The organism is Campylobacter sp. DY7, from assembly GCF_057802535.1.
The window spans coordinates 1-55983 of record NZ_JBYJAU010000007.1; the positions used below are offsets into that span (position 1 = coordinate 1).

General features: G+C 29.3%; 66 protein-coding genes (1 of these 66 only partly in view). 11 read left to right on the forward strand and 55 right to left on the reverse strand.

Annotated features, from left to right (window positions below; genetic code table 11):
• On the reverse strand, positions 1–1412 hold a 1412-nt coding region (locus AC1B00_RS05665; protein WP_488848656.1), incomplete at its 3' end, for a hypothetical protein.
• A gap of 289 nt (positions 1413–1701) precedes the next feature.
• Here AC1B00_RS05665 and AC1B00_RS05670 point away from each other — a divergent pair.
• Both AC1B00_RS05670 and AC1B00_RS05675 read left to right on the forward strand, forming a co-directional pair.
• On the forward strand, positions 1702–2610 hold the full coding sequence (locus tag AC1B00_RS05670) for an SPFH domain-containing protein (protein ID WP_488848839.1): 909 nt from the start codon (positions 1702–1704) through the stop codon (positions 2608–2610).
• Positions 2603–2986 carry an NfeD family protein gene (locus tag AC1B00_RS05675; protein ID WP_488848658.1) on the forward strand — a complete coding sequence of 128 codons (384 nt, stop codon included), beginning with the start codon at positions 2603–2605 and terminating at the stop codon, positions 2984–2986. Before AC1B00_RS05670 ends, AC1B00_RS05675 begins: the two co-directional genes overlap by 8 nt.
• A 57-nt stretch (positions 2987–3043) precedes the next feature.
• Here AC1B00_RS05675 and AC1B00_RS05680 read toward each other — a convergent pair whose 3' ends face one another.
• The 11 genes from AC1B00_RS05680 to AC1B00_RS05730 form a co-directional block, all read right to left on the reverse strand.
• A complete protein-coding gene (locus tag AC1B00_RS05680) occupies positions 3044–3688 on the reverse strand; it encodes a M48 family metallopeptidase (protein WP_488848660.1) in 645 nt (214 codons plus the stop codon).
• Between the two features lie 28 nt (positions 3689–3716).
• Entirely contained in the window at positions 3717–5108 is a 1392-nt protein-coding gene (dcuC, locus tag AC1B00_RS05685; protein WP_488848661.1) for a C4-dicarboxylate transporter DcuC, read from the reverse strand.
• 10 nt (positions 5109–5118) lie between these two features.
• A complete protein-coding gene (gene rihC, locus AC1B00_RS05690) occupies positions 5119–6033 on the reverse strand; it encodes a ribonucleoside hydrolase RihC (RefSeq protein ID WP_488848663.1) in 915 nt (304 codons plus the stop codon).
• Positions 6030–6956 carry a ribokinase gene (gene rbsK, locus AC1B00_RS05695; protein ID WP_336611670.1) on the reverse strand — a complete coding sequence of 309 codons (927 nt, stop codon included), beginning with the start codon at positions 6954–6956 and terminating at the stop codon, positions 6030–6032. The genes rihC and rbsK overlap by 4 nt, the downstream gene beginning before the upstream one ends.
• Positions 6957–7188: 232 nt before the next feature.
• Positions 7189–9636: a molybdopterin-dependent oxidoreductase gene (locus AC1B00_RS05700; RefSeq protein ID WP_488848664.1), complete on the reverse strand. Its 2448-nt coding sequence runs from the start codon at positions 9634–9636 to the stop codon at positions 7189–7191.
• A gap of 11 nt (positions 9637–9647) precedes the next feature.
• The gene (locus AC1B00_RS05705) at positions 9648–10244 is read right to left on the reverse strand and encodes a hypothetical protein (protein ID WP_239817720.1); all 597 of its coding nucleotides are present in this window, start codon (positions 10242–10244) and stop codon (positions 9648–9650) included.
• A 311-nt stretch (positions 10245–10555) separates the two neighbouring features.
• Positions 10556–11623 carry a tyrosine-type recombinase/integrase gene (locus tag AC1B00_RS05710; RefSeq protein ID WP_488848665.1) on the reverse strand — a complete coding sequence of 356 codons (1068 nt, stop codon included), beginning with the start codon at positions 11621–11623 and terminating at the stop codon, positions 10556–10558.
• A gap of 13 nt (positions 11624–11636) precedes the next feature.
• On the reverse strand, positions 11637–11993 hold the full coding sequence (locus AC1B00_RS05715; RefSeq protein WP_488848666.1) for a hypothetical protein: 357 nt from the start codon (positions 11991–11993) through the stop codon (positions 11637–11639).
• Positions 11978–12631 (reverse strand): hypothetical protein, encoded by a 654-nt coding sequence (locus tag AC1B00_RS05720; protein ID WP_488848668.1) that lies wholly within the window; start codon positions 12629–12631, stop codon positions 11978–11980. The genes AC1B00_RS05715 and AC1B00_RS05720 overlap by 16 nt, the downstream gene beginning before the upstream one ends.
• 522 nt (positions 12632–13153) lie before the next feature.
• Positions 13154–14878, reverse strand: a complete 1725-nt coding sequence (locus AC1B00_RS05725) for a portal protein (protein ID WP_488848670.1) — start codon at positions 14876–14878, stop codon at positions 13154–13156.
• A gap of 1177 nt (positions 14879–16055) precedes the next feature.
• The gene (locus AC1B00_RS05730) at positions 16056–16280 is read right to left on the reverse strand and encodes a helix-turn-helix domain-containing protein (RefSeq protein ID WP_336612021.1); all 225 of its coding nucleotides are present in this window, start codon (positions 16278–16280) and stop codon (positions 16056–16058) included.
• 278 nt (positions 16281–16558) lie between these two features.
• Here AC1B00_RS05730 and AC1B00_RS05735 point away from each other — a divergent pair, with 278 nt between their 5' ends.
• From AC1B00_RS05735 to AC1B00_RS05750, 4 genes are all read left to right on the forward strand, one after another.
• Complete coding sequence (locus AC1B00_RS05735; RefSeq protein WP_488848671.1) at positions 16559–16888, forward strand: hypothetical protein; 330 nt, start codon at positions 16559–16561, stop codon at positions 16886–16888.
• Positions 16889–16958: 70 nt separating this feature from the next.
• Positions 16959–17300: a hypothetical protein gene (locus tag AC1B00_RS05740; RefSeq protein ID WP_488848673.1), complete on the forward strand. Its 342-nt coding sequence runs from the start codon at positions 16959–16961 to the stop codon at positions 17298–17300.
• Positions 17297–17422, forward strand: coding sequence for a hypothetical protein (locus AC1B00_RS05745; protein WP_488848675.1), 126 nt, complete (start codon positions 17297–17299; stop codon positions 17420–17422). Before AC1B00_RS05740 ends, AC1B00_RS05745 begins: the two co-directional genes overlap by 4 nt.
• A 10-nt stretch (positions 17423–17432) precedes the next feature.
• Positions 17433–17660, forward strand: a complete 228-nt coding sequence (locus tag AC1B00_RS05750) for a hypothetical protein (RefSeq protein WP_488848677.1) — start codon at positions 17433–17435, stop codon at positions 17658–17660.
• Positions 17661–17707: 47 nt separating this feature from the next.
• On the opposite strand, the gene AC1B00_RS05755 is transcribed toward AC1B00_RS05750, so the two are convergent.
• Entirely contained in the window at positions 17708–27343 is a 9636-nt protein-coding gene (locus AC1B00_RS05755) for an SNF2-related protein (protein WP_488848678.1), read from the reverse strand.
• An 86-nt stretch (positions 27344–27429) separates the two neighbouring features.
• On the opposite strand from AC1B00_RS05755, the gene AC1B00_RS05760 reads away from it, so the two are divergent.
• Both AC1B00_RS05760 and AC1B00_RS05765 read left to right on the forward strand, forming a co-directional pair.
• Positions 27430–27645 carry a type II toxin-antitoxin system HicB family antitoxin gene (locus AC1B00_RS05760; RefSeq protein ID WP_488848680.1) on the forward strand — a complete coding sequence of 72 codons (216 nt, stop codon included), beginning with the start codon at positions 27430–27432 and terminating at the stop codon, positions 27643–27645.
• Positions 27638–27829 carry a type II toxin-antitoxin system HicA family toxin gene (locus tag AC1B00_RS05765; RefSeq protein WP_214149746.1) on the forward strand — a complete coding sequence of 64 codons (192 nt, stop codon included), beginning with the start codon at positions 27638–27640 and terminating at the stop codon, positions 27827–27829. The genes AC1B00_RS05760 and AC1B00_RS05765 overlap by 8 nt, the downstream gene beginning before the upstream one ends.
• On the opposite strand, the gene dcm is transcribed toward AC1B00_RS05765, so the two are convergent.
• Entirely contained in the window at positions 27830–28768 is a 939-nt protein-coding gene (dcm, locus tag AC1B00_RS05770) for a DNA (cytosine-5-)-methyltransferase (RefSeq protein ID WP_488848682.1), read from the reverse strand.
• 285 nt (positions 28769–29053) lie between these two features.
• Here dcm and AC1B00_RS05775 point away from each other — a divergent pair, with 285 nt between their 5' ends.
• From AC1B00_RS05775 to AC1B00_RS05785, 3 genes are all read left to right on the forward strand, one after another.
• Entirely contained in the window at positions 29054–29521 is a 468-nt protein-coding gene (locus AC1B00_RS05775) for a hypothetical protein (RefSeq protein ID WP_488848684.1), read from the forward strand.
• Positions 29514–29825, forward strand: coding sequence for a hypothetical protein (locus AC1B00_RS05780; protein ID WP_488848686.1), 312 nt, complete (start codon positions 29514–29516; stop codon positions 29823–29825). The genes AC1B00_RS05775 and AC1B00_RS05780 overlap by 8 nt, the downstream gene beginning before the upstream one ends.
• A gap of 177 nt (positions 29826–30002) precedes the next feature.
• On the forward strand, positions 30003–30686 hold the full coding sequence (locus AC1B00_RS05785; RefSeq protein ID WP_488848688.1) for a DnaJ domain-containing protein: 684 nt from the start codon (positions 30003–30005) through the stop codon (positions 30684–30686).
• Positions 30687–30704: 18 nt separating this feature from the next.
• On the opposite strand, the gene AC1B00_RS05790 is transcribed toward AC1B00_RS05785, so the two are convergent.
• The 41 genes from AC1B00_RS05790 to AC1B00_RS05990 form a co-directional block, all read right to left on the reverse strand.
• On the reverse strand, positions 30705–32354 hold the full coding sequence (locus AC1B00_RS05790; RefSeq protein ID WP_488848690.1) for a hypothetical protein: 1650 nt from the start codon (positions 32352–32354) through the stop codon (positions 30705–30707).
• Positions 32355–32366: 12 nt separating this feature from the next.
• Positions 32367–32864 carry a DUF5675 family protein gene (locus AC1B00_RS05795; protein WP_488848692.1) on the reverse strand — a complete coding sequence of 166 codons (498 nt, stop codon included), beginning with the start codon at positions 32862–32864 and terminating at the stop codon, positions 32367–32369.
• A gap of 39 nt (positions 32865–32903) precedes the next feature.
• Positions 32904–33293, reverse strand: a complete 390-nt coding sequence (locus AC1B00_RS05800) for a hypothetical protein (RefSeq protein ID WP_488848694.1) — start codon at positions 33291–33293, stop codon at positions 32904–32906.
• On the reverse strand, positions 33283–33456 hold the full coding sequence (locus AC1B00_RS05805; protein WP_488848695.1) for a hypothetical protein: 174 nt from the start codon (positions 33454–33456) through the stop codon (positions 33283–33285). The genes AC1B00_RS05800 and AC1B00_RS05805 overlap by 11 nt, the downstream gene beginning before the upstream one ends.
• Complete coding sequence (locus tag AC1B00_RS05810; protein WP_488848697.1) at positions 33428–33781, reverse strand: hypothetical protein; 354 nt, start codon at positions 33779–33781, stop codon at positions 33428–33430. The genes AC1B00_RS05805 and AC1B00_RS05810 overlap by 29 nt, the downstream gene beginning before the upstream one ends.
• Entirely contained in the window at positions 33765–34121 is a 357-nt protein-coding gene (locus AC1B00_RS05815; protein WP_488848699.1) for a DUF1353 domain-containing protein, read from the reverse strand. The genes AC1B00_RS05810 and AC1B00_RS05815 overlap by 17 nt, the downstream gene beginning before the upstream one ends.
• Complete coding sequence (locus AC1B00_RS05820; protein ID WP_488848701.1) at positions 34114–34701, reverse strand: hypothetical protein; 588 nt, start codon at positions 34699–34701, stop codon at positions 34114–34116. Before AC1B00_RS05820 ends, AC1B00_RS05815 begins: the two co-directional genes overlap by 8 nt.
• Position 34702: 1 nt before the next feature.
• The gene (locus tag AC1B00_RS05825; RefSeq protein ID WP_488848704.1) at positions 34703–37225 is read right to left on the reverse strand and encodes a hypothetical protein; all 2523 of its coding nucleotides are present in this window, start codon (positions 37223–37225) and stop codon (positions 34703–34705) included.
• Positions 37215–37562, reverse strand: coding sequence for a hypothetical protein (locus tag AC1B00_RS05830; protein WP_488848706.1), 348 nt, complete (start codon positions 37560–37562; stop codon positions 37215–37217). Before AC1B00_RS05830 ends, AC1B00_RS05825 begins: the two co-directional genes overlap by 11 nt.
• Before the next feature lie 49 nt (positions 37563–37611).
• Positions 37612–38040 carry a hypothetical protein gene (locus AC1B00_RS05835; RefSeq protein ID WP_488848707.1) on the reverse strand — a complete coding sequence of 143 codons (429 nt, stop codon included), beginning with the start codon at positions 38038–38040 and terminating at the stop codon, positions 37612–37614.
• A gap of 10 nt (positions 38041–38050) precedes the next feature.
• Entirely contained in the window at positions 38051–39016 is a 966-nt protein-coding gene (locus AC1B00_RS05840; RefSeq protein ID WP_488848709.1) for a hypothetical protein, read from the reverse strand.
• Position 39017: 1 nt separating this feature from the next.
• A complete protein-coding gene (locus tag AC1B00_RS05845) occupies positions 39018–39971 on the reverse strand; it encodes a hypothetical protein (protein WP_488848710.1) in 954 nt (317 codons plus the stop codon).
• Positions 39964–40545 (reverse strand): hypothetical protein, encoded by a 582-nt coding sequence (locus AC1B00_RS05850; RefSeq protein WP_488848712.1) that lies wholly within the window; start codon positions 40543–40545, stop codon positions 39964–39966. The genes AC1B00_RS05845 and AC1B00_RS05850 overlap by 8 nt, the downstream gene beginning before the upstream one ends.
• A complete protein-coding gene (locus AC1B00_RS05855) occupies positions 40545–40907 on the reverse strand; it encodes a hypothetical protein (protein ID WP_488848714.1) in 363 nt (120 codons plus the stop codon). The genes AC1B00_RS05850 and AC1B00_RS05855 overlap by 1 nt, the downstream gene beginning before the upstream one ends.
• A gap of 2 nt (positions 40908–40909) precedes the next feature.
• On the reverse strand, positions 40910–42091 hold the full coding sequence (locus tag AC1B00_RS05860) for a phage capsid family protein (protein WP_488848715.1): 1182 nt from the start codon (positions 42089–42091) through the stop codon (positions 40910–40912).
• 3 nt (positions 42092–42094) lie between these two features.
• Entirely contained in the window at positions 42095–42670 is a 576-nt protein-coding gene (locus AC1B00_RS05865) for a hypothetical protein (RefSeq protein WP_488848718.1), read from the reverse strand.
• Positions 42671–42770: 100 nt separating this feature from the next.
• Positions 42771–43049, reverse strand: coding sequence for a hypothetical protein (locus AC1B00_RS05870; RefSeq protein ID WP_488848720.1), 279 nt, complete (start codon positions 43047–43049; stop codon positions 42771–42773).
• Entirely contained in the window at positions 43024–43635 is a 612-nt protein-coding gene (locus tag AC1B00_RS05875) for a hypothetical protein (protein ID WP_488848722.1), read from the reverse strand. The genes AC1B00_RS05870 and AC1B00_RS05875 overlap by 26 nt, the downstream gene beginning before the upstream one ends.
• Positions 43632–45155 carry a hypothetical protein gene (locus AC1B00_RS05880; protein ID WP_488848724.1) on the reverse strand — a complete coding sequence of 508 codons (1524 nt, stop codon included), beginning with the start codon at positions 45153–45155 and terminating at the stop codon, positions 43632–43634. Before AC1B00_RS05880 ends, AC1B00_RS05875 begins: the two co-directional genes overlap by 4 nt.
• Positions 45145–46677, reverse strand: a complete 1533-nt coding sequence (locus AC1B00_RS05885) for a CHC2 zinc finger domain-containing protein (RefSeq protein WP_488848726.1) — start codon at positions 46675–46677, stop codon at positions 45145–45147. The genes AC1B00_RS05880 and AC1B00_RS05885 overlap by 11 nt, the downstream gene beginning before the upstream one ends.
• Complete coding sequence (locus AC1B00_RS05890; RefSeq protein WP_488848728.1) at positions 46674–47891, reverse strand: DnaB-like helicase C-terminal domain-containing protein; 1218 nt, start codon at positions 47889–47891, stop codon at positions 46674–46676. Before AC1B00_RS05890 ends, AC1B00_RS05885 begins: the two co-directional genes overlap by 4 nt.
• A gap of 2 nt (positions 47892–47893) precedes the next feature.
• Positions 47894–48265, reverse strand: coding sequence for a hypothetical protein (locus AC1B00_RS05895; RefSeq protein ID WP_488848730.1), 372 nt, complete (start codon positions 48263–48265; stop codon positions 47894–47896).
• Positions 48266–48303: 38 nt separating this feature from the next.
• Positions 48304–48525: a hypothetical protein gene (locus AC1B00_RS05900; protein WP_488848732.1), complete on the reverse strand. Its 222-nt coding sequence runs from the start codon at positions 48523–48525 to the stop codon at positions 48304–48306.
• Positions 48515–48829 carry a hypothetical protein gene (locus AC1B00_RS05905; RefSeq protein WP_488848733.1) on the reverse strand — a complete coding sequence of 105 codons (315 nt, stop codon included), beginning with the start codon at positions 48827–48829 and terminating at the stop codon, positions 48515–48517. The genes AC1B00_RS05900 and AC1B00_RS05905 overlap by 11 nt, the downstream gene beginning before the upstream one ends.
• A gap of 12 nt (positions 48830–48841) precedes the next feature.
• Positions 48842–49291 (reverse strand): single-stranded DNA-binding protein, encoded by a 450-nt coding sequence (locus AC1B00_RS05910; RefSeq protein WP_488848735.1) that lies wholly within the window; start codon positions 49289–49291, stop codon positions 48842–48844.
• Positions 49292–49365: 74 nt separating this feature from the next.
• Complete coding sequence (locus AC1B00_RS05915; RefSeq protein ID WP_488848737.1) at positions 49366–49773, reverse strand: hypothetical protein; 408 nt, start codon at positions 49771–49773, stop codon at positions 49366–49368.
• Positions 49733–49927 carry a hypothetical protein gene (locus AC1B00_RS05920; RefSeq protein ID WP_488848739.1) on the reverse strand — a complete coding sequence of 65 codons (195 nt, stop codon included), beginning with the start codon at positions 49925–49927 and terminating at the stop codon, positions 49733–49735. The genes AC1B00_RS05915 and AC1B00_RS05920 overlap by 41 nt, the downstream gene beginning before the upstream one ends.
• Positions 49911–50450, reverse strand: a complete 540-nt coding sequence (locus AC1B00_RS05925) for a hypothetical protein (protein ID WP_488848741.1) — start codon at positions 50448–50450, stop codon at positions 49911–49913. Before AC1B00_RS05925 ends, AC1B00_RS05920 begins: the two co-directional genes overlap by 17 nt.
• 1 nt (position 50451) lies before the next feature.
• The gene (locus tag AC1B00_RS05930; RefSeq protein WP_488848743.1) at positions 50452–50856 is read right to left on the reverse strand and encodes a DUF3310 domain-containing protein; all 405 of its coding nucleotides are present in this window, start codon (positions 50854–50856) and stop codon (positions 50452–50454) included.
• Complete coding sequence (locus AC1B00_RS05935; protein ID WP_488848748.1) at positions 50856–51092, reverse strand: hypothetical protein; 237 nt, start codon at positions 51090–51092, stop codon at positions 50856–50858. Before AC1B00_RS05935 ends, AC1B00_RS05930 begins: the two co-directional genes overlap by 1 nt.
• Positions 51085–51741, reverse strand: a complete 657-nt coding sequence (locus AC1B00_RS05940) for a hypothetical protein (RefSeq protein ID WP_488848750.1) — start codon at positions 51739–51741, stop codon at positions 51085–51087. The genes AC1B00_RS05935 and AC1B00_RS05940 overlap by 8 nt, the downstream gene beginning before the upstream one ends.
• Positions 51742–51822: 81 nt before the next feature.
• Positions 51823–52470: a hypothetical protein gene (locus tag AC1B00_RS05945; RefSeq protein ID WP_488848752.1), complete on the reverse strand. Its 648-nt coding sequence runs from the start codon at positions 52468–52470 to the stop codon at positions 51823–51825.
• A 12-nt stretch (positions 52471–52482) separates the two neighbouring features.
• Positions 52483–52653, reverse strand: a complete 171-nt coding sequence (locus AC1B00_RS05950) for a hypothetical protein (protein WP_488848754.1) — start codon at positions 52651–52653, stop codon at positions 52483–52485.
• Position 52654: 1 nt separating this feature from the next.
• Positions 52655–52924, reverse strand: coding sequence for a hypothetical protein (locus tag AC1B00_RS05955; protein WP_488848756.1), 270 nt, complete (start codon positions 52922–52924; stop codon positions 52655–52657).
• 25 nt (positions 52925–52949) lie between these two features.
• Positions 52950–53615: a hypothetical protein gene (locus tag AC1B00_RS05960; protein ID WP_488848758.1), complete on the reverse strand. Its 666-nt coding sequence runs from the start codon at positions 53613–53615 to the stop codon at positions 52950–52952.
• Positions 53612–54241 carry a hypothetical protein gene (locus tag AC1B00_RS05965; RefSeq protein ID WP_488848760.1) on the reverse strand — a complete coding sequence of 210 codons (630 nt, stop codon included), beginning with the start codon at positions 54239–54241 and terminating at the stop codon, positions 53612–53614. Before AC1B00_RS05965 ends, AC1B00_RS05960 begins: the two co-directional genes overlap by 4 nt.
• Positions 54241–54873, reverse strand: a complete 633-nt coding sequence (locus tag AC1B00_RS05970; RefSeq protein WP_488848762.1) for a hypothetical protein — start codon at positions 54871–54873, stop codon at positions 54241–54243. Before AC1B00_RS05970 ends, AC1B00_RS05965 begins: the two co-directional genes overlap by 1 nt.
• 12 nt (positions 54874–54885) lie before the next feature.
• The gene (locus AC1B00_RS05975; RefSeq protein WP_488848764.1) at positions 54886–55068 is read right to left on the reverse strand and encodes a hypothetical protein; all 183 of its coding nucleotides are present in this window, start codon (positions 55066–55068) and stop codon (positions 54886–54888) included.
• Between the two features lie 121 nt (positions 55069–55189).
• Positions 55190–55426: a hypothetical protein gene (locus tag AC1B00_RS05980; RefSeq protein ID WP_488848766.1), complete on the reverse strand. Its 237-nt coding sequence runs from the start codon at positions 55424–55426 to the stop codon at positions 55190–55192.
• Positions 55420–55563 (reverse strand): hypothetical protein, encoded by a 144-nt coding sequence (locus AC1B00_RS05985; protein ID WP_488848767.1) that lies wholly within the window; start codon positions 55561–55563, stop codon positions 55420–55422. Before AC1B00_RS05985 ends, AC1B00_RS05980 begins: the two co-directional genes overlap by 7 nt.
• Positions 55563–55983, reverse strand: the 3' portion of a protein-coding gene (locus tag AC1B00_RS05990) for a hypothetical protein (RefSeq protein ID WP_488848769.1). It continues 332 nt past the right edge of the window; the window shows 421 of its 753 coding nt (coding positions 333–753); the start codon falls outside the window, past its right edge; the stop codon is at positions 55563–55565. Before AC1B00_RS05990 ends, AC1B00_RS05985 begins: the two co-directional genes overlap by 1 nt.

Here is a 55983-nt window from a genome sequence, read left to right on the forward strand (position 1 = left end):
TCCTTTTGAGCGTCTAGGAATGCTGTTTTTATTTCTGATTCAAAACTAGCATTTGTAGATGTGATTTTATTAGTTGCACTTACATTACCTTTAAACTCTGCATTATTTGCCGTAATTGAAGTAACAATATCTACATTACCACTAAATGTTGATTTGTTAGCTGCTAAGGTTTCTAATTCATTTGCTTTTACTATGCCACCAAATGTAGCACCATTTGAAGTGATTTTATTAGTTGCTGTAGTGTTAGCATTAAAACTAGAGTTTGTGTTTGCAGTAATAGTTCCTGCTGTAACATTTTTAGTAAATACTGTATCACTTGATGTGATTGAGTTGGTGATATTTACAACTTCATTAAATTCTGATATTTTTCCACTTGTATCTTTTTGGCTTACTAAATCTTTTGCCTTTACTTCTGCATTAAATATAGAACCATTTGAAGTAATAGTATTGTCTGCTTTAGTTAGTCCATTCATTGTAGAATTAGTAAATTCAGCAGCTACTGCATATATAGAGCTATTGCTATCAAGCGTAGAATTAATCATATCAAGTTTAGTTTTTGCATTTACTTTAACGCTTTTAGCACTGCTAATATTTTCAAGCTTAATGTTTTGACCTTTGATGCTATAATCAATCCCTAAACCTGAATTGTCTATATTTACACCATTTAAAGTAATGTTTTGAAGGTTTGTACCTGCTCCACCTATTGCAGAATTTGTCATTGTTCCACCAGCAATAGTTAAAGAACCATTTTTGTCATTACTACTATATGCATTTATTGATACATTTGTTAGAGTGCTATTTGTAAAATTAATATTAGAACCATCTAAGATAACTATTTTATGCTTTGTTGGATCAGCTATTGTTTTATTTAGTTGTACAGTATCAAAATTAGTATTTCCAGCAAGTATTAAATTTCTTTCTATATCTAACTGCAAGCTAGTATTTTTAATGGTTGAGTCCGTTAGCTTCCCATCTCTTCTTAATGTTATTGAGCTTCCATCGAGTGTTAATTTATTTGCTTCTAAATACCCAACATTCATTGCACTGCTTTTATCTAAATTAACATTGTTTAAATATAAGCTTGCATCTCCTAAAAAATTTGTGTTTTGTATGGTATTTATAACTCCGTTTAAATCACCTATTTGTAAAAGTCTTCCTTCTATTTCTACTTGAGTTTTTTGATCTGCCGTTGCTGTGCTTGTAAATTTCTTAATTATGGTTCCGTGTTGGTTGTTTCTATAAATTGAAGTTCCATCAACTGTAAGTTCGTTTATATTGATATCATTTCCATTATTTGTAAGTTTTGCACCATTTGTTAGAGTTATTTTATCAACAGTATTTTTGATACCGTTGTTAACTTCTTTTCTATCAATAAGACAAGGATTTGTTCCGTTAGGGCAAGCCTGATTCAATTCTTCAGCTAATAAATACCCCCCCCGCTAAGTGCTAAACAAGTTAATAATGATAAGCTTAATTTATATTTCATAATAATATTCCTTATTTAATGTTATAAAATCGCTAAAACTTTTAATTTTAATAAAATTATGTTAATTTAAAGTTTTAATCTTATCTTTATATAAACCTTTTAAAAGTGCTAAGAATTTGAATTATGAATTATGTTACGAACAATAAGGCTTAAAAGTTTTAATAATATTTTGATATATTAGTTAAAAATTATTTTAAGGGATTTTTATGTTAGAAATGTCTGGTTTAAATCTTGTTATTTTCGTTTTATTAGTCTTAGCTATTTTGTTTTTAAAACTAGCTATCAAAATCGTTTCTCAAAGTGATATTGTCATCATTGAAAGGCTTGGGAAATTTCATAAAGAAATAAGCGGTGGATTTCACTTAATCTTCCCTGTGCTTGATGTTCCAAGAGCTGTAATAACTATAAGAGAACAGCTTATTTATATAGATAAACAACAAGTTATTACAAAAGATAACGTAAATATATCAGTAGATGGCATAGTGTATTTAAAGGTAACTAATGGAAAAATGGCTGTTTATAATGTAGAAGATTATAAAATGGCAATTTCTGCCCTTGCGATGACAACTTTAAGGGGCGAAATAGGTGGAATGAACCTTGATGATACGCTAAGTAGTCGTGATAGATTAAACGCAGCTTTGCAAATGGCTTTATGCGATGCAGCAGATAACTGGGGTGTAAAGATAATGAGAGTTGAAATATCAGAAATCTCAGTTCCAGCAGGTATTGAAGAAGCTATGAATATGCAAATGAAAGCTGAGCGTGAAAAAAGAGCTATCGAACTAAACGCTGAGGCTAAAAAAGCAGCACTTATAAGAAATGCAGAAGCGCTAAAACAAGAGCAAGTTTTAAACGCAGAAGCCATAGAAAGAATGGCAGATGCTAAAAAATACGAGCAAATTGCTATATCTTTAGGTCAAAAAGAAGCTATTCGCAATATAAATGAAGCAATGAGCGAAAATGTAAATGCAGCTGAGTTTTTACTAGCAAAGGGTAGGGTTGAGGCGTTTTTAGAACTTGCAAAAAATGAAAGCAAAGACAAAATAATAGTGCCTTATGAAAGCAGTGAGCTAATAGGAGCTTTGAGTGTTTTAAAAGATTTTATCGGTAAGAAAAATGATTGATTATATTTTGATAGCTACTGGGTTTGTGTTAGGAATTATTGAGCTTTTGCTTGGTAGCTTTTATGTTATATTTTTTGCGATTGGGTTTTTTATAGTTGGAGTTTTAGGGCTTTTTGTAGAAATTAGTCTTGAAATAAAGCTTGTTTTATGTGTTGTCTTATCGCTTGGTTTGTTGCTTTTATTTAAAAAATTTTTCAAAAAAAATCAAGAGATTGTAAAAGATAACTTTTTAGATGAAAGCGGTTTTGGAGTTATTAAAAACGGCATGGTGTATTATAAGGGTGCTTTATGGCAAGCGAACGAAATCTCACATCTAAAAGAAGGCGATAAGATTAAGATAAAAGGCGTAGAAAATAACAAATTAATCCTTGAATAAAAACTATTAATACCTAATTAGTAATTATTTTCAAGGTTTTTTATTCTACACTTGTTTTTACAATTCTTTATTATTTTTTAGCAATTTTATTCGCTCGTGATAATCAGGCATAAAGCCTAAAAGTTTGTTATAAAAAGCCTTTGAATGATCTGCGTGATATAGATGAGTTAGCTCATGCATAATCACAGCTTCTATTGCTAAAATATCTTTTTTAACCAGCTCGGTATTTAGATTTATATAAGCTTTTCTTGTATTGCAAGAGCCCCAGCGAGTTGTCATTTTTCTAAGCTTTAAAGCCTTTATATCTTTACCCACAATTACACAAAATCTTTTTAAAATCTCGCTAAATATTTCTCGTGATTTTAATTTATAAAAATCATCTAAAATCTTTTTAGCCTTTTCGCTATCTTTTGTAGCTTTTATGATTAGTTTGTTATCTTGCAATAAAAAAGAAGTTGTAATTCCTAATTCAAATTCTAGTTCGTAATTCTTGCCTAAAAAGCTTATTTGATTAGCAGTTTCTTGATTTGCCAAAAGCTCTTGCATTCTTTGTTTAATCCAAGCACTTTTAAGCTCTAAAAATTCTTTTGCTCTATTCATATTTACAAAATACGGCACACTTACTTCAACTAAGCCATATTTTCGCACTTTTATGATTATGTTTTTTATGCGTTTTCTTGTAAATTTTACTTCGTAATTCATGGTTTTAAGCACCCTTTAAGAGTGCTTATTACATATAAAAAATCATAGATAAAACGAACATAAAAATAGTTCCTGCTATCATAGGAACGCTTGTTCTTTTAACTACTTCAAGTGGGGTTTTACCAACACTACCTGCTACTATCATTATTACAGCTGATACTGGTGAGACTGCTCTTAGCAAGTTTCCAGCTAGTCCCATAGGAATTGATATAGCCAATACATCTATATTTGCAGCCGCTGCAAGTGGCACAAAAAGTGGAGCCATCGCATAAAACAAAGCATTTCCACTACCACTTAATATAACAATAACAGCCGTTAAAAGCACTAAAATAAGTGGTAAAACAAAGCTTATTCCATCGCCTTGAATACTACTCATAAAGCTTTCTAAAGCCTTGATAATTCCTATTGATTGAAGACCTACAACAAAGGTTGTTCCAGCTACAAGTAGTGCAACGATTGAAAGCGCTCCACCCATACCTTTAAAGAATTCTTGCGTTAAATCTAGGCTAAGTCTTATATTTCTTGTTCTAATTAGCTCACAAACAATAGCTACGATAAATGAGAAAAATACAGCTATTTCAACACTAATTGCAGCGCTACTAAATAAATAAACCCCAACTAATAAAAATATCGGAAGCAATGGTAAAAAGGCATAAATAATTTTTGTAATTGGACTAAAATCTAGTTCTTTTAATTCTTCGCTTTTTACATTATCATCGCTTGAAATCTTTTCTTTGCTATCGCAATATTTTTGCCAAAACAAATGCACAACAGCCATAAAAATAATAGTAGGAATCGAAACCCTTGCATGATAATTAAATACATATTCACTTACGCTTAGATTTGCAAATCTTTCTAACTTTACTAATTCTCCTACAACTGCGATATTATCACTTCCTAAAGGAGTTGGCACAATGGTTGCAGTAGTTGCGATAATTCCTGCTGCACTAAGAGTTGAAAGCCCTGATTTTTTCATAATAGGATAAAGTGTAGCAAGTAAAATTATCGCTAGATTTGAAGCACTTGGAACTACAATTGATAATAAATTGCCTAGTAAAAATACCACAGGCACTAAAATATAAGGCGATTTTATATATTTTATAGGTTTTATAAGTAAGCTTACAGTTGCATCATTTGCTCTAATTTTATTCATATAAGCTGTATATCCACCTAAAATAAGGATAACAAATCCCGCCTTAGTTAAAATATCTTTAAACTTTATAGCAATTGCTTGAAGTGGGTCAAGCAAAGCAATGCCACTTGATTTAAAGCCCTTAATAGCGATATCGCCACCACTATACATAGCAATATACATAAGAGTAAGACCTACAAAAAACAAGCTTATTTTAATATCAAGGTTTTTAATAAGCATATAAATAATAAGCGAAACGCCTAAAATTGCACTAATATACATAATCATTTTATTATCCTTAAATACACTTGCTAAGCGAGTTTAAGAACCACTCTCTAAAGGCATTTGCATCAATGTCGGTGCAAACCTTTGCATTTGCTTCACGCTTTAAATATCCTTTTAAATCCACAACACTAGCACCCCTAGCGTATCCATTTAATTCTATATCTACAAAACATTCGCTAACGCTAAAAAGCTCAGGCTTTAAAAGATAAGCGATAGCACAACTATCATACATTTTAAGCCCTGTATTAAAGCTACCACCACGATATTTTTTAAATAGCGCATTAGCCATTTTTCCAACTTCGCCAAACTCATCAATCTTTGCCATATCTTCAGGATACACAAGAGCTTTAAGTCCTACATCAAGTGTAGCCATCACAATAGGTAGCCCTGAATTAAACACCATCTTAGCAGCTTCTGGATCGGTTGCGAAATTAAACTCGCTTAAAACTCCTTTATTTCCACGAGCTAGTGAGCCACCCATTAAAACGATTTCAGCGATATTATCTTTTACTTCAGGATACATAGAAAATAATAATGCTATATTTGTAAGTGGAGCAATAGGAACTAGAGTTATTTTTTCTTTACTATTTAAAATAGTATCTCTTAGCTCTAATACTGCATGATTTTTGCATAATAATTCTTGCTTTGGCTTAGGAAAATCAAAGCCGTCCATTCCGCTTGAGCCATGCACATTTGATGCGTCTATTAAAGGCTCTATCAAAGGCTCTTTTGCACCCATTGCAACAGGTATATCTTTTTTAAATAAAGCTAGTAATTTTAAAGCATTATTTGTAACCTTATCAATGCTTACATTTCCTGCAACAGTGCTAATTAGCCTTACATCTAATTCATTAGAAAATAGTGCAATTGCAATAGCTAAAGCATCATCAATACCTGGATCTGTATCTATTATAATTGGTCTTTTCATTTTGTATCCTTAGAAAAATTATTTACTTCATCAATGCTTGGAATCGAGCTTTGTGCCCCTAATTTTAATGTGCTTAGAGCTGCTGCTTTTGAGCCAAAATCTATTGCCTCATCAATTGTTTTTGCATTTGCAAGACTTGCTGCAAGAGCACCTATAAATGTATCTCCTGCTGCTGTTGTATCAATAGGATTTACTTTATAAGCTTTGAAAAACTTTTCAACTTCTTTATTTTTATAAGCACTTCCATCGCTTGAAAGAGTTAGTATTATTTCTCTTGCGCCTAAATCTAATAAAGCTTTTAAGCAAGCTTTTGTATCAGTATTTATATTAGTATAAAACTCTGCTTCGCTTTGATTTACAATAAATAAATCAATGTATTTATAAATATCTTTATCAATTTCTTTTGCAGGTGCAGGGTTAAATATCGTAAATAATCCTAATTCTTTTGCTAGTTTTAAGGCTTCAAAAGTTGCTTTAATGTCGCATTCAAATTGAGCGATAAAAATATCATCTTTTTTGATTTCGCCCTTTTTATAAAGAGTGTTTAAAATCTCTTTTATTTCATTTTCATCTATGCTGTGATTTGCACCTTTATTGATGATTATGCGATTATCATTGTTTGAGCGAATTATAAAAGCTGTTCCGCTACTGCAATTTGAAGAGATTTTTATATTTTCGGTGTTAATTCCATGAGATTTTAGATTGTTTATTAGTGCAGGTGCAAAGGCATCATTTCCAACTGAGCCTATCATTAATACATCTGCTCCTAATTTTTGACAGGCTAAGGCTTGATTTGCTCCCTTACCGCCATCGCTTATTAGTAGGTTTTTACCTTCTATTGTTTGCCCTTGTTTGGGAACTTCGTCGCATTCAATGGAAAAATCCATATTCAAGCTTCCAAAAATTATTATCTTTTTTGACACGATTTATCCTTAAAAAATTTAAAGGAATTATTTAAGCTAAAGAAGATTAAATTAAGCTTATAAAATCAGCAAAAAACTAGCATATTTTTTGTGGAATTTGAATTCGGATTTTGCTTTCATTTAAGAGTTTTAAAATCTAAATTCCTATTTCAAATTCTTTTTATTTTTAGCAAAGATAATAGAGAATTAAAATACAAAATAGGAATTTGAAAAATCAAATTCCTACTTAAAATTAAGATTGAATAATCTTAGGTTTAGAAAACGCTCTTAAAGGTTTAATTACGCCTTTAAATTTCTCAACTTCTACTAATGTTGTATGAGCTGTGTTTGATTGAGCTAGTTTTGATGTTCCTTTATCACGAGTTAGAACATTTACGCAACCATGTTGGCAAAGTGATTTTTTGCCATAAACTTCAGGGTCATACCAAGCACCTTCGCAAATTATAATAGTATCAGCTCTTACAATATCGCTTACTAAAGCACCAGCTAAAATCTCACCTCTGTCGTTATAAACTCTTACAATATCTCCTGTTTTAATTCCCCTTGCTTTTGCAGTATCTGGATGAATTAGCATAGGCTCTCTACCATTTACTTCAGCATAATTTCTAATTAAAGAGTTATTTAGCTGAGAGTGTAATCTAAATCTTGAATGCGGACTAATTACTGCTAATGGGTGTTTTTTGGTTTGTTCTTTATTACCTACCCACTCAAATGGTTCAAACCAAGCAGGGTGTCCTAAACAATCATCATAACCCATTTTTGCAATTGTTGGAGAGTATATTTCAATCTTTCCACTAGGAGTTCCTAATCTGTATTTATGTGGATTTTTTACAAAATCGCTAAGTCTTGTGTAATACTCAGTATCTTTATTCACTTTATCAAATCTAACAAAACCAGCTTCAAGTGCTTCATTAAAGCTTGGCATATTGTATCCTAATGATTTTCCTTGTCTTAAAGCGTCATTATAAATATCTTTCATCCATTCAAGCTCATTAGCCTTACCTTCGGTAAAGATTTCTTCAACTCCCCATCTTTTGCAAATCTCTTTACAAATCCAAAAGTCGCTCTTACTCTCTCCCATAGGTTCAATTACTGGCTTATTTAAGAATATGTATTCACTATTTGTGCTAGCTTCTATATCGTAGCGTTCAGGCTCAATTGCAACAGGTAAAACAATATCGCTTAATTTTGCTTGTGCAGTCCAAAATGGCTCAGCTGTTATGATAGTATCAACTTTTTTAAATCCTTCTACCGCACGATTTACATCTTGATGGCGAGTAAAGAATGAGCCACTTGCATTAAATGCTACTCTTATATGTGGAAGTTTTATTTTTTTACCATTTTGATCAATTACTTTGCCAGGATTTAGCATTGCATCAATACTTCTTGAGCTAGGAATTGTTATATTTTCAAATTTCTTCCAAGGGCTATTTTCATCCCCTAAGTTTTCGCTAGGAACAGAAGCTAAACCTTTAAGAGTAGGTGCTATAAATTTATCAGCGCCTTGTGAATAATATCCTAAGCTAAACTCAAATCCACAACCAGTGCTTCCTATATGACCTAGCATAGTAGCTAGTATTGTAATCATCCAGTGAGCTTGTTCTCCATGGTCTTGTCTTTGTATTGCACGGCCTGCAATTATTATTGATTTATTATCACATAAATCATCTGCTAAATCTTTTAGAGTTTTTACATCTACTCCACAAATCGCACTTGCCCATGCTAAATCTTTTTTAACTCCATCGTTTTCGCCCATGAAGTATTCTTTAAATTTATTAAAGCCAACTGTGTATTTTTTAATAAAATCTTTTGCATATTTTCCACTCTCATATAAATAGCAGCACATTCCTATCATCATTGCTGTATCTGTATTAGGGCGAACTGAGATTAATTTGCTCTCAACATAGCGATTTGTGTTATTTGCATATACATCTACGCTATAAGTTTTGATTTTACCAGCTTTGCTTAGTTCTTTTAGTTTTGTGAAATATTCATAGTTTGTATGAGTTGGTGTTCCAACTGCGATTTGATTGGTTACTAGTGGGTCAGTTCCCCAAAATACAACGCTTTTTGCGTTTTCTAAAATACTTTTCCAAGTAGTTGGTGCTTCATAAACTGTGTTTGAGCCAAAAATATGAGGTAAGATTACCATACCAGCACCAGTTGAATAATCCCCACTTTCTTCTACATAACCGCCTAAGATTTTTAACATTCTATGAGCTGTGGTTCTTCCCCAACTAATTTTACCCCAGCCACCCCACCAGTAGCATTCACCATAAATTGCTTCAGGGCCGTATTTATCAAAATTATCCTTAAGTGCTTTTGCAGCTAAATCAAGTGCCTTTTCCCAGCTAACTCTTACGAATTCTTCTTCGCCTCTTAAGTCGTTTTTCTTTTTACCTTCAAGATAGCTTTTTCTAACGCACGGATATAAAACACGGCTTTCGTTTTGTGTTCTATCAGGAACGCAGTTATTCATAGTGTTTGGGAATTTATCTCCTTCAAATGGAGTTACGCTTACTATTTGAGAACTATTAATGTTTGCATAAAATGGTCCAAATCTATCAGAAACTAATACTTTTTTATCATCAAAAATAGTATCTTTTACACCTTCTATTTTACTAGCGTGAAGACTTGCAGTAGTTAGTGCGCTTAGCTTTAAAAAACTTCTTCTTTTCATAATTTTCTCCTTTATTTAATATCTTTTGCGTGATTTTGTAAATATTTAATAATTAAACTTTTGCTAGCCTTATCAAGCTCTACATAACCTGAACTTATCATGCTTTCAAGATTTGATGGCCATTGATTTACTGAATATTCTTTCGTATCGTGCAATAAATGACAAGGTGAGCAAGTTTGCTCATAAAGACTTTTTGCACTCTTAAAAATCTCATCTTTATTAGCTACTAAATCGCTTTCATTAAGCGTAAAATTAATGCTTACTTTATGCCAATCTTCGCCATATTCATCTTGAACGAGTTCAAGCATTTTTATATATGGATTTGCATCACCTTTAAATGTAGGGTTGTTATCGTTATCATGAAAACTCATATAATTTTCAACTTGCATAAAGCTTTTTACAATTTCTTCTTGATAGTTATCATTAACATAACCAATAAGCTCAACATTAGCTTTACCATTATTTATACTTTTAACATTTACAGGGCTTAATAAACTAGCAGTTCCTATAAATTTATTGTCAAGTTTAACTTCAACATCTTTGTTTAAATACATCGTATTTGCAAGAGCAAACGATGAGATAATACAGCTTAAAAATATCTTTTTCATACATCTCCTTAAATTAATTTTAAAATTATTAATTAAAATTATAGGCTTATAAACTTGTAATATTCTTAAAAGAGAATAATATATTTTCTTTAGTTTTAAATGCTTTTAGGAGTGTTTTAGAACTTAAAATAATATTTCAAATTCCTATTTCAAATTCGTAGTAAAATAGGATATATTGGAAAAAAGGGAAAATTAGCGTTTTCTATTTTCTGTAATTGTGCTAAATGCAAAACGCTAATTTGCCTACTAGCTAGGCAAATGAAACTCAAAAACACAATTTAGCACAGTTTGACACAGTTTTTATTAAAGCTCTAGCATATCGCTTTAAGCTCATTTTTAATTGCGTCTATCTTTTCTTTGTCTTCAATATAAGCAGCGTAAAAGGTCAGTGTTGTATTTATTTTGCTATGACCTAGCGTTGCACTTATCCAATCAATAGGAATATTTTTACTTAAACATAATGTAGCAAATATGTGCCTAGTCCAATAAAATTTAAGCTCTTTAAAATCACTATCTTTTAAATAGTCTTTAAAACGCTTTACTAAGGCACTGCTGCTTGCATAACGCCTTTTTGTTTTGGCACTTGTTAAAACATAGATATCACTATGCTTATGCTTAGTTTCTAGCATTTGTAAAGCTGTTTTAACTTGTGGCAGCATATCTATTACCCTAATTCTGTTTGTCTTAGTAGTGGTTATTTTGCCACCTGAGATATTATATTTAATTGTAATTTTCTCATTTTTGTAGTCAATGCAATCCCAAGTCAAGGCTATTAGTTCACTATTTCTAATGCCTGTAAAACACTTAATAACTATTACTTGCTTTAAAAAATCATCTTCGCAGTTTGCGATTAGATTTTTCAGCTCTTCAACGCTTACAACCTTTTCGCTTATACTTACTTTGACTTTGTTGTCTTTAAAATTCGTTTTTGGAAAAGCAAAAGTCTTTATACTTTCGCTTTCTATTGCTTCAATACACAGTGATTTTAGTTTATTAGCTATATCTTTTTTAAACTCAGCACATAAACTATTATTTTCATTTAGCCTTGTAATAAATTCTTTTACATTTTTGTAATTCAAATCTTTTAAGGTTTTAAAATACGGCAAAATGTGATTTCTAAAAATACGCTCTGTATTTTCATTGGTAATATCTTTTTTGCCAACTTGATTATGCTTTAAAAACCTTTTCACATACTCAGCAAAGCTTTCTTTTGAAAGCTTTAAATCTAGCTCGTAGTCTTTTATTAGCTTAAAGGCGTTTGCCTTTACATAAGCTAAATTGCTTTTATTTGCATTTAACCTAGTGCTAAAGCGAATAAGCTTATTTTCATTATTTGTATAATGAATATATAGCTTATTATTTCTATTGATAACTTTCATTGTTTCTCCTTTTTTAAAGATACTGAGAAACAAACAAAAGCTGTTCGCTTTCATCTGCATAGGTATTTTTTGCAAACATAATTAAGTTTTTATCACTACTGCTTAATATTTTTTCATTTTTAAACATATCCTTAGCCTTAAAAAGGCTTGCTTTTTCGCTATCTTTTTTAAGATAATGTAAAAAATATACATAAGAATATGCCTTTATGTTGTAACCAGCAATTTCATCACTATCAGCACAAATATTGTCTATAAACTCATCTACATAACAAACATTTTTTAAAGCTTTTTCAAGCCTTAAAATCTCTTGCTTATTAAGTCCTGCACGAATAATCGCAGTGTCTAATAAATCTACTAACTCGCTACGCATTGCTCTATCTCCCAACCTTTAGGAGTATAAATGGCAGTGTATTTCACGCCGTTTTGAATTATCGTATTGTTAGGTGCTTTTATAAGTTCGCTTATGCTGATATTTTGTGTTTTAAGGTTTGCAGCTCTTTTTTGCATTAAATAAGTCTTTGCTTTATCAGGCATTAATTTTATCCAAGCGTAAGTTCTACTCATCTCTAAAGTAGCCGTTGCTAAATCATAGTCATTTAATGCATTTAAAAAATTTGCAGTTGCTTTTATTTGCTCGTTGCCAACGGCTAGTTTCTTTTTTCCACCTTTTTTTGCGTAGTATTCTTTCTTAAACTCTATATACTTCATAAATTCATCAAAATCAAACTTTGCATTTGTTTTAATTTCATCAAAAAGTGAAAAATCTAAATCTAATATTTTAAATTTAATCGTATCCGTTGAATTATTTAAACTACCAATAAAGCCTTTTTCTGATAAGTCTTTTAAATATTCAACAAGCATTTTTTTACCAATACCTAAAAGATTTGAATAATAATCTAAAGTTCTAACTTTTATTGTCTTATACTCCATCAAGGCATCTAGCATTAATAACTTTTGTGTATTGTTTAAATTTGTAGCAAAACGAATGTATTCACTTTTTTGTAGCATCATCTATCCTTATAAAAAAAATAAAATCAGCTCACATAAAAAATAAATTATGATTTTCCCTTTAACAATGATAAGCAAAAGAACATTTTAATTCATCTTTGATGAATTAAATTCACAAAAATTATTATAAAACATACATTCTTAAAAATTGCTTAGGAAATAAATTTCAGCTTAAAGTTTTAATTAAAAAATGCGTAAAATCACGAAATATCAAATAAATAAGATTATTTTTTTTAAAATCTAAATAGAAATATTTTACCTTAAAAAATGCTTAAATAGTGCTAGAATGCCGATTTTATGGGACTTTGTCATTTTTTTTTTTTTTTTTTTTTTTTTTTTTTTTTTTTTTTTGAAAATTTAGAAAATTTGAATTTTTTTAAATTCAATAAAGAAGTAATATTCAAATTAAAATTTAAATTTGAATTTATATATTTATATTTAATATTAAAATAAAATATACAAGGGTAGCTTAAAGTTTGCTTAAACGAAAGAAAAAACAAAAAAAGGTGCGAAAAGCCTTATTTAAAGGTCGTTTCGCTCTCCTTGATTGTCTGTCTTTCTAAGGTGATATTGCGATTTAGCCACATTTTCGGCTGTTTTTGATTTTTTGACATTAATGTCGGCTTGTTTTTCTTGTAACATTAGTTGTTGCATAGCTTGATTAAAGTCTGCATTTGGGTCTTGCTGTGCGTTTTGCCCCATTTGTTCCGTGTAATTTTGTATGATATTTGACACCTTGCGATAAATTGGGTCGCTAACATCTCCCATCATAAAAGGCATTATTTGTAAAATTAAATCAGGATAAGTTCCACTAAGAGTTTTAAATACTTCGCTCCACGCTGCGATTTTTCTCTCACTTGCTTCACTATCAGCTCTTGTAGTTAGCTGTATATCGTATCTATCAAACGATATAGCATTATTCATTTTAGGTTTTCCGTTTTCATAAATTACTACGCCGTTTTCTTGAACGGCTTCATTTATTGTCTGATAGTAAATCTCGTAATTTTCTTTATCTACAAGTCTGAAAACCTGCTCCGTATCAAAATAATGCTGAATATAATCAAGCATAATTCTTGCCATATTTTTTTGCAAGGCTATCGTGCTTTGCATATAAAGTTCAAGGCTAATCACCCCTGCACGATTACGCTGCATTACGGTTTCTGTGCTTACACGAGTATTTGTAAAGCCTAACATCTCGCTATTAAAACCTACAAGAAACTGAGCTGTATTTCTCTTCTCATTTACTTTTGCAGCTATTTGGCTTATTTCTTGAGCTTGATTATCCACACGGATTTTATTGCCTGATAATGCTCCATCTCTTACAGGCAAGATTACATTATCCATACTAGCCCCACGCTCAAACTCTTCAGGGTCATCTACAGCACTTTTTTCATAAAAAACCTTAGTGCTATTTAGCATATTTGCCATTCTGTTTTCAGCGTAGTTTATAAAATCAAGCACTGGCTTAAGAGTTCTTAAAAAGCCATAGAAATTGTTTTTTTCATCTATGTTAAATTTTTGCACCACATAAGGTGTTTTATTAAAGCTTAAAACATTTTTTTCACTCTTGAGTATTGTTTCGTTATTCCAAAAGACCCTATGCCAAAAATCGTTTTCTTTATACCAAGTTTCCACCACACGGACAAACTCACTTCCGTAGCTATTCGTTATCACACAGCTAGGAGTAATTTTGCCCTTAAAAAGCTTTTTAGCTTCATCAAGGCTAATTAGCTGTATATGATGAAAATATCTGCTATCTTTTGCATTGTATTCTTTGCTATAAGGGTCAATGTAAAATGTTTTTGGGTCAATGCGTTTTATGTGAAGTTCTTTGTTAGGTTCGCCCCATTTGTTTTTGGTTTTACTAGCTATGCACCATATCTTAGCGATTGCCACCCCATTTGCTAAATCTAAAAAAAGCTTTTTGCTTTCTTTTTGCCATTCATAATCAAACAAGCTCTCTAAAATATTGCTAAGCAAAATCGCTAAGTCTTTATTCCTTTCTTGCGTAGGCAATACTTGTATATCTAATTGTTCTTGATTTTTATATCCAAGCACTTTATTTACAAGCATTGCGAATATGTTTTCGCTTTGCGGGGGCTGTCCTCTTTCTTTAAGTATTGATAAGACTTCATCGCTGAGTTGATTATTGTGATAATATTCACAACTTTGCTCGTATTCTTTACGCTCAGCATATTTCATCTCTTTTGCTTCTTTAAACATTTTTTTGAGTTTATCTAGGTTCATTTTAAGCCTTTTAATCTTTTTTAAAAGATTAACCAAAACTAAAAACTCATTTTAGTGCCATAAATCGCCCCATTTAAAAAAAATATTTTTGTTTTTTATGATTAGTTGGCTTTAAAATAAATTAGCTAATTTTTAAAAGAATTGATTATTTGCATAGCTAGGGGTAATGATTAAGGTGGGCAAAGTAGCCCCCTATGATTTTGCAATTTTTCACTTCTAGCACTTAGCACGATTTGAACTTTTTTGATTTTTGTTTTGTTTGAAAATTTTCGTTTTTGATTTTCTGAATTTGAGCTAAAAATTAGTATAAAAATGCTTATTTGCTTATGTAGTCGTAGTTTTAGCAATATTAAAAATATTATTGTGCTAAAAATTGTGTTAAATTGTGCTAAAAAATCCTAATTTTTTCAAAAATATTTCAAAGTTTTAAATATTAAATATTTTTTAAACAATGAAAAAGCAAAAGAGCAAAAATAATTTTTAGAAAAATTAGAATTTTTAAAAAAATCATACACAATTGTCTAAAAACCTAGCAAAAATCGGCGAAAACATCTATTTTTAAAGATAAAAAACCCAAAAAATAAAAATTTTTCCTTTCGGTGGGGGGGGCGGCGAATTTTTAAAAAGTTTAAAAAAATCTAGTGGGGTGAGCTTATAAAATATGCTTTTAAATTAACAAAAAGCTATCTAAAATCGTTTTAAATATAAAAGTAGTATCTTAGTATGTTTTTGTAAAGATTTTTGATTTTAAGCGTAATTTTGAGAGATTTTAAGAAAGTTGTGAAACTGCACGGCGAGTTTCACGATTGTTTTCTCTTTAAGCTAAAGCTAAGCCGTGCAAGTTTATAATATTTTTAGCGAATTTTTAAAAGGTGTTTTACTTAAAGTTCTTTAGGGCTTTAAGTAAAACTATTAGTAAAGTAATTAAAACGATTAGTTCTAACACTTAACTATCCTTTCTACCGCAAAAACCCAACTACTGATATCCTTTATTCTCAATAGTTTTAGCTTTAATAAATGCTTAAAGGTAACGATATTTTACCAATTTTTCCTTAAAATAAATTTAAATTTTTATAAAATTAATCGTTTATTAACTTTAGTATGGTATGTGATTTTTTTTAAGTGGGGTGGCGAATTCAAATTATTAAAATTAAAGAATTTGAATTCGGAATTAGGATTATTTTTTATCAAACGCAAAAGCTTGTGAAAAAGCATTTTTTATATTGTCTAGCAACAATGCTTTTTCATAATTATCTAGCCAAGATTTTACCCATTCAGGCGTTGTTTTATTGCTTCTGCTCCAACCATAAACACCATCTTTAGTAAGTCCTGTTAGTTCTGCAAACTCACTAACGCTTAAGCCTAAATGTTTTATTCTCTCATTAAATTCTTTTCCTGTCATATTTACTCCTTTTTTTGATTACAAGCATTATGTTAGCATATATTTGTAAAAAAAACAATATTTTTTGTAAAAAATTTAATAATTTAAGTTTAAATTAAGCTTAATGCGTTACTATTCACTTAATTTGTTAATAAAACTAAAAAATTAGTAATTTTAACAAATATATATTAAAGAAAGGAGATTGTCAAATGCCGTAAAAAACAAAAAAAGATTTTAAAACTGATAAAGAAAACGAGTTGCTTTAAAAAGCCAAAAAAATAAAAACAAAAGGATAAAAAATGATAGATTTAAATATGAGTTTAGAAGACTTCTTAAACGAAGTTGCAAAGGTTATAGTTAGCGAGTTAAAAGATAAAGATTTTAATAGTTTAAGCTTAGAAGCACAAATGCTCTTAATTGCTTATAAGCAAGATAAATTCAGTGCTTATGATTTCCAAGAAAAGCACAATATATTGCTAAAACACATTTTGTTTAGAGAGCAAATTTCAGAAGATGAATTTATCAAGCTATATGATGATGAAAGGTTTTTAGAAGAGATAAGCACTCTTTCTAAAAACTCAAGCTTAAAAGAGATTTTAATATCTCATTGCAAAAGGCTTTTTGCTTAAGAGCCTTTTAGCCCTTGTTCCGAGCAAGGGCTTTTATTTTAAGCAAAAATTATAAATAAAAGGATAAAAAATGATTTTTCAAGCAATAGCAAAAGAAATAACCTTAATAGAAAACGAGATTGTTATAAGATATTTAAACAAAGATAAGATTTTTATAAACATAATTGACAAGCAAATAGCTTTATATCTACACGAAAAAATACAAGATGAAGATATAAACGAATTTAGCATAAAAACAATAAGCGATATAGAAAAACAAGAACTTATTAAAATAACACAATCAAAAAACAACGCAAAGTGCTTTTACGCAAACTTTAGCGAAAAACAAAGAGCCGAAGATGTAGTAAAAGCATTGTGTGAATTTGCAGGGCTTTTAAGGGTTAAAATCTTTAACAAAAGGAATGCGAGATGAATTATCTAACATTCTTAAAGTTGATAAAAAACAATGAGTTCTTAGCTAAACTCATCGCTCATAAGAGCCAAGCAAAAACGAAAAAAATTAGATTTAATAAATACAATTATATTATTTTTTAAAGGGGATAAAATGAAATTTGCGTATTTAAATAAGACAATTTGTTTTACAAGTAGCGAAGCTAATATTTTTAATATTTTAGGCTATTTTGATAAAATCATTAAAGAATTAGATAAAAATAATATCCATAAAAAAAGAAAAATATTCTTAGATTTTACAAAAACTTTAAGAAGTAAAAGCTATGATGAAATATTAAAAATACTTGAAGAAAGCTTTAGTTGTAAAATAAAAATTATTTAATATTTTTGATAATGCTTATTAATTAGCATTATCAAAATCAATTCTTTTTACATAAAATCACTCACTTTACTATCAGCAAAAATATCAATATTTATTCTATTATTAAACAATAAATCCTTTAAATTTTGCTTTATTTCATATAAATAATCAGCTTCTAAATGATAATCATTAAACATAGTTCTATCTACATAATCATAAATGAACTCATCTATTCTTTTTGTAACTTTATCATCATACCAATTTAATTTTTCTAAACTTCTCATATTTTTTAACTTAGTTTTAGCACCTTTTAACTTATCAGCTTTTACAAAATCTAAAAATTTAAGCATTACTTCATCTTTTTTATTTTCGCTAATTTTAATCGCAGGTATTAGCTTTTTATTAGCTGCATATTTTATTAACTCATCATCGCTTAATTTAGGTAAAAGTGCTGCATTTATATACGCTCCATCGCCGTTTTTAAATAAAACAACATCAATTAATCTTGTTAATTCTTTTACAATTGTATCAACTGAATAAGAGTTTGATACGACTTGTTTTAACTCTTTAGTTAGCTCTAATTTATCGCTAAAATCTCTAGTATTTTTATTCTTGATTACGCTATCTAAAAATTCATCATCTAAATTAGCATTTCCAAACCTTGCAAGAGTTTTTAATATCTCTTTTTTATCTTCGTAATCAAGGCTTTTTTTAATATCAATTCTATTATTTAGTGGATTTGCTCTAAACTCTGCAATTTGTTTTTTAAGTAGCATAACATTAAGCTCTTTTACGCTCAAATTATCTTCTTTAGCAATATTTACAAGCTCATCTTTGCTTTTGTTAGCTAAATCATTTTTTAAAGTCTTTGGCTCTTCTCTAGTTCTAAATTTATTAAATAAATCATTAGCGATTTTCTCTTTTAATTCTTCGTTATTCGCTATCTTGCCAAAAAACTTTTGATTTTCAAAATATAAATCAGCTAATGCTTCATCTAAAAATTCATTAAAAGCTAATCTTGCATTATTTTTATCTACATAATTCACGATATTTAAAAAATATTCACGCTCTTTTAAATGTTTCTCAAGCATAGCCAAACTCTCATCATCGCTTAGATTTTTAGTTTCATTCATAATAGGCTTAATTTCTTGCTTTATTTCTTCTTTTATAGGCTCATTAAACGCTTGTTCTTTTGCTGCTTTTACTTGTCTTTCAATCTCTTGCTTAAGCTCTGCGATTTCATTGTTTAGCTTTATGATTTTTTCATCATCATTAAATACTTGCACTTTATATTCTTTTGCTTCGTTGATTTTTTTAAGTGCATTGTATTTTATTTCTCCTTGCTCTTTTACTATATCATCAAGCTTAGCAAAACTATTTTTTAATCTTTGCAAAATATTTGTATTATCATCTAAACTAAACTCTTTTACTAAGTCTAGTCTTGTATCAACTCCATCAATTTTATCATATATAAAAAGCTCATATTTATTAAAGCCTTTTCGTTGATAATTTACATAAACTCCATCATAGCTTAATAAAAAATCGTGTGAGTGTTGATTAGTCCTTAAATGCTCTTTTATAAGCTTATTTGTATTAGCATTCTTAGGATATTCTTTACCACCGATTATTACATTCTCACTTTCTTTAATATCAAGGCTTTTTATTAGTTTTTGCGTTTTATTTGCTTTGCTAAAAAGTGCTTGATTTTTGCTTAACATTTGCTCGTTATTAGTATTTGCAGCTTCAATTGCAGCCTTACTCTCTACTAATGCAGCTCTTTGTTTCATTAGCTCGTGCATTTTAGTTGCTAATTTATTTCCATTTGCTAGATTTGACATAGTTTCAAATGGTATATCTCCTGCGAAATTTTCAGCACTATTTAAATTGCTATCTTTTGCAAAAAAGGTTCTTGATATATTTTGCTTATGCTTTAATATATCATAAACTTTAGCGTCAAAACTTTCTTTCAATACATAGTTATAGCTTTTTACACTAAAATTATCATAGATTTGATTTAGCTCATTTCCTTGTCGCTCAGCTCTACCTAACGCTTGCATATAATCAGCTGCGTTCCACGGAGCATCTATGTTATGTAATGCTACGATACGCTTTTGCACATTCACTCCAGCTCCAAGTTTTTGCCTACTGCCTATTAAGACACGGATTTCGCCATCTTGCATTTTTTGTAAAGCTTTTGCTATTTCTTCATTTCTTTTGTTTTCATTTGTGATTTTGTCAAAATCTCTAATATTTATAATCTCGCTTTCTTTAAACTCACCACTTTTGATAAGCTTTTGTCTTATCTCATCTTGCATAGCATTTGATTTATCTAAAAATACTATTTGAGTTCCTTTGTCTTTCTCCCACTCTTTAGCCGTGCTAATTATATTTTTTACTGCTGTATTGATTTTGCTATTTTCATCATCTAGCGTTCCACCATTAAGCCTTATATCAATACTATCATTCATTCTTGCTGCGTTTAATTCTCCATTAGCTGCAAGTTTTCTAGTATATATTTTATCGCTTGAAAATCTGCCTTCGTATTTTTCATTAAGTCTATTTTCTTCATACATTTTTTTATAATGTTCTAATCCTGCAAGTGCGTGGTCTTTGCCGTTTTGTAAGTCATCGTGAAAACTAGCATATAATCTATTTCTAGCTTTATGCTCAGCCGTTGGCTCTATTGCCACTTCTATATGTTCAATGTTAGGTGCTAAGCGTCTTAGTTTATCGTGAGCTATTAAATCGCCATTTTTAGCTCTTTCTTGCCAAAACTCTTTTAATTCTTTATTACTCATATAATCCATTACATTAAAAAGCATATTTTTAAGAGTTTTTATATTTACAATATCAGTTATTCTAGTTGCTTCTACTAACTCATTTTTCGCATTAGGCTCTAGCACTGTTTCAACTTTAGCAAAAGCATTTACAAAATCATCTAGCGAATGTATATTATATTCGCCAAGCAGCTCAGGTTTTAGCATTCTCATATATGAGTAAAGCTCTGTTATGCTATTACTTAAAGGCGTTCCTGTTGCAAAAACGATATGTTTATCATTATCTCTTAAAAAGCTAGTTTTTATATACATATCATAAGCTATTTCGCTGCTATCATTTGCACCAAGTCCTTTTAAGTTTTTAAAACTTGAATAAAAGCTCATATTCTTAAACTTATGTGCTTCATCTACAAAAAGTGCATCTATGCCTAAATCATCAAAAAACACATTATCTTTTTCATTATTTGCGATTTCGAGTCTATTTTTTAACTTAGCTTCGGCATTTTCCATTCTTAATTGCAAGTTCTTTATATTTATATTTTCATTATCTCTTTTTTTAATTCGCTCAATTGTATCTTTTAGCTCTTGTATTTCATTTTTTATAAAATTAGCTTCATATTCAGCATTGATTTTTATATTTTTAAAATTATCGTGGCTTATGATACATACATCAAAATCATTATATTTCATCATATTAAGAGTTCTTAAGCGATTTGCTTTATCAAACTTATCTATCATTAAGATTTTGCTATTTGGATATAAAAACTTAAACTCATTAGCAAATTGACCTACGACTGCTTTTGGAGTTATTATCATACTTCTATTTGCTTTGCCAACTTCTTTTAATTTCATTACGCTACTTGCAATACTCATAGTTTTACCAAGTCCCATCTCGTGAGCTATGAAAGTTGCTTTATTATCAAGCACTCTTGCAACTGCATTTTTTTGGTGTTCGTATAAACTAATATCAGCATTCATTCCTTGTATGCTAATATGTGAGTTTTCATAAGATTTATTTATCTTAGCATTTAGCTTATATACACTATCTTCAATCTCTGTGGCATAATTACTTCTTACAAATTTATCAAACTTAAGCTTAATATCGCTTATTATCCCTTTTAATGCCTGTGTGCCTTTATCGCTAACTACTAGCTCTTTGTTTATGTATTTTTGTGCTATTACTTGTTTATTATTTAAAATAATATCAGCAAAATCGCTAATATCATAAGTTTTATATAAATCATCTACTACTAATTTATGCTCTCCAAGCTCACTAAAAACTACATCAATCTTGCTCGTATTTGGCTCTTTTATAATTTCTTTTATATTAGCTTTATATGTATCGCTAAAAAAGTCTTTTATATATTTTTCTTTTATGATATTTGAACTCATAGAAAAGCTAATATCATCTATTTTAATTCGCTCAGGCAAGGCGTTTTCTAGTTTTTCAAGTGTTTTTAATTGATATTCATCTAATGTTTTAGCATTTTTAAAATCTGCTATTTTTTCTAGCAAATCACCACTTAAAAGCTCATTTGTATCAATTAATTCGCCATTATGATTTTTAAGCACCAATTCTTTATCTAAAAGCTCTTTTTCAATCTCTTCAATACTAAATCTATTATCTAGCAACTCTCCTATGCTTTTTGAATAAAAAGCATAGTTTTTGTTTTGATTATAATAAAATGCTTCTACTATTGTTTCAGGCTTACTTTCTGCTCTTATAGGATTAAATACTCTTTTATGAAAAATATCATTTTTATAGTATTTTTTTGTTTTTTCATCATAGCCAATTAATGCTTTTAGCTCATAAGCATAAGCGTCGTTTTCAAGTCCGTATCTAAGTGCGTGTGAGTTAAATATATTATCATTTTTTAGCTTTTTTGCTAAAACATCATAATCGTGATTTAGTTTAGTTCTAAGTAGATTTATAGTATCTAATTTAGCCTCGCTTAACTCTGCTTCTCTTAAAGAATTTAATGTAGTTCTTAAAGCTTTTATTTGTGGATAAAGTTCAATGAATTTTTTATAAGCTGCTTTTCTTGTTTTATCAAGTTCATTTATATTTATTTCTTCATCGTTAAAATATACTTTATTATCTTTTACATATACTTCACCTTGCCTTACTTCATCAGCGTTTTTATTATAATATTCTCTAGCTTTTAGTAGTGGTTGGTCTAATTCTTTGTTTATGATAGGATTTTTTTCATATTCATAGATTTTAATATCATCTAAATTAATCTTTATATCATCATTTGCGTGAGCTTTATCTAATACACCACCACTAAAATAGTCTTCAAGCTTACCATATTGATTTGTTTTTTGCGATTTTGTTGCACCTAAGAGATTTTGTGGGTATTTTTCATAAAAATTATTTAGCATATCATCTATATTTTGCCCTGTGCCTTTTTTAAAAAAGATAATATCAGTATTTACTTCGGTGTCTTTAAAAGCTTTATTTGGCACTTTTAACATAGTAATAAAATCAGCGTTTTTGTATAAAAACTCTTTCATAGCATTATCCATATTATCAACGAATGAATGAGTTATTACCATACCTAGCGTTCCACCATCGTTTAAATCATCTATCATCTTTTTAACAAAAGCATTATGTATATTTAGCTCTTCGTTTTTATAAAAGGTCTTTATATTGCCATAAGGTGGATTTGCAAGTATAAAATTAGCCTTAGCACTTGTTTTTATATAATCATCGTTTATTAATTTTGATGATGGGAAAAGTTGCTTTGTAAATCTTGCGATGAGTGGATTTAATTCTACTAGATTAAAGCTATATTCACTTTTTCCCCTTACAAATGCACCAAGCCCAACGCTAGGCTCAAGGATTAAATCGCCTTTGCTTAAGCCTTGTTTTTTCATTATTTCATACATATTATTTACAATTGCAGTAGGGGTAAAATACGCATCTAGCGTAGCTCTTTTTAAGCTTTCTATTTCATCATCACTTAAAAACTCTTTTAATTCTTTTAGATATTTACTATCTTCACTAAATACTTTTTGTGCGTCTTTACCAAACCCACTAAAACTAGCTAACAATCTTTGCTCTTCTTCATTAGCAATTCTTCCTGTGTTTTCAAGCTCTTTTAATAATTTTAAGCTTTGTATATTTGTATTAATATTTGCTTTATCAATACTACCATTGTAGTTTTTAGTAGCTTCACTTAAACTTCTTTGTTCTTTAGCTTCTTTTATGCTCTCATTTAATACCTTTTCATCGCTTAAATCTTTAACTACTTTTTCTTTAGCTTTTTTGTTAGCTAGATGGTCTATTACTTCCCTTTTTTCTAGCTTAACACCTGTGATAATATTCTCTTCGCTTCTTGCATATTGTTGTCGTATTCTTCTATCTCGTTCAGGTCTATTAGTATCAGTAATCGTTCTAAATCGCTCATTACCATTCTCCTGTAATTCTCCTGTTCTTGTGTGTGTTGTGGTGGGTAAATCTCTTGTGTTATCACTTGCCAATTCTGTGTTATCGTATCTAGTATTATCCAAAGTTTTTTCTGCATTAAGGCTATTAGCATTTCGTTGCTCTGATAATCTAGCCAAGTCGGTATCAGGTGATTGCTTAGATACTGTATCTGCCAATCGTTCATCTTGATTTTCTCGTATTCTAGTATCTGTCTTAAAAGGCTCTCTTCTTGTATCCCCCAAAGCTCTACCGTTAGGCTCTGTTGTTCTTCCTTCGGTTGTGATAATATCACTTCCCTTAATGCCATTATCTTGCGATAATTCGTTAAATCCACCATCTCCACTGAATTTAACACCTTTTGAATTTGTTCTATCATCTAAATAACTCCTTTTATAAAATTCTTCTTCATTATCGTTTATTTTATTTACATATTTCTTAAAATCCATCTTAAAAGTTTCATTATTTGCACCTAAACTACCTAACTCATCAAATGGTTTTAAAGTCATTTTATTAGCTTCTTCTTTAGTGTAGCCTGCATCCATCAAATCAGCTTTGCCTGAATTAGGTGTAACATTATCTAAATATATTTCACGCTCTTTTACTTTTCTTGGTGTTCCTTTTTCGCTCTCTTTTATTATTTCATCTTTAATATCCACCATTTTTTGAGTATCATCTACCATCTCTTTTAAAATACTTGCATAGGCTAATTTGCTATCTTTTGCCAAGTTATAGCTCATTCTTAGGTAGTCGTTAAAATCATTTATGCTTTTAGAATGTTTAATGCCTTGCAGGATATGATATTGAAACGACGCTTTTTTACCACTATCAGTCCAAAACATATATTTTTTTAAGCTCTGCATAAAAAGATTTGAAAGCATTGTAAAAAATCTTGTTATTACATTTTGGCTAATACCTTGTGATAATTGCTCGGTAGCATCTTTACCAATAGCTTTTAAAATTTTTATATCATTTGCAAAAAACTTAGAATATGTATCAATTAACTCCACCATATCTTTGCTAGTTTGCGATAAAAAGTTATATCCTTTTAAACCATCTGCGATTTTGCCATAATCATAACTTACAATTTCGCTTAATCTTTGTGTATGGATTTTCTTATTAATATTTCTTTCTATTATAGAAAACTCTATTTTTGCCCTTTCACTATCGCTTAGTTTTGATATAAACCTATGGAAATAATTTTCGCCTGTTTCATTTCTAATATCATCTTTTAATAATTTTTCATAAGCATTTAAAAAGGTGTTATTATCTAACAATCTTTTATCTAAGGTTTCTTGTAAGCCTATCGTATCATCTAACAAAACTGATTTATAGAAGTGATAATCATCATTTACGGCTCTAAATTCTTTTGCTAATTCTTTATGTCCGTTCTTTTCAAGCTTTTCTAAATAATCATATATTTTACTATCTAAAATATCTTTTAAAGCTTTATAATCTTTCTTTAAAGCACCTTTGTTTGTATTTGAATAATAATAGCTATAAAGTTCTTTTCTAATCTCTATTAGCTCATTAGCATTAAAGCTTTTTAAATTGTGCTTATCATCAAAAACGATATTTTCAAATCCCCTGAAAAACTTTTCTCTTTTTTGCCTATTTGTTAAATGTGCGATATTTGTATCACTTTCTAAAAAATTATTTAATAGCTTTGAAAATTCTTTTATATCAACTTTATGATTTTCATTTTTGTCAATTTTCTTTATTTTTTCATAGATATTTGCATAGTTATTTTTAATCTCATCAATATTTTTAAATATGATTTTACTTATTTCTTCTTCACTTACATTATCTTTTATTTGTCCCATAAAATTATGAAAAGCTCTTGTGTGAGCTCCTATTATATTTTTTTCTAAAAGTGGTGCGTAGCTTATGTTTTTCTGCACTGCTTCTATTAAGTTATCTGCACCTTGTTCGCTAACTAATGCCTTTAATAGCATTTCTTTTTGTGATTTTGTAATCTCTTCTTGAGCGAAACGATTAGCTATTACTCCTACTACTTTATCTGCAAATTTTTCTCTTACTTCGTGATTATGTTTTATTTCACTTAAATCAGCAAATTTATATTTTTCATTTGCATTAAGTAATACTTCATATACATCATCTTCTATTTGCAAACCTTTAGTGTAATTTTCTGCTGCTCCAATACCTTGACCACCTATAAATTTACTCGCTCGTTTTTTTGTATTAGCAGGTATTATTTTACCTACGGTCATACCAAAACCTTTTGAAATTAGTTTTGGTGTATTTAACACCCCTAAAGCACCTACATCAGCAACTGCAGAAAAAATAGCTGCTTCTTTTGCTTTTTTTAATGCTTCATCCCAATTACTATCTACACCTAATTCATTAACATTTTTATAATAATCAGCTATAGAGCCACCACTAGCGGCTAAAGCAGCCGCTGTGATTGAGCCTGCTAATTCTGCAGCTAAAGTTGAGCCAAGCCTTGCTCCTAAAGTATTTTTAGCAATAATTCCGCCACCTAAAGCACCTGCAGCAGTTAAGGTTGTTTCAAATGGTGCAGCTTTTAAATCAGACCATATGCTATTGCTATCTCCAAGAAATATCTTTTTGCCTGTAATGTTATCAATCGCATAATAATTTTTACCATCTTGAATAATTTGGCTATTGTAGTTTTTGTTAAAATATGAATTAACTTGAGCTTTTACTACAGCAGCCTTATCTAACAATTCAGCTTTATCTTCATTATCTCCTATTGTTGCTTTTATAATGTCTGAATAGTCGGTATATAAATGATTAGTCTTTGCTGCTATATCGTTAAACTTATTATCAACTTCACTTAAAGCCAACATTCTATCTAATATAAAATTATCAAGGGGCTTGATTTTTTCTTGTTTTAGAGCTTGATTTTCAATGTAATCAAAATAAGCTTCTGAATTAAAGTCATTTTTATCTATTTTATAATGATTAAATAAGCCATCATCTTCTAAATCTTGCATACCTTGATTTGTAAAATCATTTATTTGTTTTACTACATTATTTGTATATGTAACAATATCTTCTCCTTTATTAAACTGCTTATAATTTTTAACTAATTTATTTATAAAACTATTACTTTTTATGTTGGTATTTTGCTTAATCTCATTGGTATAAAAATCAAATTCTTCTCTTTCTTTGCTACTTATATCATTAATATAATCTATAGTATTGCTTTGGTTGTCTTTTGCTATTTCATCTAAAGTTTTTATTTCGTTTATGTTGTTGGGTATCATAGGTTTATTATTAAGTGATTGTCCTATTTCTTGCATAGGTGTTTGAGCTTGTTTTATCTCTTGTTTTTGCTCTTGCATAGGTGTTTGCAAAAACTCATTATCGCTTGTATTTATATCAGCGATTATGTTTTCTACTTGTTTTGCTGCAATATTGTCAATCGCTTTGCTTTTTGCCTTAGATTTTTCATCTATTAAGCTTTTAAACTCTGCGTCTTCATTATATAATTTTTGAAATTCTTCATAAGTCATCAAAACTCCTTTTAATTAAATTAAAAAGAGTTTAGCGTTTTGCAAAATCTCAATTTGGTGCTATAATTTTTGCAAAAGGAGTAAAAATGAATGCAATTATAGAAAGAGATGAAAACGGATATTATGCTTATGTTCCAAGCTTACAAGGTTGTGTTTCGGAGGGCGATACTTACGAAGAAGCACTAGAAAACATAAAAGAAGCAACCGAACTATATTTAGAGAGCTTAAGTAATGATGAGAGATTAAAGCTTTTAAATGCTTTTGTTTCAATAGTTCCTTTGCAAGTTGGTAAATATGCCTGAATTACCAGTGCTAACTGCTAAAGAATGTGAAAAATTGCTTTTAGAAAACGGCTTTATTTTTGATAGACAAAAAGGTAGTCATAAAATATATTATAAAGATAATTTAAGAATGGTTTTACCTTTTCATAGTGGTAAGACTTTACACCCAAAAATAATAAAGCAAGTTTTAGAACTTATAAAATAATCAATATTCTAAAGCTTCTTTTATACTTAAGGCAATTTCTTTTATGAGTGGCACTACTACGCTATTTCCTGCTGCTATATAAAGCTGTGTTTTAGATATATCTTGTGGGTAGATAAAATCACTCGGATAGCCTTGCAACTTAAAGCATTCTTTAGGAGTTAATACTCTAATTCTATCATCGCCTGTCTTTATTAATGGTATTTTTCCACCACCTTTACCCATACTAGCCATCAAGCACGGGCATACATTATCAACGCTACATCTAACATCTTTATAAGCAATGGTATATATTTTACCTTTTTGAATATCTTTTATTAGCTCGTATTTTGCGTAATCTTTGTTTTTATAGTATTTTTCATCTACTAAAACATTAAAGTCTACAAACTCATTTATTCTTTTAGTTAAAGGCACTTTTTCTAAAGGCCTGTATCTTTTATGAGCTTTTTCATCTTTAAATCCGATTATAAATATTCTTTCTCTATTTTGTGGGATATTTGCATATTCTTTAGCATTATAAATATTTATATGTAAGCGATAGCCTAGCTCTTCTAAAGTCTTTTTTATAGTATCAAGCGTTTTACCCTTATCGTGATTTACTAAACCTTTTACATTTTCAAGCATAAAAGCTTTTGGATTTTTAAGCTTTATCATTCTAGCTAATTCAAAAAAGCAATTACCATTAACTTTATCACTAAATCCAAGCTTAAGCCCTGCTACGCTAAAGCTTTGACAAGGAAAACCACCTACAATCACATCGCAATCGGGAATATTCTCTACATCTTTTATATCTTTAATATCTACTTTGTGTTTAAAATTTGCTTCGTATATTTTAGCTACTAGTGGGTTTATCTCGTTTGCATAAATTATATTAAATCCTGCTTGTTTAAATCCTAATTCTATACCACCACTACCTGCAAAAAATCCTGCAACTTTTAGCATTTACTATCCTTTTTGTTTTAAAGATAGCGTTTTGCAAAATCTCATTTTAGTGCCATAAATTTTAAGCTTTTTTGATTTTTAAACTTTTTCAAGTAACTTGTAAAAGTTTAACGAAAAATTAAAGCCCAATTTAGTGCCATAAAAATTTTAATCATTAATTAAAGTTTTTTTGGTTTAATTACAAAAATGTAAGGTTTATTAAGGGAGTAGTGATATCGCATTAAGCGATATTTTTTAGAAGGTGTTTTGTTTGCCTTATAATGTAATGTTTAGTAGAATTAAATTATGAAAGTAGATATAATATTAAAATCATTAGCCCTTTCGCTTCTATTATGTAGTAGTTCTTTAGATGCTGAAAAGATACACGAAGTAACTAAGGTTAATGTTTGTAAAAGTGATGATGAATGTTTTGTTTTGTTAAATCAATACAAAGAAGCTTGTAATCGTTTGGAGCAGTGTTTTTTTGATTTGTTAAAAATAGGACACATTGAAAGCGATTTAAAAGATGATGCACAGGCTTGTATAGAGCAAATAAACAAAACTTTAAAATTATTTGCAGAAGATATTGTAGTAAATGATGAGTTTTCAAAAATAGATTTAAAAGCAAAATCTTTATTAATAGCTACAAAAAATTCATTAGAAACAAGATTAGATAAAGACTTGTTTGATTTTGTAGGCGATATTAATTACAAAATGGCTAAAAGTAAAGATTTTGATATTATAGAATATGCAAAAGGCTTAGTTAATGCCTAATTCTATATCAGTTGGTCGTGGAAAAATAGCCTTAACAGAATTATTTAAAAAATATTTTAAAGAAAAGAATAAAAGCAATTTAGATTTTATAAAGAACGCTTTATGTAGTGGTGCTTTAGTAAGCTATGATGATATAAACAATTATTGTGGTTCTAGCGAATGTAAGCACAACGATATCAATGAGGCTTTTGCTGTTTTATTTAATTATGACTTAATAGGTATTACAAATCTTATTAGTAAAGTTAAAAAATATCATAATTCTAGTGTAGAAGATTTAGAAACTTGCTTAGCTTATTTTAATTAAAGTGGTTATTTCCAAAATGGAAAACACCACTTTTACACCTTTAGTTATCAAGTATTACTTGATAACTCAAAAACCCTATATACTAATGCTTTTAAGTATGTAAATATTATTTACATACTTAAACTTTAAAATATTTTTTAGTTTATCTGATTTATAATATATTTAAAAAGGATTTTAATGGCTGAATTCATAGGCAGTTTAATTGGACTATGCGTAATGTTAGCATTTGCTTCTGGTGCAATGTGGTTATTAGTGCATATAGCCCCTTTTTTAATAGGCATAGGTGCAATTGTTATAATTTTATTTTTAATTATTGGTTTTATTGGTTTTCTTTTTTCTGATGAATCTAGTGAAAAAGATAAACAAAAATCCATAGCTTCAAATGGTAGTTTGAATGTTAATAGTAAAAAAGAACAAGATACCGAAACAATAATGCTAGATTATTATAAAATCTTAGGTGTTAGTAGAACATCTAGTTTAGATGAAATCATAAATGCTTATGAAAACAAAAAAGAAGAATTAATTAATGAATATGGCACGGCACTTAATAAAAAAGGTGAATTCTATCTTAAAGTTTATTCAATTCTTAGTGATAAAGAAAGTAGAGCAAAATACGATGAAGAATGTAGGTTATACTTACATCAGCATAGTGGAATTTATAATAATCTAGTTCCTATGATGAAAAAAAATGAAAATCTCTATAATAAAACTAATTCAGAAGAACAGCCATTAAATAACAAAATTTTAGTAGATAGCGAAGAAGAAAGCAATAAAACTTATTACAATTGGAAAAGAGCTTTAATTATTGCTTTTGGCATAGCAATTACTCATTTCTTATTCAAATACTTTGCTCTTCATTAAGATTTTAGGGAATACAGATTATTCCCTAAAACCATAAGGTTTGTTGGCACTATAAAGACCATTCGGTTGTCTATACATAATTTGCCCAGATGGTAAAACTTTTATTGCAGGTTGAGCGTCTTTATAAGTGCCATATTGTTTTAAAACTAAATTTATCTCATTATCTTCACTATTAAAATCATCTTTGACCTTTTTATTAAAACCACCGACAATAGATACTAGATTTTTAACACCATCACCGTAACTATCTCCTATATTTAAAGCTTGACCTATAATATAATCATCAAGTGAGCTAAGGCTTTGTCTAAATGCTTTTAAATTGTTTGCAAAAGTTGTTGGGTCATCAACTAATTTAGTTAAATTCTGATATTCTTTAGATAATGTTTTGCCTTTTTCTGCACTTAATCTTGCTTTTATTTGTGTCATTACTGATTCTAATTCTTTCATATCAGAAGTAGAGCCAACCATATTAGCAGCTACGCTATAAATCTTATTATTTATACCAAACCATCCTACCTTATCACTTAAATAAGCTGCTTTATTAATTAGGTTTTTTACTTCTTTTAAATTCTCTAAGTTCGTAAAAGCGTCTTTTGCTAATTCTTTATTTGTTTTAGTTGCCATAATTTTATATATATGAGAAAAATCTGATTTAGGCATTGTATTTTGATAATTCATTAAGGTATTGTTTTTATTTTCTAAGTCTTTTTTCGTGCTTTCTAATTCTTGTATTTGTTTTACTTTTTCTTCATCGCTTATTGAATAGTTCTTATTAATAGCATTGATTTGGTTTTTAATGTCAGTTATATTTTTATTATTCTTGCTAATTTCTTCTTTTAATAGTTTTTCTTTACTAAGATTGGTAAATATCTCTTCTGTATTTATTTCACCTATTGCATTTCCACCATTTGCACCATTACCACTATTTTTAACATAAGGATTAAATCCTAGTTTTACAATGCTATTTGTTTGTGCAGTTTGTGGCAAATATTTTGCAAAATCCGTTTTCGTTCTGTGAATTTCGCTTAATTTATTAACTCTTTCTTTATCGCTTAATAGTGGATTATTGAGTACATAATTATACTCATCATCAAGGTGTTTTACATAAGCATATCTTGATTCTTCACCTTGCAAGCCAGGATTATCATTTAAAAATTTTTGGAATAACATTGATGAATACTTAGCTTTTTCGTTTTCTTCATAAGCTTTTTTCTGTAAAAATATATTTTGATTAGTCTGTCTTGCATTCGCAAGTAAATTACTAGTACTTGCATTTGTTTGATTGATTTCTGCTTTTAGCATATTAGGAAGAAAACCTGTTTTAATTTGACTTTGCTTTAAAATCTCTAAATCATTCGCTGTTTTTGTTTTTTCTTGAATTATTTTGTCTTGTTCGGTAAGTTCAGCTATGTTTGCATCTACTGCACTTTTTCTTACTTGATTTTCTAAGTTCTCTGTTCCTAGCCTAATCGCTCGTATTCTATCATCTTGAGTAGCTCTTTCGTATCCTAGCCTTAAATCGCTTAGGTCTATTTCGTTCTGAGATAGTCTAGTTCTAACATAGTTATTATACATTTCTTTAAAACCATCTCCAATAGCTTGTAACTCATTTTTGCTATTTGCAGGGTTTGCCATATTTAATAAATTACTATCTACATATTGTCCCATTTCATCTCCTTTTTAAATACACATTAATTCATCTTCAAGTTCGCTAGTAATCTCTAGCGTTGCAACCACTTGCCCTTGTTTTAGCTCATATTTATATTTTTCACATAGATTAAATAAATTATCATAAAACTCTTGAGTAGTCTTTGTAGAGTTATATACTCCTGTATAGTCTTTATCCACTACACCAAGTAAGATACAACCAAGAGTGTCGCCTAAAGTATTTCCGATATGAATTAAGATATATCGCTCTTTGCCTACATTTATATTGCTTACTCTTATTAATAAATTATTTGGATATTTTTTTGAGCCGTTTTTCTTGCTAGGGCTATAATGTAAATCGCATTCATACACGCCAATAGGAATTGCCATATCGCAACCTGCTTTAGTGCCTACGATTAGCTCTTCTAAACTATTACATTTGTATATGAGTTTATCATCATCATACAAGCTAAACGCACCAAACCTGCCGTGTGAGTTTAACTTGTATCTATGTAGCTTAATTTTTATCATTATTTCTCCTTTGCTTTAAGCTTAGCAAAAGAGCAAATCTCATTTTAGTGCTATAATTTTCTTATCTATTTCATCTAATTTATCATCTAGTTTATCAAGTCTTACTTTTACACCCACGCAAGTGTCTTTTACATATTCTATCAGGTGCTTATTTACTTCATTGTTTTGTTTTAATTCTGTGTTAATACTGCCTAAAAGCTCTATATTTTTAGCGTTATTTACATTGCTTTCTATGATTTTTTGATTTATCTTATCTGTTAAATTATATAAAGCATTTGATGATTTTATCAGCTCATCTGTAGTTGATTTTGAAAACTTATAATGCTGATATTCACGATATACAATCCAAATAAACATAATTCCTATAATGCCTAAATCTTCAAAAGCTTTAGCCGTTTTTACCACTACTCCTAATGCTTCAGTTTCCATATTCTCTCCTAATTAGCTCTAATCTATATTTACAATCTAAGTAGCTATCGTTTAAATCTATTAAAAAGATAGCTAAATCACTATTTTTACTCATTTCGTATTTTGAGTAATCTATGTTTTTACACTCTAGCAAATTACTTGCTAGTCTTTGCTTTACATACACTATTTGCGTTTGTTTGCTGCAGGCTGCAAAAAACATCAACGAAATAATCATTAAGCTTATCTTTGCTTTTTTCATTATTTATTGCCTTTTTTACTTGAATGTTCTTTATGTTTTCTTGTTTTATTTCTTGAACTTTTAGCTCTTTATTTAGGCTCTCTATTTTTTCAATTTCTTGATTTAAATTCTCTATCGTTTTTATATGCTCTTGCTTTATTTTTAGCTCTTCATTTAATCTTGTTTTTATATGCTTATTTTCGTGATTTAGATACAATAAACATAGCAATAAAACACCGATTATTACTAGCTCTTTATTTATACTTAACATAATGATATGCCCTACAAAATATATAAAAAATCTTAGCTTTAAACTTATTTACATTAAGCTTTCTAAGGCACTCATAAAACACCTTATCTGCAAAACAAAACATCGCATAATTTTTATTATCTTTATATGCATTTAAACACAAATAATCGTGAATAGTAGCTGCTGAAATATATTCAGGACTATTCGGTGGGAACAAACTCCAAAAAATTCTTGGAATATTCGCTCCATTCGTGATAAACCCCTTTGGGATACTAATAATTCCAAAAGAGCTTTCATAACTATAATCTTGCACTAATTCCCATTTGTCTTTTTTAATAGGTTTAAGTATTACTCTATTCAAAGCTTATCCTTTCAAGCTCAGCTTTGGTGTTAGCTTTTTTGATTTCATCTAGGCATTTTTGTCTTTTACCTATTAAAGTTGCACTTATTTCAGCGTATTTATCAGCTTTTAAAAGCACTTTTTGAGCTAAGTCGCTTAAAGGCACTTCGCGACTTATTGCTAATGCTTTTAAAAATGGGGCTTTATTCTCATCATTACTTACTAGATATTCTCTAGCTTCACGCTCTTGTCTTTCAAAAGTCAAACGCTCTTCATCAGGCGTTTTATCTAAACTATTCATAGCATTTTTAAAGCTAGTTTCAATCTCATTTAATTTGCTTTCCTTAAGTTCATCAAAGCTTAGCTCTACAATTTCAGCTTTATAGATAAACTCGCCGTTTTCATAAAAATTCACTTGATTTTGCATAATTTTTATATATGTTTCTTCGCTAACTTCTATGCCGTTTTCAAGCTTTCTCATATCAATATAATCAATAAAGCCATTGTCTTTTAAAACAACGCTATAAACTTTTTCATCGCTAAAATAATCGTTAAAATCATTAATAAAATCATCTTGTATTAAATTGTTTAATTCATTCATCTTAATATCCTATTGCTACTATATTGTATGTTCTTTCTTCCGCAGGAACTTGAAAACCCACTCCTTTACTAAGATAGCCACTAACATTTGTCCAACCACTAATTTCTTTTTTGTCTTCTAATTTTTGACCTGACATAAAAACTCCTTTATAATTCATACCAACTAAAAAAACACCACCGATAGGCAAAGTGATTGTGTATGTAAATGTTACAGAGCCAGTCAGGTTAGTTTTTACTGTATTAGATGTTACACTCGGAATTACTTTTAAGTTCCTTATAACTATCACATTAATTCCATTGCATTTAAACATTTTTCCACTCGGAATATTTGTTTGAATCATCGGCTCTTCAGGAGTAGTCCTATCAAAAAATACTCCGTGCTTATAAAGTGTATTTGGCACTAGATTGCACTTTTTAGGAGAATTAACAAAACTTCCGCTCGGATGTGCTTCATACATAGCAAATCCTCCCCAATCTACCAAGAAGCATTCTGTTTTAATATTTTTAAAAATATCTCTAAATGAGTGTGTAGTTGAATTTCTAATAGATATAAAAGCTCTACTCATAGTATCAAATGTATTACTAAGCGATGATATTTTAGAGTTTTCTCCTGCATACAAACAAGTATCGCCTGTAATGTTAGAAAAGCTTGAACTACGCACATCATAAGAACTTGAGCCATAAGCTCTAATAACTGAATAAAAATTATCAAAACTGCAAGTATTAACCCTTATTGTAGAAGTTAAATGTGCTAATAAAAAGTGTTGTGGTTTATTTATTGATTTAAATTTACAGCTTTGAAAGTTTATACTTTTTGAGTGATAAAATTCAAAAATATATTTAATAGGGTCAAATGTAAAATTACAAACAATTTCTGCATTATTGCTTGTAAGTGTGATATGCGACATATCGCAAAAATCAAAAGTAAATCTTTCATTTAAAACAAAATTAGGTAACATTGTAATCGTGCAATTTCCTAAATTTGGCTGAGCTTTTTTATAATATCTTAAAGCCTTAAAAGCGTCGCTTAATTTTGCATAAGTTCCACCAACTCCTACTGTTACACTAACAGGAGTATCATAGACTTTCACATAATCGCTTTCAACTGCTTTAATCCTTACTTCTAAATCACTTTTAGCCTTTGCTAAATCCCCTGTATTTGCTTTAGTTTTTAGCAAACTATCGCTTTCAAGCTTTGTATAAACATCGCTTTTATTATAAACATCAATTTTATTAGCTTTATCATTACTTAAGTTTGTAATATCTATTTTTATAGACTCAAGCTCTAGCTTATCAGCCTTTACACCTAAAAATCCATCGCTTTCAAGCTTTGTATAAACATCACTTGCCATTGCTCTAAGCGACATTTCATCTCTTAATATTCTTGTATTGTTTTCTAAAGTAGTTATGAAACGAGAAGCAATTCTTCTCATATCGCTTTCTATTTTGCTATCAGCAGTCGCTAAATCACTTAAAGCTTGATTAATCGGCTCAAGCTCTAACTTATTAGCCTTGTTTGTTTGCAGTTTTAAAATCTCATCATTTGCTAGGCTTAGCAATTCATCGCATTGTAGCTTTGTGTAATAATTATCAAGCTTTGTGTTTTGCTCTGTTAAAACTTGCTCTAAATTAGCCTTAATTGTATCAATTTCGGCTTTTGTATTTATTGCGGTTTGCAAGGTGTTATTTGTTGTTTTTAATTCATTCAACACTTCATCAAGACTTCTGCCATTAAGAGCTATTAAAATCTTATCAAGTGTAGCAATGCTATCTTTTATCTTTAGTTCTAGCTCTTCGTTTTTAACAAGGGCTAGATTATAGTTATTTTCTAGTTCTGTGATTTTTGCTATATATTCATTTAGCGTATTCTCAAACCAAGTAGCTTTATTAAATATCTCTTCAGCTTTAGACATTAAACACTGACTTCTTTTTCTCATTTCTTTAATCTCGTTTGAGATTTGTAGGCAGTTTGTCCTTGCACTTTCTATACTTTCAAGCGTATTTTTTAGTTCTATTTGCTTACTTGCTAAGCTTTCATTTAATGTATTTGCTCTTGCTAAGCTTTCATTAAGTTCTTTTAATGCTAAATCGCAATCATTTTTATATGTTTTAGTAGCTAAAATTACAGCTTCTTTGATAGTATTAATCTCAGCTAAAAGCTCGGTATTTTTAGCGTTTAGCTCAGTATAATTTGAGATTTTACTATCTACATTTTTTATAAGTGCTGCTTCTTTTATCACTAGATTATTAATGCTAGTAAAGAGTGCTTTTACTTCGGCTTGATTACTTGCTATCTCATCAAAAAATACTTTTGCATTAGCTAATTTTTCGTTTATGTCATCTAAATTAAGCTTAGTTCTTTCATTGTAACTTGCACTTGTTTTTAGCTCGTTTTCTAATGCAACCTGCACTGAAAATATATTTTTTTCTATCAATACGCTTTGATTATGAATGCTTTTAATATCATCGTATCCACTCACAATACTTTTTAGCATTTCGCTTAAACTTGTTGGATTATCTACCATTTTTTATCCTTTCTAGCAAAAATTCTTCTAAGTCTTTTTTGTATTTATCATCTATTTCGCTACTAAAAAGGAGCAAATATTTTGAATCAGGATTTAGTAGTTCTTTATCAATCTTAAAAAAAACTAATCTATTTAAATTTAAAGGAGTATTAATGTAATTATCAAAACTACTAAATACACCATTCCCTGCAAAAACATAGTAAATATTGTTATTTTCATCAGCGTAAAACTCATCAACTCTTAATGTGGCACGGTTATTTTCAACTTGAACTAATTCTTTTATAAAAGGATTTTTTAGTTTTAAAGTTTTAGCTTTTGTTATTACTTCTCTTTGCATTTTTGCTCCTTGTAAGAAATGTAGCAAAAATGCAAAATCAAATTTGGTGCTATAAATTTTCTTTTTTATTGTTAAAAAATGCGTTTATTCCTTGGTTTAAAGCCTTGTTATTTGCGTCTTCTCTTGCGTATATTCTATGTCTTTGCTCTCTTTCTAAAGCAGCCATTTCTTTTTTAAACTTCTTTTCTTCTCTTGCAGCCCTAAATCCACCAATTATACCTGCTATACCACCAATCGTATTAACTGCACCCATTGCATTAGCAAAGCCTTTACTAGCAAAAAAGCTAGTGTTATTATTAGTTGCATTACTACCACTAAAACTAAAGCTATTTTTTGAAAAACTATCATACGCAGCGTCTAATGGAGAATAGCCTAAACTCTCATATAAATTATAATCATTGTTAAAATTAAACGGCTCTGTTTTTGGCATTTTTGAGCCAAAAAAGTTTTTTGTAAAATCGTTATAGGTATCGTTCATATTTTGCTCCTTAAAATAAAGTGTCTATTTTTAATGTCTTTTTAAAAAAATCATCATAAACATTTAAAGACTTATAAGATAAATAAGGCTTTAAATCTTCATAATTCTTAGCTTTTTCTTCGCTCTCGCTTAATGCTACAAACCACGGATTTTTGGTATTTAAATAATCATATTCACTATTTCCTACGCTAAACTCATTATATTTTTTACCACCTGCAAACCACTCATAAAGTTTAAATTCAAGTGCTTGATTTAAAAATAAATCATTAGCTTGTTTTTTCTCTTCTTCTAAGCCTTGCAAATATTTTTTATATTCTTCTAATTGCTCTCTTAGCTGCTCTTTTAATTCTTCGTAATTTTTATAACTTACATATCCACCATAAGCCATATTAACAGCATTTATTGCATTATATGTATTCATTATGCTTTGGCTAAGTCCAAGTGAGCCAATAAAAGCACTTGCTCCAAAACTTGCTAAAATACCTGCACCAACGCCTACAACTAAAGCTATTTCTTCTCTATATTCTCTTGCATTCTTTAATATGCCTGTATCGGCTAAAAAGCCCGTGGTAACATTTACAGCTGGATTTACGATTAAATTACCATTGCCGAAACGATAATCAGCATAAGCTACACCTGCTGCTATTAAGTAAGGATTATATGTAAAAACTCCTGCTGCAATAATTACAGCTGAGCCTATCAAGTCAAGTGCAGTAGTAAAAACTTTACCGATTTTACCATCAAAAAAATTATCAATAATAGAAACTAGTGCATTATCTGCATATCTAACTATTCCTGTTCCTATCGCTCCTGCACCACTTAAAATTTTGCCTGCGTCTCCACCAACCTTATTACCAACCCAAGTTAAAGCTTTACCTGCCCATTTAACAGGTGTTGTAATAACATCAAAGATAGGTTTTCCTATTGCTTTGACAATTTTTTTTACAGCTTTTTTTACGCCACTAAAAAATCCCATTTTACACTACACTTAGCTTATATTCTTTTGTAATTCCTGTTTTAAATTCTACTTTTACAATATAGTCTTTTTTGCTAGTTATCTTAAAGCTAGTTGCAAAGCCACTAAATATAAGCTGATTATCAAGGTATATTTTTGGTTTTACGCCGCTATCTGAACTTAAAGCCATAATGCTTACAACTTCATCTAAATTAGGCGTATAATTACTTATTAATACATTGTAATTATCAGCCTTTTTAGTATCGCTTGAAATAGTTTTATTGTTTTTATCTACTAAAGTATCAGTGATAATTTTATCAAGCTTGTTAGTATCAAGTGTAATGTTTTTGCTCTTAGTTAAAATGTCTTGAATGCTGTTTAGTATATGAGTATAAAGACTTGTTCCTGCTTTATCATCAAGCTTAACCCAATCTTTAGAAAGGGCAATTTGCATAAATTGAGTATGTAACTCCCCAACCTTTACTCTTAGATTGTCATCTGCTGTTTTATTGAGAATTTTTATCTTCTCACTAGCTTCTATTGCGTTTATCTTTGTAATTTGAACTTGTTTATCCTTTATTTCAATATCAAGCAATGCACTTTGATACTTTGCTTTTTCTATATCTTCTTGCTGATTTGTTAGATTTATTTGAGCTTTTACTAAGTCTTTTTCAAGAGATAATTTATTTATGTTTTCTTTTGCCATTTCGCTTTGATGATAGGTGTTTTCTTTTTTAGCCTTTTCTTCTTCATAAGATATGCCTACTCTTAAAGCACTTTCAGCTGCAATGTTTAGTGCTGAAGTAACTATTTGAGAAAGAAACGAAGCAGCAGCCTGAGCTTTTTCCATCTCGCCTAATTCATCACTTTTAATCTCTTCTAAAAAAGCTTTTTTGCCTAAGTCAATAAGCTTACTTTCGCTCATTACTTCTTCAATAGCTTTAAATCTTTTTATAAACAAATCAGTTTCAAACATTTTTATATCTCGTTTCAATTAGTTTATGTTTGTTATTTAGTAAATTTTTACATCTAAGTAGCTCAAGCTCGTATTTTTGGCGAAATACTTCTGCTTGTTCTAAGCTTTTACCTGTGCTTAGCAGCATTTCTTTTGCTAACATTAGTGTTTGATAATAAAGTGCTTTTTCGCATATTAAAGGTATATTTATATAAGTATCGTTTGGCAATACTTCATCATAAAATGAATAAATCATCTTAGCCTTAAAGCTAAAGTTTGCAAAAAACTCATTAGCACTTAAAATAATTGCGTTTTCATTTATATTTTTATTTGCATAATATGAATAAGAATATATTTTTATGCTCTCATCATTATTTTTAACTGCTAATAACTTTATAAAATCACTTGGAAAGGGGTATTCAACCCCTTTTTTAAGCTCACATTCAATAGTTTTTACATTTAAATCAAGTTCGCTGCTAATAACTCTTAGAGCCATATTGATATAAAACAATATTTTATCTTCATCATAATTGCTCTCATCTTTAGCAACTAATTGATTTAAAATAAGACCTATGAAATGAGCTTTATTAATCATTATGCGAACTCTACTAACTCTTTACTTGGTGCTATCATTTCATAATAAATCACAACTTCGCCTTTAGTAGGCACTCCTGCACTAAGTTCTAAATAAAGGTCTGTTAGCTCATCTTGATAATTATAAAATCCCATTTCTTTGCTAGTATTAGCTGTCTTTAAATCAATATCACATAAGACATTAGCTCCTTTTCCATCAATTATTTTAGCCGTTACGCCTACATCACCTTCTTGTGTAGTAGTTGCTTTTAGTGATTTTATAAAATAGCCTTGTGGAAAACATCCTAAATAGATTTTGCCGTTTGCTAATTCTTTTACATCAATTTTTTTAATTACTGCTTGTATTTCTTTATGAACTCTCATTCTTACTCCTTGCTTGAAATTATTCCGATTACGCCGTAATCAAGGTCGTTATAAGCATTCATACTATCATCTTGGAAATTAGTGTTTTCAAATCTTGATTTTGCAACTCCTAAAAGCTTTGTAATAGCCACTCCTACTTTTCTATCATAGTCTTTTCTTTCAATTACGATTTTTGTATCGCTACTTGCAGCGTATTGCAATGCACCTGCACCAATTAAAAAACCTATGCAAGTTTCAGTATCTTTGCCTTTATACATAGCATTTGATTTAAACTCTTTTGCACTGCCTAATGTTCTAGTTACATAATGCTTAAACTCACTTTCGCTAAAATCACTTGTAATTATTCCACCATCAACGCTTAAGTTCCACTCAGGTAATTCAACCACCACGCAATTATCAATCACGCCAATAAGTCCTGTGAATAATGGATTTAGTTCTCCATCTATATTTTTCTTTTGTAGTTCTTTCCACTCTGGGTCGGCTTTTAATTGCTCTGCTTGTGTGCTTGATATAAATAATGCGTATTGTTCTTGCGTTATTTCTATACCTTGTTTAGTAGTGCTTCTAATTGCTAATGGTGGGATAGCAAATGTTGGCTCTCCATTAAATCTATCTCCGTTTTTTGCCATTTTAACAGCGTGTCTAATTGTAGATACTTTTAATACATCGCCTTTGCCGCATTCTTTACAAGCTTTTTCTACACTTGTGCCTTTATTATGCTTTTTAAAGCCATTTGTAGCATCTGCAACGCAAACATTCGTTAAGTCGTGACTAAGTGCTGTTAGTATGTATTTATAAGTTTCACGCCCTAACCATTCAGGTAATTCTTCCGTGCATTCTTTGATAAAATCAATATCTTGTGTCTTTTCATAGGTTAGGTTATTTGATACAAGTCCGTTGCCTATCTCAAATGGTCTAATCTCTGATGTAAAATAATTTCTTTTATCTAAGTTAGTATCAATGTTAGTATTTCCAAATACACCTTTACCACGAAGTGCAGCTCTCATTCTAACTCTAAAAGGCGATAAGTCCTTAATAGTCTTTAATCTAATAGCTCTATCATTGCCTGTTCCTGCTAGAGTTAAAAAGCGATTTTGTTTTACATATTCACGCTCTATTTCTTTTGCAATTTCAACTGCAACTAATGGCTCGGTTGCCCAATTTTTAATTCTATCTATATTCATTTTTTATCTCCTATTCATAAATTCGTTTTCTTCATTATCTAAACTACCATCATCGTGTAAGTCATTTAATTCCTCTGGTAATTCTTTGCCTTTATCTTGTGGCATTAGTTCATAGGCTGCTAGTAGCCTATCTGTTGGGTCTAATTGCATTAATTCAGCTTGTTGTCTTTTCGTTAGGTCGTGTTCCATAAACTCCATTACTACTTTTGCATTCGCCTTTGGATATTTTGCGAGCAGTTTTTTTTCTGCTGCTTTCATATTATCTTCAATAGCTTCAGTATCTAATTGGTCTAATAATCCTTTATGTTTTTGAAGTTTTGAAGCGAGTTCTTGTTGTAGATATGGCATTTTTGCTTTTTCAAAATTTTTAAACATTTCTACTGCATCAGTCATTGCTAATTGCACTTGTTCTTCATCAAAATGATTTTTAACATAGTATTCTGCATAAGCGTTATCTAGTGCTTTTTGACTTTCTTTGATTTCAGCTTCTAATGCGAGTATTTGCTCTTTAGTGCTAGGTGTTTGCGTTGGCACTTGCTCTGGCGTTGGCTCTTGCACTTGCTTGTTTTGGTTTGGCATTTGCTCTCCTTTTTAAAATTTTTAAAAAAGAGTAGCAAATTTTAAAATCTCATTTTAGTGCCATAAATTTTCAAGTTCATTTGCTAAAAATATATCTTTTTCACTCAAATTCGCTAAAAATTCCTGCAATGATACTTCTAGTATCTTGCTTTTTGAAGTATTTTTGCTCTTTGCTAGTCTTTTTAGTGTTCTTAATTTGCTTTTTTGCATATAAAATATGCAACTTTTTTTGTAGTGTTCTTTCATATTCTTTTCCTTTGTAATAATCTATTGCTAATTCACATAAATATGAAACGCTAACTTCATAATATTTAGCAGTGGCTCTTAAATCTCTTAAAACTTTTTTATCTATACTAAATCTTGGGCTTCTCGATTTCATTTAGCATTCTCCTAAGCTCATCGCTACTTAAATCTGCTAAGCTTTCAGCACTTAAAACATTATTATTATTTATCTGCAACGCAATACTTGGAACATCTTTTCCGTGTATGCTTTTCTTTACACTCTCAGCTATACTTGCAGCAGTTGCTAGTGCATTTATTACTTCTTTTTGCTCTTTTGGGCTAGTTGCGTGTTTATATAACTTCACTGCACTTGCTTTACTCATATACATATACTCAATGAGCGTTTTATCTATCATCTTTGAACTCATAGCAGTTAATAATATCTCATCGCTTGTAGTATCTATAATGTTTTCATCAAAAAGACATTTTTTTTCATTAAATTGTGCTTTTAATTCATTCTTTACATTTTCTTTTGCTGCGTCTATTTGGCTCATTATTGCACCTTGCACGAGTTCATTACTATCTACATTTACGCTTATACTTCCTTGTTGCCAATTCTCTTTATCAATCCAATGATATAAAGTCTTTATATTTATACCAAATTCCTTTGCTACATCTTTTACGCTGCATAAATGCGTTTCATAATATGTCCTTGCTTGTATTTTTAACTCTTTTTTACTCATATTCTCCACCCCCTTTTATATCTATAAGCAATATTGCTTAAAGTATTTTTTGAATTATTGTTATCTAATGGATAAACTCCATCTAAAATAAGCATCTTAGCAATGCAGTCAATGACATTGTCTGTATTATTTTTCTTAGCTGGGTCAAATGCTAGTAATTCTTTTATAGCTTGTTCTTTATTTAAGCAAGTGTGCTTAAACTTTAAAAAGCCTGTGTTATATAATGGTGCAAGTGCTTGGATTTGATGATTTTTACTTTCTTTTGTAATTGGCTTAAAGCCTTGCACGATATTTGTTAAAAGGGCTTTTCCATCTCTTCTAAACTCGGTGTTCTTTTTATTTATATACTTTTGCAATTCTCTATGAAATGTTATTCCACCACCTGCAAGTTCTATAAAAACAGGTGCGTTTGGATAGCGTAACATCATTGTTATTGTATTTTCGCAAAAGTCTTCTAATTCCCACTTGCCGTGCAAAATATCTTTAACTATTAAAAGCGTTTGATTATCTTCATTTATGCTTATTCCACTACATACAATCGCTCTATCATCAGCCGTTTTACTTGTGCTTTCTGCACTATCTATTATAATGTAGTCATTTTGGCTAGGCATATCAAAATCATTTATGAAAGATAGCTTTTCTTTTTCAAAAAACCCTGCTTCACTTACATAAGGTTCTTGAAGCATTTGTGTAGAAAACTCTAGCTCTCCCATCTCGGCTCTAATTCGCTCAAGTGTGGCTAAATCGTGCTTTGTTGCAAATAAAGGCTCATTAACTTCTCTTTCATAATAAAGCTCATTGTTAAAATAATAATATTCTTTTTTCTCATTTATAGCTTTTAAACATATTTTAGTAAAGCCAGTATCTTCAAGGCGTCCAACTAAATCATCAGTTGCAAGTCTTTGCATAATAATTATTACAAAACTTTTGCTATCAAGTAATCTTGAAAGTAAAGAGCCTTTATAATAATCTTCTACCTTATCTTTAGCAGCTTTACTAAAACTTTCAATCGCTTTTAATGGGTCATCAATTATTAAGGCGTTACAATGAATTCCTGTTACAGCACTACCAACCGTAGTGCTAAAAATCCTACCACCTTTATCGTTTGAAAAATTATAAATTTCATCATTTACTAGCTTAAAATTAATTTTTTCTAAATTGTTATAAACCTTGCTTTTTATAAAATCTCTTGTAGTTTGTGCGTTTTCTTTTGTTAAATCTCCACCATAAGTTGTATATATAAACTTTAGACTAGGATGATTAATCCACGCATAAGGCATAAAGCATTTTACGATTTGCTCTGTTTTTCCATAACTCGGTGGCTCATTTATAATTAGTCTTGTAATATCTCCTTTTAAACAACTTTCCAAATGCTCGGCGATATAGCCATAATGCCAATTATCATTAAAAGTAGCGTTGTAGTATTTTTCAAACTTATATCGCATAAAGTCTACTAGATTTTTTTGTGCTAGTTCTCTTTTTATAAGTTCTGCATTTATTATATTATATTTATCTAGCATTCAGTCCTACCTTTGCATTTAATTTTTTTAGATTTTCTTGAATGTGCTGTATTTTTTTAGCTTTTTGCAGCAAATCAAGGCTTTTGTCATTTTTAATATCATTAATTAGCCATAATGAATAATCTTTGATTTTATAGCCTACTAAAAACTCCAAATTACTCTCTTTATTAGCATAAATGCTAATTTCTGCTAATTCGCTCTCATCTAAAGTTTGGTTTGTAAATATCTTTCTTGCTTCGTTGTGAAAGTTTATAAAATGCACTTCTCTTAAATAAGTTTTCGTGTATTCTAAGTGCTTTTTATCTTCTAAGCACTTACTTAATATACTTGCTTCTATTTCGCTTTTTTGTTTTATATTAGGTGCAATTATAGGCTTTTCGTTTTTTACACTAAGACTAAAATACTTTATATCTAAATTATAGGTTTCGCATATTTTAGTCCTATAAAAGCTCTTTAGATAGTTTGAGCTTACTTGATTTAATATGTTTTTAATATTATTAATAATATTTATATTATTTTCGCCTTTTACATAGTTTAGCATTTCGTTTTGACACAAAAATAGTGCTAAATCTTTTGTTTTAATACGATTTAAGCATTCACTATCTTTTAAAAGTAGTTCTCCTAAGTCTTTACAACCTTTAAAATCAACTATACCTATCTTGCAAAACTCATTGTTTATATAAGTTTTTGCAAGTTTTAGGCTAGTTTGCACTCCTGCATTATCATTATCAAAAAGAAAAATTATATTATTTGTTAGGTTGCTAAGCCTTTTTATATGAAAATCATTTAATGCAGTGCCTAGCGTTGCAACTACATTTTTAAAGCCAAATTGATGAGCTAATATCACATCAAAATAGCCTTCAACAATAATTACGCTATTTTGCTTTTTAATATAATTCGCATTTAGTCCAAATAATATTTGCGATTTTTTAAAAAATACGCTTTCAGGCGAATTAATATATTTAATCTTAGGATTTTTCTCAAGGCTTCTTCCACCAAATCCAACTAATTTTGAATTATTAAAAATAGGAATTATTAATCGATTATTAAAAAGATGAAGTTTTAGTTCATCTTCTTTTTTAGCATAGTTTATTCCAAACCCAAGCTTAAAAGCCTTTATGCTTTCTTCATTTATTCCACGCTTTTTTAAATATTCTTTGCATTCATCATTTAATGCTCTTTGATAAATACTTAAAGCTTGTTCTAGGCTTTCGTAATTTTCTTTATTTTTACTTGAGCTTTTGCATTCATAGGTAGTATTATAATAACTTGCGATATATTCACAAGCTGCATTAAAATCACACCCTTTAATATGCATTACTAATTTAAAAGCGTCTGCACTTGCATTACAAGTAAAACAATATCCGAATTTTTCATCTGCATTTAAAATAAAGCTAGGGTTTTTATCGCTGTGAAACGGACATTGAGTCCAAAATCTAGTTCCGTTTTTTGCTACATTAAGCCCTAGTGAATTTGCAATATCAAAAATATTTAATGTATCTTTTAACTCTTGTAAATTCATAAATCTTCTACCTTATAAACAACCTTGTTTTTATCCATAATTCTTTCTCCAAACTTACAAGTATTTGGGTCAAACTCTACATGATATTTATCGTGAGCTCCACTTTGTTTATTCTTTTGAACGATTATGTAGCGTTCGGTTGGCTTTATTGTTTTATTTACTTTTTCCGTTTCAATACGGATTATTATTTTTGCTTCGTGAGCTCCTTTTTTTGTTCCTGCTGGGGTTTGTGTGTCTGTTTTGCTTGTTTGAACTATTAAAATTATGCAAATATCTAGTGAGTGTGCTAGTTTTGCAAGGGTGCTAAATTTCCTACTTTCTTCTTCTTCTAAACTTCTTGCAGTATGAGTTTCTATACGCATTTGACTATCAATCAAAAAGAACTTTACATTATGTTCTTCATAAAGCTTTCTAATATGCATTGCTATATCATCAAGCCCATAATCTTCATCAATTACAAATAAATTATTAAAGTTCTCGCTCTTATAAAATGGTGTTATGATTTTTGGCTTTTCTTGTGCGTTTTCTTGCATTTGTAGGTTGTTATCTACATTCATTTTTAGCTGAATGTAATCTCTTTTTAAAAACTCAAAGCAAAAATAAGCAGCTCTATGTTTAGCTTTTGCAATATGCTCTATTACTTGTAAGCCAAACATTGATTTTCCTGCTTCAGGCTCTCCGTTTATTAGTATTAACCCACCTGTTTGAAAGCCACCTTTAAAACATCTATCAATAACGCTAATTCCTGTCGGATATAAGGTCATTGTTTTTATTTCTTCGCTCATTTCATAGTATAGTTCGGCAGCAGTCTTGTAAATCATCGTTTTAGGCACTTTGATTAGATTTATAATATCTTCATAGCTTAATAAATTGCCATTTTTACTAGCGTCTAATAATTTTAAGGCTAGGTCGTTTTGAGCTTTTAAGCATTCTTTTTTATTTAGATTTTTTGCAAAATCTAAATAATTTAGTGTTGGCTCAAGACTTGTAATTGAATAAATCCTATCTATTACTTGCTCTACTTTTAGCTCTTGTGCGTAAAGCACAAGAGTAACCAAGTCAATTTGCTTACCATCTTCTACAATTTTACAAATTAGCTCATAAATCTTTTTGTTTATCAAATCTTCCCAAACCTTATCGTTTAAAAACTCTCTTGCCTCAAAAAAAGCTTTTTTTATTTGTATAATGCTATTTAATAATATTTCTTCATTCATTTTTATTCCTTTATTAGTAACTCATCGCATTTTGTTTTTGCACTTAGGCTCATTTGCATTAGTTCAAGTTCGTTAAATAATTTACTCTCATCTGCTATTTTTAAAATTTCGTGGATTAAGAGCCTTTGTTCTTTATAAGTATCGCAATCAGTTTTTATTGCAATATTAAGTGCTTGAATAATGCTAAGTCTTGAATTAACTTTCGCAAATAATCTTGCATAATCAAGGTATAAAATAGCGTTTGAATCAATTTCTAACTCATTAAGATATAGCTTATCTTTTACTAATCTTATATCATTAACTGCTAGAAAGCTAATATTTTCATCTTTACAAACTTTTAACAATATTTCTAATAATCTTTCTTTATCACTCATATTTATTCCTTAAAATACATATAAAAATACATAAAATTTTATGTATATTTTTTTGCAATTTCTTTTATTTCATTTAGTGAGTTTGCTATTAAACACTCTTCATAAAATCTTTTTGCTTTAGCATTAAAACTCACAACTCTTCCTGCGTCATCTATTAGCTCATCGCTATTGAAAAAGCTATAACTAGCCAAAATCTTTTGTTTGTTATTTCTAATTCTTACAACTGAGCTAAAGCCATAATTGATTAGATTAATCTTCATAATATTCCAACCTTTTCTCGCATTCTTTTATGCATGCTCTTAAAATCTCAAGGCTTTTAAAAATATAATTAGTCCTTGCAATTTTAATTCTTGCGTCTATTACATCTGCGTTTGTCTTGATTAAGATTTTTAGTTTTGGAAGAAGTAAAATAAATACATATTCAAGCTTAAGCTCTTTTAATCTATAAATAAATACATATAAATTAACTAAGCTTGAGTGATAACTTGCCAAATCGTTTCTTTTTATATAAATAGAAACCTTTTTAAGCTCATTTATAATATGTATTAAGTCACTTCTTTTCATACTAAACTCCTATTAAAATGGGATTTCCTTTTGTTCGTTTAGCTCTTGTTCGTTTAGCTCTTGTTTTGGTTTTTCTTTTGGCACATAATTTGTTTGTCTTATATTTTGAGCTTGTTTTTCTTGTGGTTTATCTAGTAATTGCCATTTAAATACTTTTATAGTGTCTTGACTTCTTTTTTCGCCATTTTTATCTAAATAATAATCTATTTGCCACTCGCCAACAATTGCTATTCTTTGACCTTTAATAGCCCAATTGCTAAAGTTCTTCGCTTCATTTCCGAATAAAACGAAATTAAAAAATAATGGAGTTGAAATAAATTCAGGCTTTTCTTTGCATCTATCAACGCCGTTAGGCTCTATCGCTATTGTATTGTTTGTAAAAAACACATCTTCTAAGCCATTTTGTTTAGTGTAAAGCTCAACATCTTTTACTATTCTTCCTACTAAATTAAGTGTTACCATTTTTTATCCTTTTTAATAATTTTTATTATGTGAAAAAGGACTTTTACTTATATTGAAAAAAAGGGAAAATTAAATTAAATTAAGGCTAACAAGTTTTTCAAATCTTGCAAATATGCACTATCTTTTAAAACATATTTAAAATCATAAGCTAAATGCTTTTTAATACTTTTTGTTTTTACGCATTTACTAGCTAAAAAATGTTTTGTATTTTGTGCGAACTTTTCTAACTCGCTTTTATTTAAAGTATTTAAAGCTTTTAAAAAACTAGGATATACAATCTTTTCTAAACATCTTTTATAGAAAAATATTCTTTCTATCTTATCAATCCTAAGCTTTAAGCTATCTCTTAAACTCTTCATATCATTTATTTTTAGCTTTGTTTTTAGCTCCTTAAAAACTTCATGTTCTATGTCTAATAACTCACTTAGTTTTAAATACTCTCTATATATTTGTAGGTTTTTTTGCAGCTTCTCTAAGCTCATTTTCTATCCTTTCAAGTCTTGTTTCAATGCTTGTTAATTTAGCCAAAACTTCGCTTAAATCAACGCCTATATTTATTTTGTTTTTGAGTGAATTAATGCCATTTTCAATATTTATTAACTTTTGTTTAGTCTCAAAATTATTTATAAAACTCATTATCTAGCCTTTCTTTTATCGTTTTACTTAGCTCGTATAAGCATTCGTGAAATTTCTTACCAAACACTCTATTTGCTTCAAGTTCTAAGAATGTTTTATTTTCTAACAAAACATCATAAAAATATACATCGTATATTTTTAAATCATATTCTTTGCTTTTGTATTCAAAATAAATTTGTGGCTTAGTGTTTTCAACATACCAAGCGAAAAAGCTTTTACCAACATCTAAATCATTTAAATAGATTTGTTTGTTTTGCTTATAAATATAAAACTTTAGCTCTTTCTTGCAAAACTTTTCTAAAGCATTTTTTATCTGCAAAAACACTTCAGGCTTTGCAAGTTTTCTATATCCATAAAGCCTTAATTCTTCATAACTTAAATCAGCATTGGTTTTAAAATTAATATTGATTTCTTTTCTTAGCTTTTCTTGTAAATCTTTATTATTTATACCTTTTAGATTTTTAAAAAGCGTTTCATAATCCATTTGATTTATATAATCTAAAATGTCTTTTAACTCTTGCATTTTAACTCCTTAATAAATACTCTAAAAGCTCTTTTAAGCTATCCATATAAATCTCTTTATCTCCTGCATAAAGCTTCGGCTTTGCTAAATATTCTTTAATCTCTTCTTCTGTGATTTTTGCGTGATAGATTTTGAATAATAATTCCCGTTCTTCTTCTAAAACGCCAAACTTATTTATTAGTGTATAAAGCAATGCAGCATATTTATATGTTTCTTGCTTTTTTAAGTTTTCTTCTTCGCTTTCGCCTTGTTTTTTGCCTAGCCTTAATTCATATTTATAGACATTGCCTACACAATAATTTCTTAATTCTTCTAAACTCATTCTCTCTTGCATTTGCAAAATTGCAGGTTTGCTCTCGTTATCGTAATGAGTGCAACTACTATTAAATATTGGGTGTTTTTTCATTATTTTTCCTTTCTTGTTTTTTCAATTTCATTTATTAAAAAGAACGCTTGAATGTAGCGTTCTTTTAAAAGCTTGTTTTGATTTAATGTGGTGCAAAAAATATAAAGCTCATTTAAAAAATTAGCCTTGCTAAACTTTTTATGAGTTAGCTCATAGCTAATTAGTAAATCGTATGATTTTTTAAATTGTGAATCTTTTATATTTATTTGCTTTAAATACTCATCTACGCTAAGCATTTTTAATCATCTTAGCTTTATGCCATTTTTTGATTGTTGTTTGTAAAGCTTCTTTAGTAGTTGTTATCCAAAGGTAAAAATACTCTTCATTTTCTTTAGTATTTACTATTTCAAAATCATCGCCAAACTCTTTATAAGTTAGATTTTTAGCTTCTTCTAAAGTATAAGCCCCTTTATCTTTAATAAACTTACCTAAACTTTCATCATAATGTCCTGTGCGACTTTCTATCTCTTTTACCTTTTCTTTTAGGCATTCGTAAGGGTTATATCCCATTCTCTTAATTATGTTTATGCAAGTTTCAATAAGTCCTTGTATATTCATAATCGCAAGTTCGCCATCAAAATCAAGCTTAAGTCCTGTGAAGTTATCACTTATCATACTCGCTAGACTACCCATTAAATGCCTTAGCGAAGCCATTTCTTTACTATTTAGGTTAAACTTTTCTAGCTCGTTTGCGTTTAGACAAAAAATAATCACATCGCATAACTCAGCCACTCTCTCATCATCATCTTTTGCTAGATAATATTCTCTTATCTCATCTAGGATATTTGGCACGAAGCCTTTTTGCTGACTTTCATAGCTTAAACGCCTTTCTTCTCTCCACTTATCAAGCCTAAGCTTGATTTCTTTTAACTCTTCATAAGTCATCTTTTTTCCTTTCTTTTTTGATAATACTCGCCCCTTTGGGTGTTTTGTAAAAACATTATTAAATAAGGGGAATAAGGTGTTTTAAATAAGTTTTATTGTAAATAAATCTTTAAGCTCAGCTTTTAATTCTTCTAATTCATCAACTATATCACTGCAGTCGCCTGATACCGAATTTACACTATTGTGTGGAATACAATCTACACTTTCAATAGTTTCATCAAGCTTTTCTAATAGCTCATCTAATTTTGTTTTAGAAATTGCTTGTTTTGTTTGAAAATCTTGCGTTTTTGCAAGTAATACTACTTTACTACATAATGCTTTGTTTTCTTCTATACATAATTCGTTCCATATCTTTTGATAAGTTAAATCCTTTACTTTTTTTCTATCTTCTTCGTTTGCATTTGGGTGTCCATCAAAAACAATATCTAAATCAATAGGTCTATAGTTTTTCACATCGTATTTTAAAAATATCTTATCACTAAATACATCAAAAGCAAAACTAAGCTCATCATTAAGCAGTTTTATGCTACTAGGAATTAGCTTATACATTAAATCTGCTCTTAAAATTTTTTGTGATATTTTTTCTATTTCTTCATCACTATAAAGCCCATATTGAAAATGCTTAAGGTTTTTAATAGTTTCTGCCTTATCTAAGCAATCAGCCAACTCTTTTTTAAACTCTTCATCATTTTTTGCTATCTCTAATAATTTTTCAAATCTTTCTAACATTTTTTTTCCTTTCTAAACTTCTTCAGCTATTAGCGTGATGTCTATTGCTTTTTCGCTAAAAGCTTTTATTTCTTTAACTTCAGCTTTTATTCCATAATTTTCAATGTAAAAATAAAGTCTAGGATTTGTATTCATACAATCAATCTCAGCTTTAAGCTGTTTTATAAATTCTTTAAGCTCCATATCATTCTCCTAAATGTCGTCTTTGCCTAGTAGATGAGTTATAAACTCTTAATTTCATATTATTTTTTTTGCTCGGTAGGTCTATATATCCCCTTTTTTCAAGCTCTTTTAGTATCTGATGATTTTGGTGTAAATTCAAATCTCTACTTTTTAATATCTCATCTAAACTTATCTCTTGTGGGTGTATATTGCTAATAAATACCAAAAAGTTATAAAGCCCTAAAGCTTCTAAACTTAAACCATTATCGCAAATGATTTCACTATCAATCATCGTTGCTCTTTCACAATAAGCCTTACTAATCATCACTTACTCTTACAATTAATTTTGAAGATTCATAATCAGTCCAAACAAACTCAAAATAATCCTGACTTTTATTTAGCATATCAATAGCCATTAGCACAAAATCATATAGGCTACCATTACTGCAAACATCTTCCTTATATGCACGAAATCCAAGTAAGCTGCAAGATACAACTGCTAAGTTTTCAACATCATTTTTTAACTCTATTGTTAGCATTCTGTCGCAACCATTATCATAGTTATTACCAAGCTTAGTGCATATTTCTTGCTCTTTTAAGATTTTTAAAGTAAAGCCTTGTTTTCTATAATAGCTCTCTAATTCATAGCTTATTTCTATTGCTCTTTTTAGCTCCTTTCTGCTAAGTAGAGCTATCTTTTGTTTTGGCTCACATAAACATTCTCTTTTTACTCTTTTTAAGGCTTTGTTAATTATCTCACACCTTTGCTCTTTTTCTAAGCTTGTAAAGCGTCTTTGAGCGAATTCCCAATAATTGTGCTTTTCTTCTTTAAAATGCTCTAAAATCTCATTTTTTATCTCATAAAAAAGAACCTTATCGCTCACATATTCAAGTGCTTTGATAAATGCTTCGCCATCTAACAACCCTAAAAATTCAATATCTTTTACTCTTTGCTTTGTTAATTCTTCTAATGCGTAATTCATTCTTCATCCTTATCCCAAACAAACTCTACGAACTTGTTTTCTTCATTGATTTCTTCTATTGCTCTAACAATAAATTCGTAATAAGTTTCGTTTTCTTTTATTTGTTTTACTACAGTGCATAAACAATCAAACTCAAGCTTAGCGTAATACTCATCCGTAACACTTAGAGTGCAGTCTACTTTTAGTAAATTGTTTTCCAATAAAGATGCTATTGTTTTATTTTCTAAAAATATTCCTGTAAAGCCTTTTTTTAAAAGCTTTATATTTAAATCTTTGTGTTCGTAAATCCTTGCTATTTTTTCTTTATATTCTATTAATTCATTTAGCCCTTTTTTACTTATAAGTTGTATCTTCTCTCTTTCAAAATCTAAAAAAGTAGATTTTAGATAGCTAATAAACTCATTAAACACTTTTTGCTTTTTATCTTCTTCAAGTTTATAATAAGCCATTTTTACATCAAAGTATTTATGGCTATCAACACCTATAATATCAGCCAATTTATGGCAAATATTTAAACGAATTATGACAGGAACACTTTCATCTAATAAACAAAAGAAGAACTCATTAACTCCAACTTTTTCTACATTTTTAATTAAATCTTGTATTTGTTCATATCTTCTATTCATCACTCATCCTTATCCCAAATAAACTCAAAATACTTATTTATTTGATTAATTTCTTCTATTACTCTAACAACTAATTCATAAGGCGTTTCATTCTCTTCAATATGTCTTACCCAACAATTTTCTAAAATTTCAACCCTTGTTCTATCTCTGTCTGTATAATGTAATAAAAATCTCAATTGCAAACAATCTGTTCTTACAATACGCTGTATTGCTTCATTTTCAAAAAAGTAATTATCTTTACCTGATTTTAAAAGTCTTGGGTCAGCGTAGTCATATTTATAAATTTTCCCTATTTTTTCCCAATACCCAATAACTTCTTTTAGTTGTTTTTTACTTATCAATTGGATTTTTTCTCTTTTAAAATCTAAATAAGTAGATTTTAAATAAGCAATAAGTCCACTAAATACTTCTTGCCTTTTGCTTTCTTCAAGCTTTCTGTAGGCTAGTTTAACATCCATAGGGGTATAGCTTTTAACATTTAAAACATTAGATAAATAACTAAAATAAATATCCTGTTTTATCTTGTAATAAACTATTTCATCTATATGGCTGAAGAAAAAACCATCAGCTCCTGCTTCTTCTAAATCCTTAATAAATTTTTCTATATTTTCGTAATCTCTATTTGGAAACATCTTTTATCCTTTTTAACTAATCAAAAAATAATTATGATTTCTTACTTTTTCATCATCAATCATTAATATTGCTTCTTCAAGCACAACATCATCTACTATTCTTATCTCGTGTTCATCTTCTTTTATAAAGACTTTGCAATTTCCATAAGCATTTTGTAATGCAACTAATTTCTTTATCAATTCTTCTACTCTCATACTTTTTCCTTAAATAATTTAAACAATACTCGCCCCTTTGTGATTTTTAAAAAACATTAAAATAAAGGGGAGAATTACAAAATAAGCAACCACCGAGAAAAACTCGGTAGTTCAAAACTAATCAATAAGCAGCAATAGCAATTATGGTGCAAACTACACTAAATACTAAAAAATACTTAGCTAGTTTGTAATTTAAAATAGCCTTTTTTATCCTTTTTTCATTTGTTCTAATGTATTCGTTTTCTTCTAAGATAGTTAAACCTTTTGGATATGTTTTAGCCCACCTTTTACTAACCACGAAAAAATAAACACATATTGTGTAACCAATCAAGGCTAAAATCAAAAACTCTTTTACCATACTTCCTTAACTCCTATTGCAATAAATACCATTCCAACCACTGCAAAATACATAAAATCAAATCCATTTTTACGATGTCTATATGCAATGTAAAAACATATACAAGCAGCTATAAAACTTAAAATTAAAACATCCATTACATTTTAAATCTTTTAAGTATTATATCTATGATAGGATTATTATTACTTTCTTTTGTTTCAGTTTTTCTATCTTCTTGTATCGGTTCACAAAATATATTCCTTAGTAAATCACTACAATCCATTATATAGCAGCCTCTTTCTTGTTCTATCCCTAATGCTTCATAAGTTGTAAAATAGGCAAGTAATTTATTTGTCCCTAAAGTTTTCATTAATACATCCTTACCAACACGAAGTATATAGTTAATTACTTCTAAAATCATTTTTTTATCAAAAGCTGTATTCATTGCAAACCAATCTACATCATTAGACATATCCACTTTTTGATAGGTTTTAGCAACCAAAAAACAATAAAACTCATAAAAAGATATACAAAACAGCATAGCTGCAGCTTTAGTAGGCAAATCTTTAAGTCCATCT

What these genes read in the sequence shown, in the direction of transcription:
- AC1B00_RS05670 (WP_488848839.1), top strand. Translation starts at nt 1,702, where the DNA reads ATGTCTGGTTTAAATCTTGTTATTTTCGTTTTATTAGTCTTAGCTATT.
- AC1B00_RS05675 (WP_488848658.1), top strand. Translation starts at nt 2,603, where the DNA reads ATGATTGATTATATTTTGATAGCTACTGGGTTTGTGTTAGGAATTATT.
- AC1B00_RS05680 (WP_488848660.1), bottom strand. Translation starts at nt 3,688, where the DNA reads ATGAATTACGAAGTAAAATTTACAAGAAAACGCATAAAAAACATAATC.
- dcuC (WP_488848661.1), bottom strand. Translation starts at nt 5,108, where the DNA reads ATGATTATGTATATTAGTGCAATTTTAGGCGTTTCGCTTATTATTTAT.
- rihC (WP_488848663.1), bottom strand. Translation starts at nt 6,033, where the DNA reads ATGAAAAGACCAATTATAATAGATACAGATCCAGGTATTGATGATGCT.
- AC1B00_RS05700 (WP_488848664.1), bottom strand. Translation starts at nt 9,636, where the DNA reads ATGAAAAGAAGAAGTTTTTTAAAGCTAAGCGCACTAACTACTGCAAGT.
- AC1B00_RS05705 (WP_239817720.1), bottom strand. Translation starts at nt 10,244, where the DNA reads ATGAAAAAGATATTTTTAAGCTGTATTATCTCATCGTTTGCTCTTGCA.
- AC1B00_RS05710 (WP_488848665.1), bottom strand. Translation starts at nt 11,623, where the DNA reads ATGAAAGTTATCAATAGAAATAATAAGCTATATATTCATTATACAAAT.
- AC1B00_RS05715 (WP_488848666.1), bottom strand. Translation starts at nt 11,993, where the DNA reads ATGCGTAGCGAGTTAGTAGATTTATTAGACACTGCGATTATTCGTGCA.
- AC1B00_RS05720 (WP_488848668.1), bottom strand. Translation starts at nt 12,631, where the DNA reads ATGCTACAAAAAAGTGAATACATTCGTTTTGCTACAAATTTAAACAAT.
- AC1B00_RS05725 (WP_488848670.1), bottom strand. Translation starts at nt 14,878, where the DNA reads ATGAACCTAGATAAACTCAAAAAAATGTTTAAAGAAGCAAAAGAGATG.
- AC1B00_RS05730 (WP_336612021.1), bottom strand. Translation starts at nt 16,280, where the DNA reads ATGACAGGAAAAGAATTTAATGAGAGAATAAAACATTTAGGCTTAAGC.
- AC1B00_RS05735 (WP_488848671.1), top strand. Translation starts at nt 16,559, where the DNA reads ATGATAGATTTAAATATGAGTTTAGAAGACTTCTTAAACGAAGTTGCA.
- AC1B00_RS05740 (WP_488848673.1), top strand. Translation starts at nt 16,959, where the DNA reads ATGATTTTTCAAGCAATAGCAAAAGAAATAACCTTAATAGAAAACGAG.
- AC1B00_RS05745 (WP_488848675.1), top strand. Translation starts at nt 17,297, where the DNA reads ATGAATTATCTAACATTCTTAAAGTTGATAAAAAACAATGAGTTCTTA.
- AC1B00_RS05750 (WP_488848677.1), top strand. Translation starts at nt 17,433, where the DNA reads ATGAAATTTGCGTATTTAAATAAGACAATTTGTTTTACAAGTAGCGAA.
- AC1B00_RS05755 (WP_488848678.1), bottom strand. Translation starts at nt 27,343, where the DNA reads ATGACTTATGAAGAATTTCAAAAATTATATAATGAAGACGCAGAGTTT.
- AC1B00_RS05760 (WP_488848680.1), top strand. Translation starts at nt 27,430, where the DNA reads ATGAATGCAATTATAGAAAGAGATGAAAACGGATATTATGCTTATGTT.
- AC1B00_RS05765 (WP_214149746.1), top strand. Translation starts at nt 27,638, where the DNA reads ATGCCTGAATTACCAGTGCTAACTGCTAAAGAATGTGAAAAATTGCTT.
- dcm (WP_488848682.1), bottom strand. Translation starts at nt 28,768, where the DNA reads ATGCTAAAAGTTGCAGGATTTTTTGCAGGTAGTGGTGGTATAGAATTA.
- AC1B00_RS05775 (WP_488848684.1), top strand. Translation starts at nt 29,054, where the DNA reads ATGAAAGTAGATATAATATTAAAATCATTAGCCCTTTCGCTTCTATTA.
- AC1B00_RS05780 (WP_488848686.1), top strand. Translation starts at nt 29,514, where the DNA reads ATGCCTAATTCTATATCAGTTGGTCGTGGAAAAATAGCCTTAACAGAA.
- AC1B00_RS05785 (WP_488848688.1), top strand. Translation starts at nt 30,003, where the DNA reads ATGGCTGAATTCATAGGCAGTTTAATTGGACTATGCGTAATGTTAGCA.
- AC1B00_RS05790 (WP_488848690.1), bottom strand. Translation starts at nt 32,354, where the DNA reads ATGGGACAATATGTAGATAGTAATTTATTAAATATGGCAAACCCTGCA.
- AC1B00_RS05795 (WP_488848692.1), bottom strand. Translation starts at nt 32,864, where the DNA reads ATGATAAAAATTAAGCTACATAGATACAAGTTAAACTCACACGGCAGG.
- AC1B00_RS05800 (WP_488848694.1), bottom strand. Translation starts at nt 33,293, where the DNA reads ATGGAAACTGAAGCATTAGGAGTAGTGGTAAAAACGGCTAAAGCTTTT.
- AC1B00_RS05810 (WP_488848697.1), bottom strand. Translation starts at nt 33,781, where the DNA reads ATGTTAAGTATAAATAAAGAGCTAGTAATAATCGGTGTTTTATTGCTA.
- AC1B00_RS05820 (WP_488848701.1), bottom strand. Translation starts at nt 34,701, where the DNA reads ATGAATGAATTAAACAATTTAATACAAGATGATTTTATTAATGATTTT.
- AC1B00_RS05825 (WP_488848704.1), bottom strand. Translation starts at nt 37,225, where the DNA reads ATGGTAGATAATCCAACAAGTTTAAGCGAAATGCTAAAAAGTATTGTG.
- AC1B00_RS05830 (WP_488848706.1), bottom strand. Translation starts at nt 37,562, where the DNA reads ATGCAAAGAGAAGTAATAACAAAAGCTAAAACTTTAAAACTAAAAAAT.
- AC1B00_RS05835 (WP_488848707.1), bottom strand. Translation starts at nt 38,040, where the DNA reads ATGAACGATACCTATAACGATTTTACAAAAAACTTTTTTGGCTCAAAA.
- AC1B00_RS05840 (WP_488848709.1), bottom strand. Translation starts at nt 39,016, where the DNA reads ATGGGATTTTTTAGTGGCGTAAAAAAAGCTGTAAAAAAAATTGTCAAA.
- AC1B00_RS05845 (WP_488848710.1), bottom strand. Translation starts at nt 39,971, where the DNA reads ATGTTTGAAACTGATTTGTTTATAAAAAGATTTAAAGCTATTGAAGAA.
- AC1B00_RS05850 (WP_488848712.1), bottom strand. Translation starts at nt 40,545, where the DNA reads ATGATTAATAAAGCTCATTTCATAGGTCTTATTTTAAATCAATTAGTT.
- AC1B00_RS05855 (WP_488848714.1), bottom strand. Translation starts at nt 40,907, where the DNA reads ATGAGAGTTCATAAAGAAATACAAGCAGTAATTAAAAAAATTGATGTA.
- AC1B00_RS05860 (WP_488848715.1), bottom strand. Translation starts at nt 42,091, where the DNA reads ATGAATATAGATAGAATTAAAAATTGGGCAACCGAGCCATTAGTTGCA.
- AC1B00_RS05865 (WP_488848718.1), bottom strand. Translation starts at nt 42,670, where the DNA reads ATGCCAAACCAAAACAAGCAAGTGCAAGAGCCAACGCCAGAGCAAGTG.
- AC1B00_RS05870 (WP_488848720.1), bottom strand. Translation starts at nt 43,049, where the DNA reads ATGAAATCGAGAAGCCCAAGATTTAGTATAGATAAAAAAGTTTTAAGA.
- AC1B00_RS05875 (WP_488848722.1), bottom strand. Translation starts at nt 43,635, where the DNA reads ATGAGTAAAAAAGAGTTAAAAATACAAGCAAGGACATATTATGAAACG.
- AC1B00_RS05880 (WP_488848724.1), bottom strand. Translation starts at nt 45,155, where the DNA reads ATGCTAGATAAATATAATATAATAAATGCAGAACTTATAAAAAGAGAA.
- AC1B00_RS05885 (WP_488848726.1), bottom strand. Translation starts at nt 46,677, where the DNA reads ATGAATTTACAAGAGTTAAAAGATACATTAAATATTTTTGATATTGCA.
- AC1B00_RS05890 (WP_488848728.1), bottom strand. Translation starts at nt 47,891, where the DNA reads ATGAATGAAGAAATATTATTAAATAGCATTATACAAATAAAAAAAGCT.
- AC1B00_RS05895 (WP_488848730.1), bottom strand. Translation starts at nt 48,265, where the DNA reads ATGAGTGATAAAGAAAGATTATTAGAAATATTGTTAAAAGTTTGTAAA.
- AC1B00_RS05900 (WP_488848732.1), bottom strand. Translation starts at nt 48,525, where the DNA reads ATGAAGATTAATCTAATCAATTATGGCTTTAGCTCAGTTGTAAGAATT.
- AC1B00_RS05905 (WP_488848733.1), bottom strand. Translation starts at nt 48,829, where the DNA reads ATGAAAAGAAGTGACTTAATACATATTATAAATGAGCTTAAAAAGGTT.
- AC1B00_RS05910 (WP_488848735.1), bottom strand. Translation starts at nt 49,291, where the DNA reads ATGGTAACACTTAATTTAGTAGGAAGAATAGTAAAAGATGTTGAGCTT.
- AC1B00_RS05915 (WP_488848737.1), bottom strand. Translation starts at nt 49,773, where the DNA reads ATGAGCTTAGAGAAGCTGCAAAAAAACCTACAAATATATAGAGAGTAT.
- AC1B00_RS05920 (WP_488848739.1), bottom strand. Translation starts at nt 49,927, where the DNA reads ATGAGTTTTATAAATAATTTTGAGACTAAACAAAAGTTAATAAATATT.
- AC1B00_RS05925 (WP_488848741.1), bottom strand. Translation starts at nt 50,450, where the DNA reads ATGCAAGAGTTAAAAGACATTTTAGATTATATAAATCAAATGGATTAT.
- AC1B00_RS05930 (WP_488848743.1), bottom strand. Translation starts at nt 50,856, where the DNA reads ATGAAAAAACACCCAATATTTAATAGTAGTTGCACTCATTACGATAAC.
- AC1B00_RS05935 (WP_488848748.1), bottom strand. Translation starts at nt 51,092, where the DNA reads ATGCTTAGCGTAGATGAGTATTTAAAGCAAATAAATATAAAAGATTCA.
- AC1B00_RS05940 (WP_488848750.1), bottom strand. Translation starts at nt 51,741, where the DNA reads ATGACTTATGAAGAGTTAAAAGAAATCAAGCTTAGGCTTGATAAGTGG.
- AC1B00_RS05945 (WP_488848752.1), bottom strand. Translation starts at nt 52,470, where the DNA reads ATGTTAGAAAGATTTGAAAAATTATTAGAGATAGCAAAAAATGATGAA.
- AC1B00_RS05950 (WP_488848754.1), bottom strand. Translation starts at nt 52,653, where the DNA reads ATGGAGCTTAAAGAATTTATAAAACAGCTTAAAGCTGAGATTGATTGT.
- AC1B00_RS05955 (WP_488848756.1), bottom strand. Translation starts at nt 52,924, where the DNA reads ATGATTGATAGTGAAATCATTTGCGATAATGGTTTAAGTTTAGAAGCT.
- AC1B00_RS05960 (WP_488848758.1), bottom strand. Translation starts at nt 53,615, where the DNA reads ATGAATTACGCATTAGAAGAATTAACAAAGCAAAGAGTAAAAGATATT.
- AC1B00_RS05965 (WP_488848760.1), bottom strand. Translation starts at nt 54,241, where the DNA reads ATGAATAGAAGATATGAACAAATACAAGATTTAATTAAAAATGTAGAA.
- AC1B00_RS05970 (WP_488848762.1), bottom strand. Translation starts at nt 54,873, where the DNA reads ATGTTTCCAAATAGAGATTACGAAAATATAGAAAAATTTATTAAGGAT.
- AC1B00_RS05975 (WP_488848764.1), bottom strand. Translation starts at nt 55,068, where the DNA reads ATGAGAGTAGAAGAATTGATAAAGAAATTAGTTGCATTACAAAATGCT.
- AC1B00_RS05980 (WP_488848766.1), bottom strand. Translation starts at nt 55,426, where the DNA reads ATGGTAAAAGAGTTTTTGATTTTAGCCTTGATTGGTTACACAATATGT.
- AC1B00_RS05985 (WP_488848767.1), bottom strand. Translation starts at nt 55,563, where the DNA reads ATGGATGTTTTAATTTTAAGTTTTATAGCTGCTTGTATATGTTTTTAC.